Raw genomic sequence first — 50,019 nt, 5'->3', positions numbered from 1 at the left:
AGCGGCAACACCTCGCTGAGCGCGTGCTCGCTGAAGCGGCTCTCGCTGACGATGAGCCCCGCCAGGAAAGCGCCCAGGGATACGCCGATGCCGGCCGCGGCCGCGAGCCACGCGGTGCCGAAGCAGATCGCGATGATCGTCAGCAGGAAGATGTCCGGCGAGCACGCCCGCGCCACGCGTTCCAGGAAGGGCGGCATCAGCCGGCGTGCCAGCACCAGCACGAACAGGATGATGCCGGCCGCCTCGCCAAGAGCGAGCAGTACCCCGCCTCCGCCCGAGTCGCCCGCGAGGGCGGGCAGCAGCAGCATCATCAGCACCACCGCCAGGTCCTGGAAGAGCAGGATCCCCAGCGCGGCCTGGCCTTCCGGGGTTCCGGTAGCGCCTCGATCCGACAGCAGCTTGAGCGCGATGACCGTGCTGCTGAGGGTGGCGAGCATGCCGGTGTACAGCGCGTCGCGCGCCGACACGCCGAAGGCCACCAGAATTCCAAAGACCGCCGCACCGGTGAGCAGCACCTGCATAGTTCCGCCACCGAAAATCAGCCGCCGGATGCGCGCCAGGCGCTCCAGGCTGAACTCGATGCCGATGGTGAAGAGAAGCAGGATCACGCCGATCTCGGCCGCCAGCTCGACCAGGTGCGGATCGGATACGAGGCCCAGGGAGTTGGGACCGATCAGCGCGCCCGTGAGCAGGAACCCGACCAGCGGCACGATGCCCAGGTACCTGTGGGCGACGTAGGCGACGGCGGCGCTGGCGCCGATGAGCAGCGTCAGGTCGCCGAGAAGAGGCAGTAGTGGATCCATCGTTTCCGTTTCCGAGTCGCTTTGGGGGGGGAGAGGATAGCCGACCTCGCCGTCGGGCTCCAGTGTTCCCGCGGCGCGGGCGCATTGACTCCCCGTGCGGAACGGTGAACGATGAGTGTACGATCGGTGGCCGGACGGTCCGGCCACCCCCGCCGCGCGTCCACTCGAGCTGGAATCGGGCCCATCAGATCGATTCTCGAACGCCTGCCGCTGATCGGGCGTACCGCCGATCTGGCAGAATTGCGTTCCGGACACGAGCGAGCGCTGGCCGGAGGCTTCGCGGGCACGCTCATCACCGGCCCCTCCGGTGTCGGCAAGAGCAGACTCCTGGCGGCCCTCGGGGAAGAAGCATCGGTGCGCGGCGAGGCCATTCAGTGTCGAGCCTACCCCATCGGCTCGTCGGTGCCCTACTCGCTCTTCGCGGACGGCTTCGTGCCGCTACTCAACGGCATGGATTCCCCCACCCTCAGTGTCCTCGCGCGCGGGCACCAGGGCCGGCTCTCGCACCTGTTCCCGGCGGTGGAAAACGGCGCGACCGCCTCCACCCCGGCGGACAAGACGCAACTCTTCTGGACGTTTGGCGAGTTCCTGCGCGCCTGGAGCGCGCGCCAGCCCGTCGTAGTTCTGCTCGACGACCTGCACTGGGCGGACGCCGCCTCGCTGGAGCTCTTCCACTTCCTGTGTCGACAGCTCAGCGACGAACCGGTGGCGTTCCTGGGCACCATCAACGACGACGAACGCGGCGCGCACCCCACGCTGCGTACGGTGCTGCGCTCGCTGGAGTCGCTGTCGCTCATCGACGAGCAGCCGCTCGCCCCGCTCAGCGCCGAGGGCGTGGCGAGTCTGGTACACCACGTTTTCAACGTCGATGAGTCGGTCACGGGCCGTTTCTCGTCCACGCTCTATGGCTGGACGCGCGGCAATCCGTTCTTCCTCCGGGAGACCCTCAGCGAGCTCGTGGACAGCGGGCGCCTGCGCCAAGAGGGAGGAAGCTGGATCGGCTGGGAGGTGGAAACTCCGGAGCTGCCGCGCTCCATACGCGAGGCGATCGACCTCCAACTGGAGCGGCTGTCCGACGCGGCGCGGTCGGTGGCCGACGTGGTCGCGGTGATCGGCACGGGCGCGGAGTTGCGCACCCTGCGAGCCGTGAGTGACCTCGCCGAGCCCGCTCTGGTGCGCGCGGTGGAGGAACTCCGCATGGCGGGCGTGCTCAGCGAGCACGGCCCTCCGGACAGGCCCGAGTACGACTTCCGTCATCCCATGCTCCGGCAAGTCCTGGAAGAGCGCATCGGCCTCGCCCGGAGGCAGCTCCTGCACGAGACCGTCGCGAGCGCCCTCGAGGCCCAATACGGCGAAGACGCCAGCGCGCACGCGGAAGAGCTCGCGCACCATTGGGTGCGCGCGAGCCAGGGCGACCCTTCGGTCGACGCCGTGCGCTACCTCAGCATCGCGGGCGAGCGGGCGCTCGCGCGGTTCGCCGATCGCGAGGCCGACCTGTTCCTGTCCGCCGCGCTCGAACAGTTCGAACGCCTCCACCCCGACGAACGGGGCACGCTGGGGGGCGCCGCGGGGCTGGCCTGGCTGCTGAGGCGTCTGGCGAGCGCGCGTCAGCACCGCGGCAACTACGCCGACGCAGCCGCGCTGCGGGAGCGCGCTTACGGGGAGCACGTCGCGGGCGGCGACGACCTGGGCGCCGCCAACGTCATGCGGCGTATCGGTCTCGCGCACTTCTGGGCCGGCCGCCAGGACGACGCCCTCGCGGCGTTCGGCAAGGCACTCGCCCACGCGACGACCGCGCGAGATGGCGCCGTCCTCGCCAGCGTGCGCCTGGCCGTGGGCGGTTGCCTTCAGGCGCTCGGGCGGGTCGCCGAGGCGCGGCAGGAGCTGGAGGCGGCGCTCGATACAGCGCTCGAGGCGGGCGCCGAGGATGTCGAAGCGAGGGTGAGGCGGGCCCTCCTGATCTTCCACACCATGTCGGGCCCACCCGACCTCGCGCGCGAGCACGGCACGCGCGCCCTCGAAATCTCCGAGGCGCGCGCCGACGCGCTCTCGATCTGCAAGTGCCACTGGGCGCTCGGAGTGCTCGAGGGGCTCACCGGCCACGCCCGGGTGTGCGCCGAGCACGTCGCGCGCGGGACGCGCCTGGCCGACGAGATGAACTCGCCCCTGCTGCGGCTGGCGCTGGACGAGGTGGCGATCGAGTGGGCGTTCAGCTCGGGCGACTGGGACACCGGCGTCGCGCTCGGGGAGCGCGCCATCGCGCTGGCCCGAACCCTGAACCAGCGCCGGCTGCTGCCCCGCCTGCTCGTGTGGACCGCGCTGATCTACCTGGGCCGGCACGACACCGAGCGCGCGAAGGCCTACCTGGACGAGGCCTGGCTGCTCGCCGGCGCGGACGACCCCACCTCGGCGCCCGACGTGCACAGCCTGATCGCGGTACACACCGGCATGGCAAACTACCACAGGACGCTCTGGCAGTGGGACGAGGCGATCGCGGTCGGCCGACGCGGGCTCGCGATCGCGGACCGGGTGGGCTTCACCGCCTGGGCTGTCCATCGACTCCTGCCGACGATCATCGAGGCGCACCTGTACAAGCACGACGCGGAGGGGGCCGAGCCGGAGCGCTTGCGACTGCGCACGGACGCCGAAGCCCTCGGGCACGCGCTGGGCTTGGCCTGGACGGAGACCGGCGACGCGTTGGTGGAGTGGCTGCGCGGGGACCTGCGGGCGGCCGCCGACATGTTGCGGGCGTCGGCCGAGCGGCTCGAGTCGGTGCCATTCGTGTGGGACGCTGCGCGCGTGCGGCGCCAACTGGCGGCGCGCCTGATCGACCTGGGCGAGAGGGACGAGGCGATCGCCGAGCTCAGGGCGGTGCACGACGTGTTCGCGCGGCTGGGAGCGCGCTTCGAGCTGGACAAGACCCGCGAGATGCTGCGCGAGCAGGGCGCCCGTCCCCCCACCCGGACCGCCGGGCGCAGCGGCGGAGCCCTCACCGGCCGGGAAACCCTGATCGTCCGGCTGGTGGCGCGCGGAGCGTCGAACAAAGCGATCGCCAAGGAGCTCGGAATCTCCCCCCGTACGGTGACCACCCACCTTTCCAACGTCTACCGTAAGCTGGACATTGCGGGTAGGAACGAGCTGGCGGCGCTCGCGCCCGTGGTCCTGGCGAGCGGCGAGGGCCCGATCGACCAACCCGGGACTTGACCGGGACCCACCGGCGCGCGTCAAATGCCTTCGGCGGATCGCTCGCCCCAGGCGCGCGCAGTTACCCAACAGGAGGAACGGAATGACCCAGCTCTGTCGCATTGGAACGTACGCCGCGGCCGTCGCACTGGCGGTCACTTTTGTGGCGCCCCGGCCGGGAGCCGCCCAGATAAAGGCCAGCGAGATCGGTTCGGTGACCCAGACCATCGACGGCACCGTGCTGACCGTGGAGTACTCACGACCGCAGGCGCGCGGCCGCTCGCCCCTGTTCGGCGGCCTCGTCGATTGGGGATACTTGTGGACGCCGGGGGCGAACTGGGCGACCACCGTCGAGGCGTCGGGCCCGATCGAGTTCGCCGGCAAGCTGCTTCCGGCCGGCAAGTACTCCATGTGGATGCAGGCGCAGCCGGAGGAATGGCTCGTCCACCTGCACCCGAATCCGCGCCTGTTCCACACGGGGGAGTACCCGGAGACCGACGAGTTCCAGATCAGCGTGCCGATCGCGCCGACGGAGGCGGACCACTACGCGGAGGTGCTGACGTTCTCCTTCCCGGCCGTGAGTCCCGACGGCGGCGTGCTCCGCATGCATTGGGGGAGCACGGCGATCGACGTGCCCGTCGGCGTGGAGCCCAGCTTGCTGGCGTTCACCATGTCCGAAGAGGAAATGGCCCCCTTCCTCGGTGCGTACGAGGGGCACACCAACTCCGCCGCGGGACCGCGCGACATGAAGCTGAGCATCGCCGCCCACGAGGGCCAGCTGCTGGCCACGATCCCGCAGTGGAGCAACGCGCAGTTCACGCTCATCCCGACCGCCCGTCCCGACCGCTTCAAGGTGGCCTGGCTACGCGACGGCAAGCTGTTCCAGGTCGAGGACGAGCCCATGATCTTCGCAATGGAAGAGGGCACGGCAACCAGCGCGGTGATCATCGGCATCCGCAACCAGCCCTGGTTCGAGCTGGAGAGGATCGAGTAGGACGACGACCCGTGGGCGGCCGAGAACTCAACCTCAGGAGGAGTCGAATGCCCAGAGGCAGCGTGGCGAAGTGGGGTGCGCTGGCGGCCATCGCAACCGCCGGCCTCGGCGCCGACCTGGCCGCCCAGGTGAAAGCCAGCGAGCGATCGACCATCACACAAGTGGTCAACGGGACGCGCATCGAGGTGGACTACGCGCGCCCGCAGGCGCGCGGCCGCGATCCGCTGTTCGGAGGGGTGGTGCACTGGGGCGAGGTGTGGACGCCCGGCGCCAACATGGCCACTACGCTCGAGGTGGACCAAGCGGTGGAGCTGGACGGCCACCCTCTGGAGGCGGGCAAGTACTCCTTGTGGCTGATCCCCCAGCCCGACGGCTGGACCTTGGTCGTGAGCAGCGAGCCGCGGCTATTCCACACGGTTCATCCGCAGGCGGACACCTACGTGGCGGAGTACGCCGTCTCGCCGGGGGAGGGAGACTTCGCGGAGGTGCTCACGTTCGACTTCCCGGTGGTGAGGCCGGACCACGCCACCCTGCGGCTGCGTTGGGGCACGATGTCGATCCCATTCCGCCTCGACGTGCCCGCTTGGGAGCCCTATGACCTGGACCGCGAGGACTGGTCCCGGTACGAGGGCACCTACCAGATGGCGTCCTACGACGGAGGCGAGAGGTCGGTCATCCGCGTATGGGCTGGTGAGGAGTACCTGGAAGGATCCTGGGCCGGGGTCTCCGATGAAGGAGAGGTGGACGAAGACGCGTGGGGATTCCAGCTGGTCCCGCTGGGCCTACACGCGTTCCTGCTCGGCCACTATCGGGATGGAGAGCTGGTCGGCACGGAAGACGGTCACATGCTCTTCGTGCCCGGCGAGGGCGATCAGTTGGCCCTCGAGTTGCGTGGCTTCGGTGACGACGGGGAGGAGATCGTTATGTCGCGGGGTGCGCGCTCGGAGTAGGCCGTCAGCCCGTAGGCCGCCATTCCTCGAGCGCGCGCCGCGCCTCATCGAGTTGCGGCAGGTCCGGATCGGCGTCCCGCCACATGCGCAGGAACGCCTCGTACTGTTCGCGCGCCTTGTCGCGGTCGCCGATCTCGGCGTACAGCGCCCCCAGCCGGTAGGCGCCGTAGGCCTTGAAGCTGTTCAGCCAGGTGGTGCGGAAGTAGCGGATCGCCTCGCGCGGGCGGCCGGCTTCCGCGTGGGTCTCGGCGAGCAGCCAGCGCACCCAGTGGTCGGGCCCGCGCTTCCTCCCCTGCACGGCCTCGAGCGCGCGGCGCGCCTCGTCCAGCTGCCCGCGCCGCAGGCTAGCGTAGCCGGAGATGACGGCCTCGATGGTCTCGCCGACGCCCACTGAGATCGTGTCGCCCGACGTTCGGTGCTGCTCGATTCCGGCCCGGATGGTGTCGAGGATCTCACTGTGCAGCGCCCAGTCACCCCTGTCTACCGCGCGCATCGCGACCGGCAGCAAGCATTGACCCGGGTCGTTACGGGTGTGGCTTCGGCAACCCGGCAGAGACACCCATTGCTCCAACTCGGCCTCATCCAGGGTGCGCACGGTTCGATCGATCAGGTACGCCGTGTGCGCCCTGTCACCTATGGCTAGCGGGTCCTCCCGGAGCATGCGCAGCGCCTCCTCGACCCTTCCCTGAGCCACGAAGCTCATCGCCCGGAATCCGCCCCCTCGCCACTCGGTCGCGTCGAACGCGTCGGTGAGCGCGTGCTGCGCGTCCAGCGCGGTCATCTGCCAGTCCAGGTTGCTGAAAAGCTCCTCTACGACATGGGGATCCCCGGCGAGGGCGCTCGCCAGCGCCGCCTGGCGCTGCGCGCTGTCGCCCACGAACGCCGGCACGGCGATGGGCAGATACCGCCGGACGCGGTCGCCCGCGATGCGCTCGTATTCGGCGAGCAGCCCGAAAGCCTCGATGGTGTCGTCGACCGCGATCGCCATCTCGATGAGGTGGATGTAGTAGGGCGCGAAGGACGGATCGAGCGCCACGGCGCGCTGGAAGGCGTCGATGCCCTCCGAGGGCTCGGCGAACACCGCGCGCCGGTTGTGCACGTACACCTCGCCCAGGAGCGCCCACGCATCGGGGTCGTCGGGGTAGCGACGCACGGCGGCACGCGCGCGTTCCAGCGCGTCCGCCGCGCCGCCCTGGAACGCTTGGGTCACCGCGAGCAGCTCCGCCTCCCGCTTGGGGAGCCGGTCGGCGTGTCGCGCCGCCTGCGCGCGCGCTTCGACGCCCTGGAAGTTCAGGTAGTCCTGCCCGCTGGCCCACGCCTCGGCGTGCGACTGGCGCAGCAGAGCCAGCGCGAACGTCGAGTCTTCGTCGGCCGCCGCGCTGAAGCGGACAGCGGCCCCGCGAAAATCCGAGCGCCGCAGCAGGCTCTCGCCCTCCAGGTACTCCTGCAAGGCGGGCAGCGACGACGTCGTGATGCTGGCGACGCGGGTCGGCGCGATCACGCCCCGCCCGCGGTTCTCTTCCAGCAGGTCGCGCATGATGTCGACCGACAGCCGATCGACCAGGGCCAGCACCTCACCGGGGCTACCCTCGGCTCGCCCGCGAGACACCACCGACCCGCTACCCAGGTCGTAGACGTCGCCGGAGATTCGTACGCTTCCCGCCACGGAAACGGCATTTCCGACGAGCGCGTAGCGGGCCCCGGTGGCGCGCGCGGCGGCCAACGCGGTCGCCAGATCCGCCGCCCCCTCGGCGCCCACCACCCGCTCCCAGCGCGACAGCACGGTTCGGCTGTCGATCGCGCGGAAGCCTCCCACGCCGTCGAGGCTGGTGGCGAAGAGATCCATCATGCCCTCGCGCCAGACATCGGCGTCCTCACCGCTGACCGTGAAGGGAACGACGGCGATACCCGCGGGCGCTTCGCCGGCCACCGCCTCCGCGGGACCCAGGTCCGGGCGTGCGCCGCTCATCAGCGCCCACACCCCCACCGCGGCCAACAGCGTGACGAGCGCCGCGAATCCTCCCATGAGCGCGCGACCCCAGGTGAGGTGAGGCAGCTTGCCCCGGGCGATGCTCTCCTTGACGTCGCCCAGGGAAACCTCCCAGGACCCGGGCACATCTCCGCGCTCTTCGAGCTGGTCGGTCAGCGGATTGGACTGCACCCACGCGGTGGCGAGGATGATGACGAGCCCGATGAGCAGCAGCAGGACGGTCACGGGCGAGACCCACGGGGGCAGCGCCAGCGCGTCCTCGAGCACGTCGGCCAGTTGCAGGATTACCCAACTCGCGCCCAGGTACATTACGATGACCTGGACGAGTCGGCCGCGTCGCAGACGTTCCCAGATTGGCTTCATGGCAGCCAACCTATATGCGACCAAACGGGGTCGAAAGTGACAGTGCCGCGCCGCCCGCCCCGCATAATCCCAGGAGTTTCGGCATGTCAGTCGGCTTTTCGAGGCGCCCTACGACGCGCGCTTGCGCCCGCGGACCGGTCCGCGCCCTGTCCGCCTCCGCGCTGGCGCTCGTGCTCGCCGCGTGTGGGGGCCAAGCGGAGCCCGCCCCGACGCCCAGCGAGCCCGCTCCGCGCGCGCCCGATCTCACCAGGATCGACGGGCCCGTGCTCGCCCTGCTGGAAGGGTCAGCCCGCGTTCCGGTGGTGATCCTGATGCGCACCCAGGTCGCGCCCGGCCCCGGCGGGCTGGGGGACTTCGCCCGCGAGAACGCCGGCGCCGCGCGCTCGAGCCTGCGCTCCCTCGTGTCCGAACGCCTGAAAACCGCGGCCTACGCGGAACACGCCGAGCTCCGCGCACTGCTCGACCTGAGCGCGGAGACGGAGACGCTGTGGATCGTCAACGCGGTCGTGGGCGACCTGCTTCCGGACGAGGTCCTCGCCGCGTCCGCGTCAGACCTGGTCCGTTACATCTACCTGGGCGACGGCTCGATACGCCGCGACGGCCCGGGCCAACTGCGCGCGACGCTGTCGCCGCCGGCCTCGCGGGCGGCCTTCTCGGTGGGCGGCCGCAAGGTGGACTGGAACCTCGTGGACGTGGGCGCGCGCCGGGTGTGGGAGGACTTCGGGGCAACGGGCGAGGGGGTCGTGGTGGCGATGCTCGATTGGGGCATCAACTACACGCACGAGGACCTGCGCGACAACATCTGGACCAACCCGGGCGAGATTCCCTCCAACGGCGTCGACGACGACGGCAACGGCTACACGGACGACTACTACGGCTTCGACTTCGGCTCTGGGGCCGCCGAGACGTGGACCACCGGCACGCCCCACGGCACCTGGACGTCGGGCATCGTCGCGGGCGACGGCACGGGGGGTACCGTGACGGGCGTTGCGCCTCGCGCGCGGCTGATGAGCCTGGTCCCGGGCAGCACCGTCGCGACCCTGGCGGCGATCCAGTACGCCGTGGTGCACGGCGCCGACGTGATCAACATGAGCTTCAGCCGGCCGGGGCTGGAGAACGTACGCGGGCTGTGGAGGCTGGCGGCCGATCACGCCACCGCGGCCGGCGTCCTCCTGGTGTCGGGCGCCGGAAACTTCCGCACCAGGGCCACCGTGCCCGAGCAACTGCGCGTGCCCGAGGACATTCCGTCGGTGGTCGCCGCCGGCGGCGTGGACCAGGACCTACAGGTCGCGCCCTTTAGCAGCATGGGCCCGGTCAGCTGGTCCGGCGTCGCGCTCTACGGGGATCACGCGACGCTGGTGAAGCCCGACGTCGCGGGCTTCCCCGGCCCCGGATACGCGCTACTGGATCCCTCGGGCAGCGGCTACCTGGATCCGAACACCAGCGTGAGGGGCAACTCCTTCAGCGGCCCGCACGCGGCCGGCGTAGCCGCGCTCGTCATGTCTGCGAACCCGGAGCTGCCCGCTTGGGAGGTGGGGCGCATCCTACAGGAGACGGCGCGGGACGTGGCTCCTGCCGGCCGCGACAACGACACCGGCGAGGGCCTGCTGGACGCTTACGCGGCGGTGCGGGAGGCGCTGGGGCAGTAGCACAGTCGCCTACGTAGAAACACGCCGCCTCCTACGTACTCCCGCCGCCACACCTCAGTCCCCGCCAGCCGCAGCTTGCAGGTGAGGACGGCAGCGCCACCCGACCGGGACGGAGCACTCGATGTCTGAGAACCGCCAAACAACAATGGAGCGCAAGACCACCGTGGGAGGTCTCCCCACCCTGACGAGGGAGATACCCCACAGACGGATGAGAGTCGGGTCGTATCATGGAGTCAGCAAGGACTCGGTCCCGCCGGAGTTTGCCCCCCTCGAACCTGCGCCCAGCGCCCCGCTCAGTCGGACTCGTCACTGGTCGACACCAGAATGGAGGTAGCCATGGGCGATGTCTACCTGGGCCTCGATGTCGGCTCGACCACCGTCAAGCTGGTAGTGCTCGACGAGAACGGCGCCCTGCTCTCGCACCAGTACCGCCGCTCTCACGGAAACCCTCGTCAGACAGTCCTCGACGCCAGTCGGGTCCTGCCCAGGGACTTTCCCGACGCGACCGTCCGCGGCGTGGGCCTGACCGGCTCGGGCGGGGAACGCATCAAACGGCTCATCGGAGGCTTTCACGCCAACGAGCTCGTGACTCAAGCGCGGGCCGTGGGCGAATACCACCCGGAGGCGCGCACGGTCATCGAGATCGGGGGCCAGGACAGCAAGTTCCTCTCCCTCCAGTGGGACGAGAACAGCCGACAGATGGTGCTGGTGGACTTCGCCATGAACGCCCTCTGCGCTGCGGGCACGGGATCATTCCTCGACCAGCAAGCCGAAAGGCTGGGCATCGAGATCGACGGCGAATTCGCCCGTATCGCGTTGGCCGCCGAAACGCCCGCCCGCATCGCGGGGCGCTGCACCGTGTTCGCCAAGTCGGACATGATCCACCTCCAGCAAGAAGGGACCCCACTATCCGAGATCCTGGCCGGGCTGTGCCTGGCTTTGGCGCGCAACTTCAAGACGATCATCGGGAAGGGGAAATCCTTCGTACCGCCAATCCTCTTTCAGGGCGGGGTCGCGTTCAACGACGCGGTCACCCGTGCCTTCGAAAGCGTGCTGCGTCTGGAGCCGGGCGGGCTGATCATTCCCGAGCACCGGGATCAGATGGCGGCGATCGGAGCGGCCCTGACGGTCAGGGACGAGACCCGTGAAGGCCGCGTCCAAGCGTTTCATGGCTTCGAGCCGCTCGAGGAGTTCCTGCGATCAGGGAAGACGGAGGAGCGCAGCCTGGCGCCGTTGTCTCTTCCCGTCTACAACGCCGGCGGGCAGGGTTGGAGGTCGATACTCAACGGACAGCAACCGGCCATTCCCACCTATATGGGCGTGGACGTCGGCTCATTGAGCACGAACATCGTGTTGATAGACGACGACGATCGAGTGCTTGCGCGGCGTTATCTGCCAACGGCCGGAAGGCCATTGGAAGCGGTCCAACGAGGACTCGCCGAGGTCGACGAGGAGGTCGGCGAGCACGTGCGCGTCCTGGCGGTGGGGGCGACCGGCTCCGGCCGGTATCTGACCGGCCACTATGTCGGTGCCGACGTGATCCGGAACGAGATCACCTCGCAGGCGCGAGCCGCCGCGGCCACGGATCCCGAAGTGGACACCATCTTCGAGATCGGTGGTCAGGACAGCAAGTACATCCGCATGCACCACGGTGCTGTCGTGGATTTCGCGATGAACAACGCCTGTGCGGCAGGTACCGGCTCCTTCCTGGAGGAGCAGGCCGACCGCCTCCAGATTTCCATAAGAGATGACTTCGAACAACTGGCCGGCCATGCCCCGGCGCCCGCCTGCCTCGGTGAGCGCTGCACCGTGTTCATGGAGTCCGACCTGGTGCACCACCAGCAACGTGGCGCATCGGTCGAGAATCTCACGGCGGGTCTCGCCTACTCCATCGTCAACAACTACCTGAATCGCGTCGTCAACACGCGGCCGATAGGCAACCGGATCTTTTTCCAGGGCGGCGTGGCTTCGAACGCGAGTGTCGCGGCGGCCTTCGAGTCGGTGACGGGCCGCTCCATCACCGTCCCGGCCCACAACGACGTCACGGGCGCGATCGGCGCGGCCATCCTGGCACGAGAGGAAATGGAGAGTCGCGGTCCGGGCGCAGGAACCACGTTCCGTGGTTTCGACCTGGCCAACTACGCCTACGACTCGGAAGTGTTCGTATGTAAGGCCTGCCCCAACCTCTGCGAGGTGAAGAAGGTGGTGATCGGCGACGATCCGCCGATCTTCTATGGCGCGCGTTGCGACAAGTTCGAAGAGGCCGGCCGCGCGAAGGTGGGTCTGCACCATGCGATCCCCGACCTGTTCGGCGAGCGCTCGGACATGCTCTTCGCCGGCTACGATGACTCCAGGCCTCGGACGCTCGGCAGGCCACGGGTCGGACTCCCCCGAGCCCTCATCTTCCACGATCTCTTCCCCTACTGGTGGCGCTTCTTTCAGGACCTGGACATGGACCTGATCCTGTCCGAGGTCACCAATCCGGACATCATCAGGTACACGCAGCAGAGCGCCGCAGCGGAGACGTGCTTTCCGGTAAAGCTCATGTTCGGGCACGTCATGGATCTGCTGGGGCGGGACCTGGACTTCGTCTTCCTGCCGAGCATCATCGATCGCGAGAACACGGCGCCCGGGCAGATCCGGAATCACTACTGCCCATACATTCCGGCTGCGCCCGAGATGGTGATGGCCCACCTGGACATCGAGAAGCACGGGCCTCGTCCGATCAAATTCCCGCTGCACATGATGCAGACGCATTCGCGAAAGCGGGAGTTGCGGCCGCTGGCCGAGCAGCTGGGGATTCCGATCCGGCGCGTCATGAAAGCGGCGCACGAAGGCGCCAGGGCCCAGGAGGATTTCTACGCAAGGGTTCGGAGCCGCGGCGCGGAGGTGTTGAGCTCGTTGGGGTCGGGGCCCCCGGCGGTGGTCATCGTAGGCCGGCCCTACAACAGTTGTGACCCGGGAGTCTGTCAGGACCTTCCGCTCAAGCTGCGAAAGCTGGGGGTGTTGCCCATTCCGATGGACTTCCTTCCGCTCGCGTCCGTGGACGTTACCGAAGTTCACAATGACATGTTCTGGCGAAGCGGACAGGACATCCTGGCCGCGGCGAAGATCATCGCCGCCGACGAACGTTTGCAGGCAATCTACCTGACGAGCTTCAACTGCGGCCCCGACTCGTTCATCATCAGCTTCTTCCGGCGGATGATGGGCTCCAAGCCGTTCCTCGAGCTCGAGGTCGATGACCATACGGCCGAGGCCGGGATCGTGACCCGATGTGAGGCTTTTCTCGACAGTCTCAACATCTCGGCTGGGGTGGGATCGTGAAGACGCGGGTCGAGCCGGGCACCGATATCGTCTTCATTCCTTACATGTCCGATCACGCCAGGCCCGTGGCCGCGGCCATGCGGGGTATGGGCATCGCCGCCCAGGTTCTGCCGCCACCGGACCAGGAGTCCATGAACATTGGGCTGGGTCTGTGCCACGGACGTGAGTGCCTCCCCTGCTTCCTCTGCACGGGCGACATGTTGAGGAAATGCCGGGAGCCCGGATTCGACCGGAACCGTGCGGTGTTCTTCATGCCCGCCGGGCCCGGTCCGTGCCGGTTCGGCCAGGTCAGCGTGCTGCAGAGGCAGATCCTCGCCGAGGAAGGACTCGCCGAGGTTCGTCTGGTTTCCCCGGGAACGGACGACTCCTACTCGATGTTCGGCGACGATCCCACTACCCTGCGCAAACGCGCCTGGCAAGCCATCGTCGCGGCCGATCTTCTGGCCAAGGTCCTCCACGAGCATCGCCCGTACGAGCTGGCGCCCGGCTCGGCGGACGCGGCGTACGCGGCCTGCCTGGACCGCATCGAGACGGCGGCCGAGGCGGGCTGCGAAGACCATCTCGTCGAGGCGATGGCCTGGACGGCCGACCGCTTCTCCGAGCTTCCCATCGATCGTTCCGAGCCCCGCCCTCTGATCGCGGTAATGGGCGAGATCTACCTGATGCTGAGCGAGCCGGCCAACACTCGAGTAGTACGGGCCATCGAGAGCGTCGGCGGTGAGGTGATCCTGGGTACCTTCATGGATTATCTCCACTTCGTCGATTGGAGGCGCATGGACCTATCGCGCCGTTTCGGCAACTATCTGGAGTTTTTCAAGGGCTTCCTGTCGGATACCTACCAGACCCGGGCCGAGGACCGGCTCACCAAACCCCTGCACAAGGTACTCCGGCATCCTCGCGAGGAGTCGATTCCGAAGGCCATGGCGCGCCTGGACCCGCACTACGAGACGGTGCTCGGTACCGAAGCCGTGCTCACCATGGCCCGGTGCCTGGACCTGGCCCAGCACGGGCTGAGTGGGGTCGTCAACGTCCTTCCATTCTCATGCATGCCGGGCACCGTCGTTTCGAGCATGGCACCGCGGATTCGCGAGCAGATGGACCAGATCCCGTGGCTGGATATCGCCTACGACGGACAGGAAGAGACCAACGTCATGACGCGATTGGAAGCGTTCATTCACCAAGCACTGCAATTCCATCGGCGGGTGGTGCTCACCCGCGACTGAGCGAGCCGGAGCCGAGCGCACCCACGAGGAAGGGAGGAACACATGAGTTTCGGACGCCACCAACCCCTGCCGGCGCTGCTCGCCGTACCACTTTTGTTCTCCCTCTTCGGATGCTCGATGAAGGAAGTGGCGGTTAACGCCCTGGCCAACTCGCTTTCCGAGGACGGCACGAGCGTCTACCTGAGCGACGACGACCCCCTCTTGGTTGCGGAGGCTTTGCCGTTCAGCCTCAAGATGATGGAGTCGTTGCTGCAGAGTACTCCCGAACACGAAGGTCTTCTGATTGCGACAGCGTCCGGCTTCGTCCAATACACGCACGCCTTCGTGCTACGTCCGGCCATCGCTGTCGAGGCTGAGGACTACGACACGGCCCGCGAGGGCCGGGCCCGCTCCAAGAAGCTGTTTCTCCGGGCCAACCGTTACGCCAAACGTGCAGTGGAGGTGCGCCACCCCGGAGCAGCGCAAGGGCTGATCCACGACCTCGAGGCGACCCTCGCCGAGTTCGATCGCGACGACGTCCCGGCCATGTATTGGCTGGCGATCTCGCTGGGGTCCGCGATCTCCGTCGATAAGAGCGACATGTCGTTGGTCGCCGACCTCCCGATCGTGCACGGTCTCATCGAGCGTGCCCTCGAGTTGGACGAGTCCTGGAACGACGGTGCCATTCACGAGCGCTTGATCGCGCTGCGGTCAGCCCCGGGATCAGACGGAACGGACGGCGAGGCACGATCCGAATACCACTTCCGGCGCGCCATGGAGCTCAACGGCGGGCGATCGATCGGACCGCTGGTTGCCATGGCCGAGTCTGTCTGCATCCAGCAGCAGAACATCGGGCGGTTCCGAACCCTTCTGCAGCAGGCGATCGAATTCGATGTAACCGCGTATCCAGAGCTCCGCCTCCCCAACACCCTGGCACAGCAGCACGCCGCTTGGCTCATCACCCGGGAGGAAGAGCTGTTCTTCTCGACCGTGGCGGCGAGCCGCTGAGAAGGAGCACACATGTCACTCCAACGGCATGCTTACCGGAGTTGGCGGCGGCTCGCGCTATGGGCGGCCATGCCGCTGATCGCTGCCTTGTACGCCGGTCTCGTCGGGTTCGAACCTGCACGGCGGGATACGCCACCTCCGCTTGGAGACACGCTCGTCATCAGACTTGCAACGCTGGCGCCCAACGGGTCGGCGTGGCATGAGATCCTGAAGGAGATGTCCGCGCGCTGGCGTGAGGCGAGCGGAGGATTGGTGACGTTGCGTATCTACCCGGGTGGAGTCGCCGGGGAGGAAGAGGACATCCTTCGCAGAATCGGCGAAGGGCAGCTGCAGGCGGGGTCGCTGTCGTTGGCCGGGCTCAGTCGGATCACCCCCCAGGTGTATGTGTTGGCCATACCCATGGCCATGAAATCCTGGGATGACCTGGCTCGGGTTCGCGAGGTGATGCAGCCTCGCCTCGAAGCCGTCTTTGCCGAGAAGGGGTATGTCCTCCTCAACTGGGGTGACATCGGTTGGGTTCGCTTCTTCTTGCCCAAACCCGATCCGAGCCTCGACGCAGTACGGGAGTACAGGTTCGTGGCCTGGGCGGACGACAGCGCGGTCGACCTCTGGAAGGACTCGGGATTCCGCAGTGTCTATCTGGAACTGGCCGATGTGCTGCCGGGCCTCGAGGAGTCGCGCATCGACGCGATAGGTACGACGCCCCTGTTCATGCTGGCGAACCGATGGTATCCGCTCATCCCGTTTATGGTCGAGATGCCATGGGCACCGCTGGTCGGCGCAACGCTGATCGACCGGGAAACGTGGACCCGCATCCCGTCCGAGCTCCGTCCCGAGCTGCTGCGGATCGCGCATGAAGCAGGTGAGCGGATGCAGGCCGAGATACAGCGGATGGAGGTCGATGCGGTGGCGGCTATGGAAGCTCGAGGCCTAGAAGTCATCCACCCGGATCCCGAGCAGCTGCAGGAATGGCGGCGGTTCTTCGAAGAAGGATATCCGGCCCTGAGGGGACCCCTGGTTCCGGAAGAGTGGTTCGACGAGGTGCTGCGCCTGACCGGGAATCCGGGCTAGCCGGGGCTGCTGGTTGTGTCGACGCGCGCCCGCTATGCCGCGGCGCTCGCGGACCTGGAGTGCTTGCCGATCCTGGGCGACGCCCGGGGGAAGACCTACTTCGTGATGGAGGGCCGAAGGACGTGAGAATCTGACACGTCCGGATGCGTCGACTTCTCCAGGGGCGGCCAGTGGAGTTCCGCCCGAACACCGGTTCGACACCCTTCTCCCAACCCCATCCTCTGCCTACGTACTTGCGCGCGCCCTCCTACGTAGGCCGCTCGGTTTTCCTCTGCCGCTGCCGAGCGCAACGTGGAGCATGTCAGCGCGCCGGCCGACTCCGGGGGGAGACTTGCTCTCTTGTTGGTCCTCAATAATCGATGTATACTCATCAAATGGCATTTCCGAAGTATCACCCGCCGGCGCTGCCCTGTGCCTGCTCCGCCCTGCGGCAGGCCACCCGCGCGGTCTCCCGCCACTACGAGGCGTGCCTGGCGCCGGCGGGCGTCACCGTAACGCAGTACTCGATTCTGCGATATCTGCAGCGAGAGGGCGCTTCACCGCTTCGTCGCGTCGCGGACGCGCTGGAGCTGGAGCGCACATCGCTCTACAGGGCGATGGCAACGCTGGAGCGGGATGGCCTGGTCGAGTCGCGGGTTGACCCGGAGGACGCGCGCGTAAAGCAGGCAGAGCTGACCGAAACCGGGGGCCGAAAGATCCTCGAGACCCTTCCGCACTGGCGTCGCGCCCAGGAGTCGTTTCTGGCCGCGGTGGGCGACGTCGAGTGGACCACGGTCGCCAGCCGCCTCGAAGATCTCCGCGAGAGCATGGCGGAGAATCCGCTCTTAGAAGGGCAGCTCCGCGTAGCGGAGCGCTAGAAAGCCGGCGGTAGAGCAGCCCCTATCCCGTTCACACCGACTCTCGGACCAAGTGCAATGACCCGTTCTCGCGTTTTCCTTCTCGTCGCCGCCGCCGTCGCCGCTTCCCTGGCTCTGGCCTGGAACGCAAATCGATCTCCTTCCGCCACGGGATCGCCCGTCGAGTTGGAGCTCCTGCAATACATCGCCGACAGCACGGCTTTTCACGTCAACTCGGTCGTCATCGCGGGACCCACGGAGGCCGTCCTCATCGACGCGCAGTATCTCGTCGAGGACGCCCGACGTGTTGCAGACCAGATCGAGGCGACCGGCAAGCGGCTCAAGGCCGTCTTCATCACGCACCCCGACCACGACCACTTCGCGGGCGCCGCGGCGATCGTGGAGCGGTTCCCCGGCACGCCCGTGTACATGACCGCGGCCGCGATCGAGCACTTCGACGAAAAGGGGCGGGCGGATTTCCAGGGCGACAAGTCCCGGCGGGGTGAGCAGTTGGCGGACAGCGTCGTCACCCCGGAGCTGCTCCGCTCGACCACGCTCACGGTCGATGGCGAAGCGGTGGAGATCATTGCGGACCTGCAGGGGGACGTGATGGAGCCGGTGAACAGCGTGGTCTGGATCCCCTCGCTGCGCACCCTCATTGCCAGCGACCTCGTCTTCAACGGCGTTCACGCGTGGCTCGGCGTCTCCAATGAGGAAACGCGGGAGGCGTGGCGTGATGACCTTCGGGATCTCGCCGAGCGCGGACCTGCAACGGTCATAGCCGGGCACAAACCGACGCTCGACACGCCCGATGGACCGGAGGTTCTTCAGACCATGATCGAGTACCTGACCGATTTCGACGCGCACCTGACGGCCTCGAGCGACGGGCCCGAGCTCGCCGAGAAGATGCGGCAGGCGTATCCATGGAAAGTGGCGGGGCTGCTGAACTACTCCGCCGGGGTCGCGTTCAGCGACCGAACAGAGCCATGAGCTGAGGCAACCTGCGAGGGTCATGCCCAGCCCCCGGCGGCGCCTACGTAGCCCTCCCCCGCCGCCTACGTACTCTCCCGACCCACATCAGAGCCGGAAAAGGAGCCTGGATCGGGGCGCTGGCCGGCTTCGGAGCGGGAGCGCTATTGGGGTTGGCCGCCTCGTCGGCTAGTGAGGCCGCGGTCACGGCCTTCAGCCTTGGAACGGAGACGGACAGCTCCAATGAAGTGCTCGACGCCGCCATCTACGGCTTGGGTGGAGCCGCCGCGGGCGCGCTCGTCGGCGTCGCCATCGGAGCCATGTCGAAGTCGGAGCGCTGGACCGATGTGCCGAGGCAGCGCTGGAGTCTGTCCGTGGGCGCGCGGCGAGGCATCCAGGTCGGGGTGCGATTCGCGCTCTGACGCTGCGCGCGCTACCCGGGCTGGACGCGCGTCCAACCCCAAGCCGTGCGGACCGGACCCCCGGCCGTTGTCGGATCGCGGATCACCATCGCGGCGAGCGTTGACCAGGTAGCCGTTGACCGCCTCCCCAGACTCACTGAAGCACGACACGCACCGGGAGTCCCGGTGAGCCGTTTCGCCCTCTTTTTCCGCTTCTTCCTGTGAACGGACCAGCGGCCGCCGTTGCCGCCGCAGGACAGAGGGGCTCCGCAATGCACTTCAAATAAGGAGAGCGAAATGCTGCACCACACGGGAAGGGACGGTCGAACGGCTTTCGGCGCCGTTGGGCCAACCGCAATTCTGCTCGCCGCCCTGCTGGCTGCGGGCTGCGGGGAAACGGCCACGTCGCCGCTCTCTTCCGAGGTGACGGGCGCGACCTTCGCCGCTTCCCCGAACAGCGGGGCGGTAGTCAGCTCCGATGTCATCACCATCGCTGGGCCTCAGCCCAACATTCAGGGAACCACGGTAGCCAAGTGTGTCAACGGCGGGACGCAAATCAACGTTCACATGACCGGTCTGCAGCCCAAAGCCCTGTATACGATCTGGATCGTAGAACTCGAGTCACCGGGCTTCGCCGTTGCCGGGTTCGACGCCATCATCGGCCTCGGTGCTCTGGGCAACCAGACTCCTGCGGGTCCAAACGACGGATACAAGAATGTGTTCAGGGCTTCCACCAGCGGCGTGGGACAGATCACCAAATACCATCCGGCCGGTCCGGAATCCGTCTTTGGCGAAGCCCCATCCTGCCTGACGGATCCGGCTCTCCTGTTCGAATTTCACGTGGTCGGGAACATTCACGCCGATGGATTGGCGTGGGGTCCCGTGCCATGGCCCGGCTTCCCCGCCCCTGAGCCGCCCGAGTTCGGGTTCGACGAGTTCGCGTTCATTATCACGAACTGACTGCGTGGGGATCTGAACACCCCCGGTTCGAATCGCACCTATTCCTCGCAACGCGGGCTCAGCTCTCATGCCGGGCCCGCGCTGCCGCCCACCTGTGGATCTACTTCCACCCGGCTCACGTGCCTCCCTCCTCCACGGAACCCGAGCGCTAGAAGCTCGGGGTCAAGCCAGGCATCGAACACGTCCACCCGTGAGTCGGCGATGTTACTGAGCTCCTTGCTCCTCCTTCATGAGGTTTCCTTCCTGCGAAGTCGCTGGACCACGATCCCATAGCATGCGATCCAGTCGATCCAGTCGGCTCTCCCAAGACTCGCGTGTTTCCATGAGCCAGGCCTGCGCCTCGACCAGCTGAAACGGCTCACCCGGGGCGAGGAAGCCGCGACTCTACAAGGGCAAACTCGGCCGGCGGAGAGCCGCCTTCGCGCCCGCCGTATTAGTCCACAGGGACTCTTCGGTCTATCTTTCGACTCTCGAACGACAAGCCGCTTGCGTGCGCAGTGTAACCTCATGCATTCCGAACCCGACATCAGTGGGCTGTGGTGCGAAGCGAGGAGTGGCGATCGTGACGCCTTCGATCAGGTCGTGTCGCTCGTCTACGAGGAACTCCGCGTTCTCGCGCATGCCAGGCTGGCGGGTGAGCGCCCCGACCACACGCTCAATACCACCGCCTTGGTCCACGAGGCGTATCTGCGGCTTCTGGACGCTCGCGACGTGGATTTCCGCGATCGGGCTCACTTTCTGGCGCTGGCCTCGCGGATGATGCGGCGAGTGCTCGTGGACTATGCCCGCCGCCGCGGTGCCGCCAAGCGTGGAGGCGGCTGGGTCGAGCTCGAGCTTCAGGATGAGCGAGTATTGAGTGAACCGAGCGCCGTGGCCATCGAGGAGCTCGACCGCGCGCTGACGCTCCTGGAGGAGGTCAGCCCCCGGCGCAGCCAGCTTCTCGAGCAGCGCTATTTCGGCGGCTTGAAGCTGGAAGAGTGCGCCGAGGCCCTCGACGTATCGTTGGCAACGGTGAAACGGGAGCTCCGCTCGGCTCGAGCCTGGCTCGCTCGGGTCCTGTTCCCGGAAGTGAACGGCGCGGCCGACAGCGAGGCATCTCCATGAGGCCCGACCGCTGGCAAGAGGCTCTGGCCCTGTTCGAGGAGGTCGTGGCTCTCGAGCCCGAGGATCGGGCGGTCCGCCTCGCAGCGGTATCGAACAGCGACCCCGAGCTCTACGCGGGGATCGAGGCGCTCGTCGTCGCCGATCAGAGGGCTGATCGCCTGTTGGGTCCGTTCGAAGAGCTCTTTGGCCACCCGGGCCTGGGTGCAATCACACCGCAGGATGGCGACGTAACCCTCTTGGAGGTCGAGGATCTCATTGGTCAGACGGTTTCCAGGTACAGAGTGCTGAAGCGACTCGGGGCGGGCGGGATGGGCGTGGTCTATCTTGCCGAAGACCCGGATCTCGGCCGGACGGTCGCGCTCAAGTTCCTACCCGCCCACTGGGCCCATCATCCCACCGTGAGAGAGCGGTTCCTCCGCGAGGCGCGGGCCGCGGCCGCCTTGGACCATCCGAACATCTGCACCATCTACGAGGTCGGCGAGGCGGAAAGAGGTCGGCCGTTCATCGCGATGGCCTTCTACGAGGGCGAGACCGTCCGAGAGAAGATCGAGCGCGGCCCGCTCGAGGTGGAGGAGGCGCTGGACCTCACGCGGCAGACCGCACGAGGGCTCAACGCGGCTCACGACGCGGGGCTGATTCACCGCGACATCAAGCCCGCGAATCTGATCGTCACCGACGGCGGGGTGCTCAAGATCCTCGACTTCGGGCTGGCGAAAACGGACCAGATCACCTTGACGATGGGTGACATGCAGGTCGGCACGCCGGCCTACATGTCGCCCGAGCAGACCCGTGGTGAAGAGGTGGACGAGAGCACCGACCTCTGGTCGCTGGGCGCGGTGCTCTACGAGATGCTGACCGGCCGACAGCCGTTCCGCGGAGGGCTCTCCAGCACGGTGATCCATTCGATACGGAACGACGAGGCAGAGCACCCGGGCCGGCTTCGCGACGGTCTGCCCGACGACGTCGAAGCGCTCGTGCTCGAACTGCTGAGCAAGGATCCCGCGGCGCGCTCCGGCGGCTTGCGGAGACTCGGGGAGCAGGCGCCTGGGCAGCGGACGCCCAGGCTGGGCGTAGCGACGACCGCGATCGGCATGATTCTCGTCGTCGCGGCGGTCGCCGCAGGATACGTCGCAACACGCGCTCCGGGCCCCGTACCCGCCGCCGACGCGGGCCGGAGCGCGGCTGACGGCGCCGCGGCGGTCACCGGCGTGGCCCCGAGCCGACCGTCCATCGCCGTGCTTCCAGTGGAGAATACCAGCGGACTCGAAGAAGAGGCCCGCTTCGCAGCGGGCTTTCACGATGAGGTGTTGACGCAACTCGGAAAGATCCGTTCGCTCGATATCAAGTCGCGTAGGTCCGTGCTCAGGTACCGGGACGCAACGGTGGATCTGGCTACCCTGGGCGAGGAAATCGGCGCCAGGTACATTGTGGAAAGCGCAGTCCACCGGGTCGCTGGCAGGATCAGGATCGACGTGGGGCTCTTCGAGGCGCGCACGAACGAGCGGATTTGGGGCAATTCGTACGACCGCGAGCTCACCGTGGGCAATACGCTCGACATCCAGCGAGACATTGCTGTCCGAGTCGCGACATCGCTTGGGGCTGAAGTGCTTCCGGCAGAAGAGGCTCAACTCCGCGTCCAGGCACCGGAGAACATGCAGGCGTACGAGCACTATCTCGACGGTCTCTTCCACCTGCGTGCGCTCACGCTCGAGGGGAGGGATCCCGTGGCAGTGCACCAACGAGCCATTGAGAGCCTGAGCGCAGCGATCTCTCTCGCACCCGACTGGGCACCTCCCTACGCAACTCTGGGTCGCATATATTATTATCGGGCGGCCTGGGGGTTGGAGCCCAGACTGGATTTCACGAGGTCGCGGGACGCTGTTGACGCCGCACTCCGACTCGACAGCCTCCATGCCCCGGCGTGGGCGGCGCTCGCCTTTGTCCTTCACGCCTGGGAGCGCGATTTCGAAGGTTCCGAAGAAGCCTATCGACGCGCGCAGGTGCTCGGGTCGCCGCTGCGCTTCGGGCACGCTCTTCTGCTCCAGTCATGGGGCCGGTTCCCCGAGAGCATCGATGCCTTCCGGAAGAGCGTCTCTTATGATCCCTGGTCGTACAACCTCCAACTGCGGTTCGGCGAAGCGCTCCTATGTGCGGGGGAGTACGAGGAGGCGATCGACCAGTTGAAACGGGTGCTCTCGAGCCTGGACAGCGACTACGTGCGAGGGCAGTTGGCGTACGCGTATCTGAAAGCTGGACGAAGAGAGGAGGGGCTCGCCGAGTTGGCCGGGCTAACCCGCCGAGGCGTGTCGAACAACAGGATCGCACTGGGTTACGCGCTCGCGGGGAGAACCGAGCTCGCGAGGGCGCTGCTGGCAGAGGGCGAACGACGCTATCCGCCGCATTTTGCTAGGGCCACCTGGACTGTCGCCGCCGCCATCGAGCTGGGAGAGCGCGAACGCGCGCTCGATTACCTGGAGTGGGCCGTGAACGAACATCACCCGAGGCATCTGCTGAACGTGCAGTGCCTGGAGGAGGTCAGGAGCCTGTCGGGCGATCCGCGGTACGAGCGGGTGCTTGATCGGGTCGGCTTTCCGGACTGAAGGCGCCAGGAGCGGCTGCAAGCTCGACATCCGTCGAAATCCCTCTTTGCAACGCAATACGTCAGCCGGCGCTTCGCTCCGCTGGCTCGATCGCAGTCACGTCGGTAGCGTCGGGGCCGTACAGAGCGCCCCAGAGATCATAGTCGCTCTGTAGGCCCATCCAGACATCGGCCGACGTCCCGAGGAACTTCGACAGCCGTGCTGCGGTGTCCGGCGAGATGCCGCGCCGACCGTTCACGATCTCACTCAACCGCGGACGCGAGATCCCTAGCCGCTCGGCGGCCTTGCTGACGCTGAGCCCCATCGGCTCGATCCAGTCCAGGTACAGAAACTCGCCCGGATGGGTCGGGCGGCGGTACTTCGGCAGTCGGGTCATTTGCTGCCTCCTGCGGCATCATAATGTGTTACCAATCGTCAAGGGCGTTGCGGGGCTTCTTCTCTTACCCTCAAGCTGACGGCCGGACTCGAACCGGCGACCTGCCGCTTACAAGGCAGAATCCGCGCATCAGCCGGACACCGGATCGCGCTCAACCATGCGGTATTTCGGGTTTGCTTCGCCCACCAGCGTCCGTGCGCGTCCGTGCGGTTTTGTCACCGTTTCTGTCACCGCTCCTTGAGCCAGGCGCCCGCTGTTGAGGCCAAGGCGAAGAACTCCTGGGCAAGGTCAGGCTCATCGTCTATGTAATAAAGTCGCAGGTCGTGAGCGCACTCGATCCACTCCCGCAGTGTCTGTTCAGCGGAATCCTCGTCCACGGGAGTCTGCACTGGCCGAGGGCGGGGTGGCATACACGAAAGGAGGAAGTCGTGCCCTAGCCGGGACAGCACTGCGCTGCCCGAGCTCGGCGGCTTTTCGCGCGAAGATAAACTCCAAAATTGATGACCGTAGTAGCGCGAGTCACGCGCCCGCTCACGCTCGACCAACTCCTCGACTGCCTCACTAATCTCTCGAAATCGCTCTGTCGCTCTTGTCCCAAGTTCAACCAGGCCGAGTCTCCTAAGGTTGTGGAGGGATAGCCCAAAATCGCGCGTGCTGACATCGCCCAAGGGCTCTGGCTGGCCACCTACGTATACTGCCCCGCCTCGTGGCCACCCGAATCGAATAAAGACGCCATTCAACACCCTGGCGTCAAACGGCGACAGCTGTCTTAGAATCTCAACGTAGGAGGCCGACATCGTCTCCGGTGCCTCAACCGTGAGAGATGTCGCCAGAAGCGACGCCCACATTTCCCGGAGAGTCTCGTCTTCCGCGAGACTGGCAGCCTCTAGCAGTGGGACGAGCCGCTGCGCCGGTATCGACGCCAGATCCGAGACGGGGGACTCTCCCACAATTTCCCTGCCTCTCTGAACCACCGCCATCGCGTTTGCCTTTCGCTTTTCGCGAAGGTCGCGAACGTAATCGGCGAGGAGCTCACCCGTTTGCTTCGTGACGGGATCGAGCAGATTGCGGGCAAGATCGGTGACCAACTCAAGAGCCTGCGGGACCGCAGTTTCGCGAACAGCCTCTGCCAACGGTCCTAGATTCTTGGTCTCACCTGACACGGTTCAGTCTCGGGGGCAATAGCGCGCTTACGCCTCGGACGCGAGGAGGACGAACGCAATCTCCTGCCATGCGGCAGCCAAGGGCAAGCCTCAGTTCGACTCGGCCGATACCGTATCACCGCCGGGGGAGGCTTCACCTTAGCGGCCAGCCGTTCCCGGAACTCGTTCGTGACGAACGCGCTGTCGGATGTGGGCACTTGAGCTGTCCGGTCCTTGATGCGTGACCGCCTCGCCTGCAACATGGAGAATCTCGGTAGGACTCGATTCGAGTCCTCTGGAAAGGAAGGGAGGGAGGGAAACCACGTGAGCAGACCTGCACTTGCTCTACTCGTCGCCCTCGCCGCCTGCGCAACCTTGGGCGTCGCCGCTGGCCCAGGACGCGTTGTGACGCCGGCCGACGCCGAGAGGTGGGGTTGCGACTACGAGGAAGTGATGGCCATGACGGAGAACGCCAAGCAGAACGCCTCATCGTCGGACCGTTACTTCGTTCCACAACCCGAATGGACTGCCTGCCAGGTCCTGGCAACCGTCGGGGCACCGAATGACGTAGACTCGCAGAGCGTCGCTGGCCGCAGAAGTGTTTCATGGTGGTTCCGGTCCGGCTACGACTCGCACTTGGTGTCCCTCGTGTCCACCGACAGGTGCGACGCGCGGGATACGTCACCGGCGGTGACTGACACGACGCTGATGGCGCGCATAGACCGAGCCCTCGCCGGGGCGACGTGCAGTCCGTGGGTGGTTGATTACGTGGGTTGGTGACCCGTTACGGTTCTTCGGTAGGGCCGCGATTGGCTTGTTGAGCACAGGACTGGTTGCACCGAATCTAAGCCCCATATGGATCACTCAACACGACTGGCACGAGTGGGGTCCCGAGACACCGGCCCCGAGCAGCGCGTGGCTCACCCAAACCCCGGACGTTGCACTTCAACCTTGAGGTCATGCAGACTACCCACTGCTCGGAGGACCCCTAGGCGCCAAAGCAGCATCAGCGAGCGCCGTTTCCGTCGAACCAGCTCATGGCTACCCCACGGGCGACCTCGGCATGGGCGGGAGGAAGTCCATCGGAGCCATCAAGCGTGCGTCTTCGCCCCCGGCGGTATTCGACCTGTACAGAGGACGTTCTTCCTCCTACGTCGAACTCGAGCACTTGAACCAATGCCGAATCAGTATCGGTTCCTGCGATTGGCACGATATAGTACCCTATTCCGCTAGCTTCCCTCGCCAACCTCTCGACTGAAGCCGGGTCCGCGACATTAGCTAGCCTTTGCATATAGAGGTCGAGTGGCCAATGCTTCTGATACCGAAGGCTCTCAGGAGCCATGCCGGCCGCAATGGCTTGATCTCTTACCGCTCTGTCGTAATTCCCTTGCCTCCTCCAGCCGTCAAGAAATGTGACAACGGCGGCAATGACAATCACGGCGATCACGACGCCCATCGATCTCTTCATAGTTCGGTGTTGCTAGAGGTCACGCCGTATCCAATCCGCCAGTTGGAATCGGAGATCGGAATTGATAGACAGTATCGAACCCGTCTTCGAGAACTGTACGTTAGCATCTAGGCCAGCGCCATGCGCCGATCCTACGAAGCCTAGCCGGACATCTTCGATACTGCAGCCCGCTCGGCAAATGCCCGGTAGCTCGCGGCCGATAGCAACCGCAGAGCCGGTTAGGTGTCCCCCTACCCCTCTAAACGCGAGATTGAGAGAAGCCGTGTAGTGACGCGCAGGGGTTTCGTCGTCTACAAGCTCACTTCGAAAACCAGAATTGCCAAACCGCACGGTCGCTCGCTTGCTGGGGAGGAAATCTCCTGGCTCAATTCCAGCAAGTGCCTCCGCTAGCAAACCCACAAACTCGGCATCAGACGAAGCGCGTGCCGCGAGGCTCTCAACAAACTTGGCAAAGAGTTCACAATCGCTCTGAGCCTCCTGGTCCTCTTCCTCACACAGCCCGAACGGATCCGTGAACTGAGCGGGCGCGTTGCCCGAGTAAGCATAGAGGTTGATACCACCAGCGTGCCCGATGGGATCCTCCTGGAGAAACCGACCCGTGAAAGCATCATAGTATCGGTTCCGAAAGAAGGATATCTCGGGCGCGTCGGACTGAGTCGACCGACTTAACGCGAAGCCTTCGCTTGCGACGATCGCGCCGGCCTGCTGGCCGAACCTCGACCAGGTGCCGCCGATCTCGTTCGCCTTGCAGTCGGCGCCGTTCGCGGCGCTTTGGTAGCTGACGAGTCGTCCGCCCCGTGTGATATACTCTGCGGCTGTGCTGTTGCCCGAACACGTAATGTTGAGCGGAAGGAAGACAACCAGCGGGTCGTCCGTACCGGGGCCTTGGAGGAACTCGACCCCCACGAACTCGATCACGTTGTCGCCGTCGTAGAAGGTCCAATCGAGCGCGCCGTTCTTGTTCCAGGCGACTCGCCGACCCAATCCGTCATAGTGATAGGCCGTCGTAAACTTTGCCGCGTTGAGCGGGGAAAGACTGCCGCAGGCCGCGACATCGGGGAAAGGCTCGCTGGAGCAGTCTGCATTGGTCGGTTTCTGGATGATCAGGCGACCAGCAGGATCGTAGTAGAAATCATTCGCCACCCACTTGTCGGTCCACCTCCAGTGCTCGCGTATCTGGTTTCCGTTGTGGTCATAGCGGTACAGTTTCTGCCAAACTGCTTGACCGTTTAGGTAGAAATCACGGCGATCGAGCCGATTCGACCCGGGCACGAGCACGTTCAACGTCGAATCATGACTGATTTGCGCCGGGAATTTCTTCTCCCACTCCCGATTGCCGTTGTAATCGTAACGAAACTGACTTTTCTCGACGTCCCCGGCAAACTCAAGTTGCTTGAGGTACAACGTTGTACGACCACCGCCATCGTACTCCCAGTCATGGAGAAACGTTTGCGATCCGGCGACGGTCTCGCGCTCCTCCATGTACTCCATCTCGTCGGCGGAGCTGAACGTGCGGTCGTCGTCTGCGATCGTCCGGGTGGGACTCTGCGCCAATAGCTTGGCCAGTCTTCCGCCGGAGTCGTAGCGGAACTTGGCCCAAGAGCCGCTGGGCAGATGTACACTGTCCTGCCGACCCAGGTTGTCCCAGGAGAAGCTCACGGAACCCGCCTCCCACGTCCAATTGATCGTAGGCAGCATCGTGGCGGACGGATAACTGATCTCAGACAGGCTTCCGTCGACCGGATCGTGGCTGTAGGTGTACGTTCGCCACTCGGTCTGCAGCGTTTCGCGTGCGCCGGCCCGGTTGTAGGAGTAGCGCAAGCCCTTCCCCGGGTTATTGCCAAGCTTCAAGTAGGTGGAGTCGAACTCAAGCGCGCCCTGTTTGTTGTAGGTTCGAGTGATGATCGCGGCCCGATTCTCGATCCGAATCGCGTTGCCCATTACGTCGTAGTCGATCGTGAGCGTGTCAACGGGAATCAAGATCTGGCCTACGGAGGTTGGATCTGCGAGCAAGTCGGACACATCGTCCTTGTAAACGGTGTCGTGCTCGTCGGCGTCGTCGATGGTCACGGCTCCGATCCGCTGTGTGCGCGGCCGGTTCAGCCGATCGTACACCGTCCAGACGGAATCGCCTTGACGGTCGATCGTCTTCGTAAGGTTGTTCGCCTCATCGTAGAAGTACTGCTCGACCTTGGCGAACTCGTCAGTCATGGTCTCCTGCATCCCCCGCGGATGGTACGTCCAGGTCCGCTCGACATTGTTCGGGTCGGTTAGCGACCGCCGGTTGCCATCGTCGTCGTAGAGGAAGTGCGTCGTGAGCAGGTTCGTGTTCGGTATCACGACCGACGCGGAACGCTGCCAATTCATGTCATCGTAGTCGAAGGTCGTGACACGGCCTCCCGGACGCGTAGACACCTCGGCGTTGCCGGCGTTGTCGTACTCGTAGGATGTGGTTCGGCCGTCGAACGAAACGCTCTCAAGGTTGAACGTAACAGGCGCATACCCGAACGTACTGACCTGATCGATGGGACTGCTCGTCTGGGTCGTAGGGTTCCAGGTCGGCACATCGTGTTCGGTAATCGTCTCGACCAAGCCATAGGACCCGTACGTGTAGGATCCGTATGTAAAGGTCGTCTTGCTAGTCGGGCTCGCCGGGTCTCCGACTAGCACCTCGTTCAGCGTGCCGTCCAGATTGTAGCCGTAATGTTGCACGACTCGGTCGGTGGCGGTCAGGGGTGAGCTGATTTCGCTCGGCGCTGCCGGCGCGTTCGGATCCTCGTATTTGTAGATGATCGAGTCGGTACCAGCACTATGCGTTGAGTCGATGCCCGCGACGAGCCGCATCCGGCTGTCGTAGCTGTTCTTGCGAACCGCGCCGTTGGGCGTCGCGACGCGAATCGGGAGGAGAGGCGCGGCGCCGTGATAGGCCACCGTCGTAGCGTGCCCGTACGCATTGACAACTCTTGTGACCGCCCCGAGCCGGTTCGTGTAGAACTCGGCGACATCCGCGCTGTCCGTCCGAGGATCATCGATCTCGAGCACGGTGTCCGTCGCCGTAGCCGCCGTGTTTCCGCTCGGCGCCAGCGCAAGTCCCCTACTCGCCAGCGGTTTGAAAGTCGTAACGGAGAGCGGTAGACCCGGCAGCGTGTCCTTGAATAATAGCGGCGTGGGACCGTGGTAGGCGTACCGTGTCTCGTGGCCGCGCCGGCTCGTCCGCCCGACGAGGCGGTGGTTGTCGTAATCGAAGGTGATCTTCTTCGTGACAATGAACCCGGGGTCCAGCACGTCGACCAGGTCGCCGCTCGCGTTCACGGTCGCGTTGAGTTGCCGCACGATCGGGTCGTTCACATAGTCGAGGTTGCCCGCCGCGTCATAGCTGAAAGCATACCGTTTGTCCGACTCCCAGGGTGAGACCCGGATCTGGTTCAGCTTGTAGCCTGTTGTGCCCACGTACGTGTACTCGACAACGTTGCCAACGCGGTCGGTCACCCACCGCTGCCTGCCCTCGTCATCGAAGTAGATCCGTGTCCCGTCGAGCGGCCTCCGCTCGTACATCGTCACGGTCCCGGTCCCGCCCGGCTGCGGGTTCGGAACCGACGCCAACTCGATCGTGTCCCGGTAGGCGCCCTGCGGCGCGATCCAGATGTTCGTCTGGCCGACCGGGTTCTTGTAATACGCCGCGCTCCCGTCCGCCCCGACGAGCAGCAGCCCGTTGTTCGGCTGGTTGGGATGCAGCTCGGCGATCCCCGCCACGGCCCAGCCCGCACCATATGGGCTGTCTCGCCGGTTCACGACGATCAACTCGGACGTCGGCAACGGCGTGGATTTGGGTACCGCTCCGAAGTATGCCCGCACCGTCAGATCGTACTCGTAGACACCTGTCGCGAGGCCGGCCTGTTCCGCGTTGAATCCAACCGCTACGCGTTTGACCGTGCCCAAGTCCGGCAACTCGTCTCCGGGATAGGAATGGGTATGCGTGGCCTGGCCTACGCTGAGTTCGACCCTGAAGCTATCAGGCTGGGCGACCGAATCCCGCCACACGTTCGCCATCACGATCGGATAGGGCGTGGCCGTTCCGCTGTTGTAGATAAGCGAGAGCGTGCGGTCCCTGCCGAGCGTCCGGTACGCAGGCATCGCGTGGACCGCGAGCAGCTCACCGCACTGGAACGCGGCGCCCGGCCCAGCGTCTGACGTTACGCAAGCGCTACGCGCGTGCAAGTCCCCCGGATTCATCCCGATGTCTGCTGAGAGCGGTGCCTCGGGTGGCGGCACAGGAGCGCCCGTGACCGTGACGTCGTAGGTGCCCCAGTCTTGATCGCAGAACTTGATACAGCCTTGCTCCTTGATCAGCAGCTTGATCTCGCCCGTACCAGCGCCGCCAGCCGTGTAGGTAACCGTAATGGTTGCAACCGCCTCTGGCTGAGGGAGCAGGAAGCCGTCGATCTCCGTGATGTCGGGAACGCACGCGGTGATCTGACCCGTAGGCGTGCAGGTCACGTCGTAGAAGGCCGCTGTCGTGGGCGCGACAACGAACATCTCGAACGTCACCGTACCTGTCGAGCCACCGTTCACCGTGACTGGCTCCTGATCCGGCGTCACCGAAATGTTCGCCGCTGGCTCGGCGACCGACCCTTCGAAGCCCGGTTCATTGGCCACCACGGCCAACTCCGAGGCGGGCGCCTCTTCTGTCAGCGTCGCGCGTGCGAGGGAGAACAACGAGACCAGCAGGACCAGCGCGAACCGCATAGCCACGGGACGGCTCCTTCAGTGCAGGTGGACTGGACGACGCTCGCGTGGCAGGCGACGCCCTTCTTCGCTCCACCTACTTATCTATTGGGGAGGAACCACTCGGGGGGAGGACCGATCGTACCAAAATCGGGGCCGATCGTACCGAAAGGTCGACCTAGCGTCCGCAAGGGCGGATTCTGCGCGTTTTATCCCGTCACGCGCGCGATTTCGTGAGGGGTGGTGAGGCCCTTTCTGACGAACTCGACCGCCGCGTCCTTCAGCAGCCTCATCCCCGCTCTGACGGCTTGATCACGGATGGCCATTGCGGGCGCACCGTGACCGAACTGCGTGCGCGCGTGATCGGACATTGAGAGCAGCGCGTATGCGCCAGTGCGACCGCGGTATCCCGTGCCCCGGCACTCGGTGCAGCCGGCTCCGCGCTTGACTCGTTCTAGGCGCGTCCCGTTTGCCTCGGCCCAGCTCACTTCTGACTCGCTCGGAGCTGTCCAGCGTCCGCACTCGGCGCAGGTGAGTCGGACCAGGCGCTGCGCCAGCACTGCTTGCACGGTGCTCGCGACCAGGTACGGCTCCACACCGAGATCGACCAGCCGAGTGAGCGCGCCGGCCGCGTCGTTCGTATGAAGCGTGGACAGCACCAGGTGGCCCGTCAGCGCGGCATGGATGGCGATCTCGGCGGTCTCCAGGTCCCGAATCTCTCCCACCAGCATTACGTCGGGGTCCTGGCGTAGCAGGGCGCGCAGCGCGGACGCGAAGGTGAGGCCGATGCGCGGCTTTATGGAGACCTGCACGGCGCCGGGCAGCTCGTACTCCACCGGGTCCTCGACCGTAAGAATCTTCTCCGTTCCCGAGCGGATGTGATCGAGCGCGGCGTAGAGGGTCGTGGTCTTTCCCGAGCCCGTGGGGCCGGTGACAAGGACGATCCCGTGAGATCTGGAGGCCGCGGACAGGAACTGGTCCCGGATGTCAGCGGGCATGCCCAACTCGTCGATGCCCAGACGCGCCGTGGCGGAGCCGAGCAACCGGAGAACGACGCTCTCGCCGTGCAGAGACGGCAGGGTGCTGACGCGCACATCGAGTTGCCGACCCGACACCGCTAGCCGAATCCGTCCGTCCTGCGGGAGCCTCCGTTCCGCGATGTCCAGTTCCGCCATGATTCTCAGGCGGCTTACGATGGCCGCCGCCATTCCCGCCGGTGGAGATGGGGCGTCGAGCAACACGCCGTCGACGCGGAGATTCCCTTCCCCCCTCTCGGACTCAAACGCGGTGACATCATAGAAGAGCATTTCCGGTCCGGGGGCGGTACCGAGGTGTCCTGCGCAACGTGGGGGGCTGAGTTCCGACGCCTAAGCCTGTCGGCGACCGCGCCGTTGTTCGAACAGACGCAGGGGGGCCCGTTGAGCGGGGCCCACCGCAGAGACCTCCCCGACAGTCGCGGACGCATGACCGTGTGGGACGTGGACATGAAAGACCTCCGTGGCCGTCTCGTTCGCGGTGGCGGCGGTTGGTGCTTCTTCTCCGCGGACAACCCTGAACGGAAGGACTGGGTCAGTCAGCAGACTGTCGAGAAGGTCTTCCGGGCGGTGCGGCGGGCCACCTGCCCGATCGCGCGCGCAGCGATGCGTCTGGTTGAAAGGGCCGGCGAGCGAACCTACTACGTGGCCACCGCGCCCCTCGAGCTGAGCACGGTCAACGTTCGGACGGGCGATGTCCTTCTGGCCGTTCGAGACTATGACGACAGGCCGGAGGGGGTGTCGGGAGCCTGCTTCCCGCTGACGCTTGAGGACTACGAAGCCCTGCGCGCCCACTACGACGGCCTGGACTTTCACGGACGGCTGCCGCTTGACGCGCTTTGGCGGGGCGCGGCCCGCGGGGGCGCGATAAGAATCATCCGGACCCGGCAGTCGTGGGGGCTACGCCGGAGCCAGTGGCAGACCCGCCTCTACGTGCTGCGCGGCGTCCACGCCTCACCGGTGCAGCCGATCGAAGCCAGCAGCGACCAGCATGCTATCTTCGAACTCATCCTCGAATCGGGCGGCAGGATGCCGCAGGAGTCCTAGCATGGCCAGGAAGAAGGAGCGGGTCTACACCCGCGACCGCGGCGGCGAGACGCGCTATTACGCCGACTTCCGCGACTACGCTCACGTGGGAGGCGGACGGGAGGCTCTCAAGGCCCCCGGGCTGACCCGGGCCACCGCGGACCCCGACAACGCGGCCATCCTCGCCGCTGCCCGCCTGGCGGAGCTCAAGGCGAAGGCGGAGCGGGTGGACCGCGGTCTGCGGCCCGACCCCGAACCCGACGAGCATCCGGGCGCCCTGCTCGCTTCGTACGCGTCCTACCATCTCCAGAAGAAGGTGGAGTCCGGGAAGTTCACGACGAAGTGGCTGGAGTCCGCGGAGCGGCACCTGCGCGCTGCGGTCGAGTTCTTCGGGGCCGACCGGGCGCTGGCCGAGATCGGCGTGAAGGACGTCCAGGCGTGGGCTAAGCGGCTCGCAGAGCTGCAGACGCGCTCGGGGAGGCCGCTGTCGCCGACTTCGCAGCGGAAGTACCTGAACAGCCTGAGCAACCTGTTCCGCCGCGCGGCGTCCGAGCACGAGACGACGAAAGTCCAGCCGGGCTACAACCCGGTGGGCGCGATGGTCGAGAAGCCGAGCGGCGTCACGACGACCGAAGCCCAATGGCTCGAGGTGCACGAGGGCGCTCTTCTCCTGGAGAGCGCCCGCACCTACCAGCCCGCTCCGGATGCCTCGGCCTTCGGCTTCCACCATGAGCTGATCGCCACCTTCCTGCTCACTGGCGGCCGGATGTCGGAGGTGCTTGGCCTCACGGCCGGCGACGTGAGCTTCGAGCGCGGAACCGTGACGTTCCGACCGAACGACCATCGCCGCCTAAAAACCAAGACCTCGCACCGACCGGTCCCGCTCTGGCCACAGCTCCGCGAGATCCTGTTGCCCTACGTCGAGGCGAGAGAGGTCGGGCCTGGCGCGCTGCTCTTCCCTGGCCGGAAGGGAGGAATGGTCCAGGAGCTCCGGAAGGCACTCGACACGATCGCGGGTCGGGCCGGCTGGGCCCCCGGGGAGATCCGCTCGAAGATGCTTAGGCACACCTACTGTACGGCCCGGCTCCAGACGCTCGACCGCGGCGCTCCGGTCTCCCCCTTCACCGTCACCCGCGAGATGGGCCACGGCGGCCGTGCGCTCGTCGACAAGGTCTACGGCCACCTCGGCCAGATGCGGCACCGCTCCGAGGTCGTGGAGTACCGCGTCGAGCAGTGGCAGGAAGAGCTGGGGAAGCGGCTGTCGGCGTTGCGGCTGGTGGCCGCGTGAAGCCCGGGCTCGCGTTCTTGGGGGGATTCGGGTTCGCTCTGGTTATTGGCCTTGTTTTGGGCGCCGATCTGATCCTAAAGGCGCAGATGGTTGGCGGGGTCCTTGAGATCCTGGGCGTCGGCCTGGTCGGTTTGGGACTCCGCGGCAAGCGCGAGGCCATCGCCCCGGAGACCTCCGTCTGGCGACGTCTAAGAAAATGGGCTCTCAGCCTGGTCCTTCGCGTCCGTTACCGCTTCGGGAAGAAGACACGGGTCAGCAATGCCGCAACCTCTCACGCCGAAGTCGTGCAGCGAGCCACGGTGTCCATCATCCACCCGATGGACCCGCAGGCGCCCATCGAGGAACAGGTCGCGGCGATAAGCAAGAACGTCACCGGGGCCTTTGCCAACCTGGAGCGGCACCAAAAGGAACTGGAGGCCACGGGCCGGAGGATCGCCTACGAAGAGAACGCCCGAAAGGCCGAGGTGGCGGAGGTTCAAGCGAAGATCTCTCGGCTCGCAGTCGGCGACCTCAACGTCGAATGGGTCGGCTTCTGGTGGGTCCTTGTTGGGCTGCTACTCGTCACTTTCCCGGGCCTGTTTGTCACCGTTTTTGACACCGCTTCGACTCTGCTGCGCTGACAGCAAAAGCCCCGCAATCGCCTAAAGCGTTGCGGGGCCTCTTCTTGCCCCCAAGCTGACGGCCGGACTCGAACCGGCGACCTGCCGCTTACAAGGCGGCTGCTCTACCAACTGAGCTACGTCAGCGCGTTCTTCTGCTACCCCGCCGGCACCGCGCCGGTCGGCTTCCAGCGCGGGCCCTGCGGCGTGTCCTCGACCACCAGACCGGCCGCCGCCAGTTCCTCACGGATGGCGTCGGCGGCGGCCCAGTCGCGCTGGGCGCGGGCGCGTTGGCGCGCCTCCAGGCGCTCGTCGGCCCAGGCCGCGACGTCGGGGTCCACGCCCGCCCCGCGGTCGGCGAGCTCGAACACGCCGAACACCTGGTCGAACGCGGCCAGCGCCGCCAGGCCGGCGGCGGCTCCCTCTTGGCGACCCCTGTCGAGCTCGGCGTTCGCCCGGCGCACGAAAGTGAACAGCGCGCCCAGCGCCGCGGGCGTGTTCAGGTCGTCCTCGAGCGCCGCCTCGAAGTCGCGGATGAACGCGGCCGCCGCGCCCGCCAAGTCCTCCGCGTCGGCGTCGCCCAGGCTAAGGAAACCGGTCCGCTCCTCGTCCGTCGTCGGCGCCAGCGGAGCCGCGATCTCGTCGCCAGACGCGTCCCCGGCTAAGCCCCGCAGCCGGTCGCGGAAGTCCAGCGCCCGGCGCAGCGCGGCCGACGCGTCGCTGAGCCCGTCGTAGCTGAAGCTCAGCTCGTTCCTGTAGTGCGCGCTCAGCAGAAGATAGCGGATGGCGGCGGGGTGGAAGCCCGCTTCCAGAACGTCGGCCAGCCCCACCACGTTGCCCACCGACTTGGACATCTTCTCGGTGTCCAGCAGGAGGTGCTTGGCGTGCATCCAGGTGCGCACGAAGGGCTGGCCGGTGGCGCCTTCCGACTGCGCTATCTCGTCTTCGTGGTGCGGGAAGACCAAGTCCTCGCCGCCGGTGTGGATGTCCAGCGTAGTGCCCAGCTCGGCCATGCTCATCGCGGAGCACTCCAGGTGCCATCCGGGCCGCCCCTCGCCCCACGGTGAGGGCCACGCGGCGCCCACCGCGCGGTCTGAGTCCTTGGCCGCCTTCCACAGCGCGAAGTCACGCGCGTCCTGCTTTTCGTAGCTATCTGACGCCACCCGCTCTCCGACCCGCACGTCGTCCAGCGGAATGCGCGAGAGCTTGCCGTAGCCCTCGAACGAACCGATGTCGTAGTAGACGGACCCGTCCGCTACGTAGGCGTGCCCCCGCTCTACGAGCTTCTCCACCAGCGCGACCATGTCCGGGATGTGGTCGGTCGCGCGCGGATAGGCGTCGGCGTCCCGCGCCCCCAGCGTGTCGAGCTCGGCGAAGAACCCATCGGCGTGGGGGGCGGTGTACTCGCCGATGCTGACGCCGCGCTCGGCCGCGAGATCGATGATGCGGTCGTCCACGTCGGTGACGTTCATGACCATGCGCACCTCGAACCCCTTCCACTCGAGCCACCGATGCAGCAGGTCGTTGAAGAGGAAGGTGCGGTAGTTGCCGATGTGCGGGAGCTGATAAACCGTGGGGCCGCACGCGTAGATGCCCACCCGACCCGGCCGCAGCGGCTCGAAGGGCTCCTGCGCGCGCTGCAGCGTGTTGTAGAAGCGGATCGCCATCGGCCTCTCAGTCGGTGTAGGTCAGGGGGCGGACTTGCTCGCCACGGAGGCTGTGCCCGCCGTGGCATCCCCGCCGGCCCCGTCCACCCCGGCGCCCATGTAGATCGTGCGGTGCGGGAACGGGATCTCTATGCCCTCGTCGTCGAAGCGGCGCTTGATACGGCGCCTGAACTCCCGCGCCACGTCCCACTGCCTGAGCGGGAGCGTCTTGAACGACACCCGCACGACCACCGCCGAGTCGCCCAGGTCCTGCACTCCCAGCACCTCCGGCTCTTCCAGGATGATCGCCGACCACTCAGCGTCGCGCCACAAACCGGTGCACTCGTCCTCGAGTACCTCGATGACCAGGTCGACATCTTCCTTGTAGGCGACGCCGATGTCCAGCACGGCCATCGACCAACCCTTGGTGAGGTTGGAGAGCAGCGTGATCTCCCCGTTGGGAATCACGTGCACCGTGCCATCAATGTCGCGCAGCACGGTCGTGCGCAGCGTGATCTTCTCGACCAGCCCGGTCGCAGCGCCGATGCGCACGTAGTCTCCAACGGCGAACTGCTCCTCGATCATCAAGAAGACCCCGGTGATCACGTCCTTCACCACCGACTGCGCGCCGAACGAGAACGCCAGGCCGGCCACGCCAGCGGTCGCCAGCAGGGGTCCGATCTCGATGAAGATTCCCAGCACCATCAGCAACGCCAGAGCGGCGATCACCACCGCGGACACGCTGTTCAGGAGGCTCGCGACGGTGCGCTTGCGCTGCTCGATGCGCCGCTTGAGTACGGGGTCGGCTTCATCGATATCGCGCTCGAGCCGTCGCGTGGCGAGCTTGATGAGCCGGAAGAAGACGAACGCGCCCAGCAGGATGACCGCCACGCGGACCGCGTCGGCTGCGGCCGCGTTCCAGTCGACCAACTCGCTCCACTGGATGGACCGAATGGCGTCGAGCACCCTAGCGCCCCCCCCTCACCCCAGCAGTCTGATCTCGGTCAGGCGCCAGCGACCGTCCTCCATCGTGAAGCCGAGGTAGACGACCCGGCGCTGCGGTCCGGGGGTGCCGTCCGCGCGGCTCTCCCACACCAGCTCGCCGAAGCCCCGCGGCGGAGAGCCCTCCACCACGCCCACCATGCCCGCCGACGCGCTGGCCCCGTCGCCGTCTCCCAGGAGACGCCGCAGCACCGCGGCGGCGCGCCGCTGCGACAGGGGCGACGAGCCGCCCCCGGGCAGTTGCAGGCGCACGCCCTCCTCGGCCACCTGGGCGACCACTCCGCCCGCGTCCCCGCGCTGCCAACTGCGCGCGATGGAAGCCACGGCAGACCGGAGAGACGCCTCGTCGGCGCCGCCGCCGGCCTGCGCCGCCAGCGTACCGGCGCCGCCGCCGGGCAGCGCTCCGGCCCACGGGACGGACGCAACGCCCAGCAGCGCGACGATCGCCGCGAGACCCGCGCGTCGCATCACGTTGCGACCCCTACCGCCAGCGAATCTGCGATCGCGAGGGCCGCCGCCACGGGGTCCGCGGCGGCGGTGACGGCGCGCCCGACCACCAGGTAGTCGGCCCCCGCCCGGACCGCCTCGTCCGGCGTCGCCACGCGGCGCTGGTCCTGCGCCGCCGCCCCGGCTGGGCGAATACCCGGCGTCACGATCCTGAACGCCGGGCCGCGCTCGGCGCGGACGCGCGCCGCCTCGGAGGCCCCGCACACCACGCCGGCCATCCCGGCGGCCGCGGCGTGGCCGGCCAGCCTGGACACTTCGTCGCCGGGCTCGGCCGCCTCGCGGCCCCACGCCTCGGCGGCCGCGCTCCCGGTCAGCGAGGTGAGCAGGGTCACCGCCACCACCTCGGTGGCCGACCCGTCGGCCGCGCTGGCGGCCGCGCGCATCATGTCGACCCCTCCGCTCGCGTGGACGGTGGTCAGGGCGACTCCGAGGTCCGCGGCGGCGCCCACCGCGCCCTGCACCGTGTTGGGAATGTCCAGGTACTTGAGGTCCAGGAACACGCTCTTGCCGCGCGCGTCGAGCTCGCGCACGAGCGGGGGGCCTTCGCCGGTAAACAGGCGCGCGCCCACCTTGTACCAGGACACGGCGGCGCCGAGCGCGTCGACCAGGTCGAGCGCCGCGCGTCCCCGCGCGTGGTCCAGAGCGACGATGATTTTGGCCATGCGGCGCCTCAGCCGTTCAAGCCCGTGCCGACCAATTCGCTGAACGTCACGCCCGCCGTCCGAACGTGCGTTTCGAGGCCGGACAATACCCGAGCCGCAGAGCGGGGGTCCGCGAAACTGGCGGTGCCGAGCTGCACCAGGGAGGCCCCCGCCAGCACGTACTGGAGCGCGTCCCGGGCCGTCCGGATGCCGCCCGCTCCGATCAGCGGGATGTCCACGCGGGAACGCGCGGTACGGACGGCGTGCACGCCGACGGGAAGAATGGCCGCACCGCTGACCCCTCCACTCCCCGCACCCAGCACCGGTCTCCGGGTCTCCAGGTCGTACAGCAGACCGGGCATCGTGTTGACCAGGGTGAGCCCGTCCGCGCCCTCGGCCTCGGCCACCGCGACCAGCTCGCCCAGGTCCGCAACGTTGGGCGGCATCTTCACGATCAGCGGTCGCCGGGTACGAGAGCGGCAGGAACCCACGACCTCAGCCAGCGAGCGCGCGTTGGCGCCGATCAGGCCACCGCCGTGGCGCACGTTGGGGCACGACACGTTCAGCTCGAAGCCCAGGAAGCCCGGGGCCGGATCGAGCGTCTCCACCACCTGGGGGAAATCATCGACGGCCAGGCCCGCGACGTTCACGAAGACCTGGGCGCGCCTGACGTTGGCGGCCACCCAGGGCAGCTTCTCGTCGCGGCAGCGCTCGGCTCCGACGTTGGCCAGCCCCACCGAGTTGAGCATTCCGTCCGCGAACTCGGCGACGCGCGGCGCGGGATTCCCCTCTCGCGCGTGCGGCGTCGTGCCCTTGAGCACGAACCCGCCGAGCGCGTCCAGGTCCAGCAGATCGGCCACCTCGCGGCCGTAGCCGCACGTACCGCTCGCCAGCAGAACGGGGTTCTGGAAGGTGGCGCCGAAGAGCTCCTGGGACAGAGCCGTCATGGAGCGGGCCGGAACCCTCCCAATCGCAGCGCGGCGGACTGTCCCGTTCCGCTTCCGCCCGTGTCCTCGTCGATGCTGTCGGGCGGCGGCGGGAAGAACGACGTATCGGCCTCGGCGGAGTCGGGCGTGAGGTCCACGTCGCCGCGCAGGATGGAGTCGACGCGCAACGTGTCGCGGCGGATGCACGCCGCGAGCGTGCTGTCGGCGAGCAGGCCCGCCTCGACGCTGAGGCTGTCCAGCAGCAAGCCGCACACGCTGGTGAGGCTGTCGAGCTCCACCGCGCCGCGGATGCTGTCCATCATGAGCACGGTCTGCAGCACGAGCCCGTCGCGGCGCTCCGCCTCCTCCCTGCCCCACTGACGGAATCCGGTCACCATGCGCCCGAGCTGGGTCTCGAGTTGCCCGTATCGCTCCGACTCCTGGCCGCGCGCGGCGGCCACGTACGGGTCGCCGGCGGCGCCGTCCAGGGCGGCGTCGATGCGCGCGCGCTCGGGCTCGGCCGGGTCCAACTGGGACGCCGCGAGGGCGGCCTTCATGGACCACGGGTCGCGCGGGTGGCGCTCGAGCTGCGCGAGGAATATGGAGCGCGCCACGCCGGGGGCTGCCAGCTCGTCCCGCGCGATCTCGCCGGCGGTGAACAGCGCCAGCGGCTGCCGGTTGTTCAGCCCCGTTTCGATGAGCACGCCGAGCATCTCGACTTCCTGAACGAGGACGCGGGCTGAGTTGAACGCGAGCGCGGGCAGCAGGATCGCGCGGATCTCGCGCAGATCATCCACGCGCGACGTGGTCGCCAGCATCCAGCGCGCGGCGCTCAGCCGGGCCTGGTTCGCGGCGGTCCCGGCGCCCAGCGAGGCCGACCGCCGGGCGTGCTCGATGGCGGCCACGGTATCGCCCGCCCCGGCCGCCAGCCGGGCGCGGGTCAGCGCCAGGGCTGAGCGGCGGTCGTCGGGCCAGGAGCTGGCCTCCAGCGGCTCGAGCAGGGCGGCCGCCACCTCGGGGCCCCACAGCGCCGCTGCGGAGTCGGCGAGCGCGAAAAGCGTGTCCGCCGACTCGTCCGCGAAGCCGCGCTCGACCAGCGCGCCGGTCGCCTCGCCGGCGCGGGCGACGTCGCCGGAAAGGGTCGCCATGCGGACCGCCTCGAGCCGGGCGTCTCGCTCGGCCCGACCGCCCTCGCCAGCGGCCTCGGCCACGTCCGACCAGCCGCCGTCCAGGTTCCCCGCTGCTACCTTCGCCCGGCCGCGCCACAGGAGCGCGAAGGCGCGCGTGTCGCGGCTGGCGTCCTCCGACGCGAGCGCGGCGTCCAGGTGTTCCCTGGCCGCCTCCAGGTCCTCCAGCCGCAACTCGGCGGCGCCGAGGTACATGGACGCCCCCGCGCGCATGGCGCCGTCCTCCGACACCGTGAGGAGTCGCCGCAGCGCGGCGCGTGCCTCGGGGTAGGCGCGCCGCTCGAAGTGAGCGCGCGCGAGGAGGTACAGGGCGTCGTCGGCCCAGCGCCCGGCGGGATCCTGCTCGAAGCTCTTGGCGGCTTTCTCCGCGCTACGCAGATATGTCTGGTCCGCGCGCGCGTGCTCACCCTGCGCGCGGTAACGCTCGGCATCGTCGAACTCCTGCCGGGCGTTGTAGAGCGCGTTGAAGTACGCGCAGCCGCCCAGCAGCGCCGCCATACCGAGCACGCGACCCCGCCGCACCAAGCGGCGGAGCGCTACCGCGGTGGTCATTCCGATTGCGCGACCCACAGGTGTTCGTGCCCCTTGAAGTAGGCATCGATCGCCTCCGCCACCGCCTCCGCCACGTCTGTCCGAAACCCGCCCTCGCCCAGGAGGCGCGCCTCCCGCGGGTTGGACAGGAACGCCGTCTCCACCAGCACGGCGGGCATCAGCGCGCCGACCAGGACGCGGAAGCTGGCCTGCTTGACGCCGCGATTCGGCCCCGGGTGCACCCCCGCCAGGTTCCGCTGGATCACCGCCGCCAGATCGTTGCTGGCGCGCTGATAGAAATCGTTCCTCAGGCTGGCGGCGATCTGGGCGATCGGGTCGACCTCCGCCGAGCCCTCGGCCTCGAACTGGGCGGCCGAGTTCTCCACCTCGGCGACCCGTCGTTCGTCCTCGGTACGGGCCTCCGAAAGAAAGAACGTCTCGAAGCCCCGAGCCGCGGACTGCCGGTGCGAATTGGCGTGGATCGAAACGAACATCGCCGCCGGCTCTTCGCCCTTCCAGGCGTTGGCCAGGCGCGGCCTGTCCGCCAGCGCGACGAGCGTGTCCGCCTCGCGGGTCATGTACACCGTGTACCCGCGCGACCGGAGCACCCTGCGCAGCTGGCGCGCGACCGCCAACGCGACGTCCTTCTCCCGCACCCCGGACGCGGACACCTTGCCGGCGTCGACGCCGCCGTGTCCCGGGTCCAGGACCACGATGCGACGTCCCGACGGCTCCGCGGCGACCGAACGCACGACCAGTTTTCCGTTGGGACCGGCGCCCAGCCAGCGCCCGTAGCGCGCCGGCAGCCAGTCCACGAAGAACGACCGCGGCAGGAAGAAAGCCTCGTCCCGCGCGTACGCGGGATAGGCGAGCTGGACCACCCCGCGCGGCGTCTCGAAGTACGTGGATGTGTCCTGGAACCTCAGCGTGTCGCCGAACAGCACCAGCGTCGCCCCATCGTCCTGGCGCGTGACGCTCCCGCCCACTCCTTCCAGGACACGCAGGTCGTACGCGGCCCACCCGCGGTGTCGCGCCAGCGCGGCGCTGATGGTCCGCGCCCCGCGGGTCATGACGAGCGCCCCGGTCTGGGCCTTCGCCGGTGACACCGCTCCCATCGAGGCGAACGCCAGAGCGCCCACCACCACCCATCCCCTCCCCCTCATCGCCCCCTCCGCATTGCCCGTTCCATCTCCCGATCCGCCGCCCGCTGCTTCAAATCCTCGCGCCGGTCGTGCAGCTTCTTCCCGCGCGCGAGCGCGAGCGTCAGCTTGGCCAGCCCGCGGCGGAAGTACAGGTCCAACGGTACCAGGGTCAACCCTTTCTCCTGCGTGGCGCCTAACAGGCGCCGGATCTCTCGCTTCTGCAGAAGCAGTTTGCGCGGACGTGTAGGGTCCGCGTTCCACGGTCCGGCGGGATCGTACGGGGTCACGTGCGCCCCGTGTAGCCAGACCTCGCCCCGATCCACGCGCGCGAACGACTCCGCTATGCTCACCTTGCCCGCGCGCAGGGATTTCACCTCCGGACCGGTCAGGACCAAACCCGCCTCGAACCGGTCCAGGATGTGATAGTCGCGCAACGCGCGTTTGTTTCGCGCGACAACCTTCTTTCCGTCGGCCCCGCCGGACTTGCTCATCCCAGTCGTTCCTTCTGCCGGCGCCGCGTGCGCCGCTGCATCGCCACCTGAGCCACCTCTCCGCCGAGCACGAACACCACGGAGCTGTAGTAGATCCACAGGATGAGCACGAACAGGAAGGCCACCGACCCGTACGCGGAGGCGTACGACGCCACGTTGGTCGCGTACCACCCGAACGCGCTGCGCAGCGCCTGGAACGCGATCGCCGCGAACGTCGCCGCGATGAGCGAGGTGCGCCACTGGGGGCGGCGCGCGGGCAGGAAATGATACGTGAGCAGGAAGACCGTCCACAGGACCGTAAAGGCCGCGGCCTGGCCCAGAAAGACCTGCGTTCCGGCCGGGAACCCCGGCTCCAGCCCCAGCGCGTGGAAGCCGTTCTTCGCGACGATCTGGAGGGCGAGGGAGCCGAGCACGCTGACGGTGAACAGCGTGCCCGCGGTGAGCACCATCTTCAGGTCGAACAGCTTGCCGCGGACGATGCCCCGGTCGTAGTGGATATCGAAGATCTCGCGCAGCACCGTGCGCAGGGTGCCGACCAGCCTGGTGGCGACCCACGCGAGCACCAGGGTGCCGAGCCCCAGGAATCCGGCGCTGTTGTCGACTATCGCCCCGAGCACGTCGAGCAACTGGCCCTGCGCCTCCAGTTGCTCGCCGAGGGCGGGCAGCGTGCGGCGGACGTAGTCGAGGACGAGCGCGGCCGAGTCCACGCCGCGCGCGCGCAGCACGGTGCCCGCCATGCCGAGGACCGCGAGCACGAGCGGCACGAACGCCACGAGAAGGTTGAACGCGATGGCACCGGCGAGGAAGAAGATGTTGTCTTCCCCGGCCTTGCGGTACAGTCGGCGCGCGAAGTCCCAGATCGCCCGCCACGCCGCCGCCAGCCCCCTGTCGCTCGGCCCCATGCCCTCCTCCCCCTGCCCGGGCGGTCGCGCCTTTCCCCGCCTCCCCTCAGTCGCCTGGACGACCGTCCGAGCCGTTGCTCGACGCCGGCGCGCCCGCGACCCGCTCGCGAGCCTCCTCGAACTGATCCATGAGCGCTTCCTGCGCCTCCCGCGCGCGTGCGCTCAGCCGCTCCAGCAGCGCCTCGACCTCGGCGCGTAGCCTGCCACGCGCCTCTTCCCCGCGGTAAGGGGCGTACAGCAGCGCTACCGTGGCGCCGGCCACCAGGCCCTTCAAGAAAGACGTCATGTCTTGGCCCCGACTTTCTTCTTTTTGCGTTTGGGTCCTCCGGCCTCGGCGCCGATGGAGTCGGCGAGCCGGGCTCTTACCTCGGACTCATCGATGCCGAGGATGGTGGCTGTCTTCTTCGCGTCGCCGCAGCACAGCGCGAAGGTCTTGATCGTCAGCAGGCGGACCGCCTCGTCCTCGCTCGTCCCCACCGCCACGCGCAGCTCGCGCTCGTTCAGGGCGCGATGATGCGGGTGCAGGTCGGCGGCCGAGATCATCTCTGCGCGCGCCAGGATGACGGCGCGCTCCACCGCGTTCCTGAGCTCACGCACGTTGCCCGGCCACGAGTACGTCGACAGGTACTCGAGGGCGTTCGACTCGAAGCCCCGGACCCTGTTCTTGCCGTGGGCCTCGGCGAAGCCGCGCAGGAATTCCTCGGCCAACAGCATGACGTCGTTGCCGCGGTCGCGCAGAGGAGGCAGAAACAGAGGGATCACGGCGAGCCGGTGGTACAGGTCTTCGCGCAACTCCCCCGACTCCAACGCATCCTCGACGTCCCGGTTGGTCGCGGCGATGACGCGGATGTCCACGGTGACCTCTTTCTTGCCACCGAGGCGCCGGAAGCATTGCTGCTCCAGCGCGCGCAGGAACTTGACCTGGACGTCGGGCTCCATCTCGGCGACCTCGTCCAGGAAGAGCGTGCCCCCATCGGCCAACTCGAACGCACCCGCCTTTTCGCCCACGGCTCCCGTGAAGGCCCCCTTTTCGTGCCCGAACAGCTCGTTCTCCAGTATCTCGCGGGGGAACGCTCCGCAGTTCAAGGCGACGAAGGCGGCCTTCTTGCGCGACGATTTCTGGTGGATCGCGCGCGCGACGAGCTCCTTGCCGGTGCCGCTTTCGCCCATGATCAGGACGCTCGCCAGAGACGGGGCGACCGCCTCGATGGTCGCAAAGACCTCCAGCATCTCCTCCGACTGGCCGATCATGTCCCCGAAGCGACTGAGCCCCTCGAGCTGCTTGCGCAGCGCGCGGTTCGCGTTCTTTACCTCGTAGGTCTCCAAGGCCTTGGGGATGAGCGCCTTCAGACGCTCCAGGTCGAGCGGCTTGGTGAGATAGTCGTAGGCGCCCTCGCGCATGGCCTCGACGGCCGACGCCACGGTCCCTTTCCCGGTGATGATGATGATCTCGCTGGAGAGCGCCTGCTCGCGCATGCGCGCGAACAGCTCCAGGCCGTTCAGCTTCGGCATGTTCAGGTCGGCCAGGACCAGGCCGAAGTCTCCCGACCGGATCTTCTCCCAGGCCTCCTCGCCGTTGGTGGCCATGTCGGTGTCGTAGCCCTCCTCGGCGAGGAGGATCTTCAAGCCCTCCGCGACGGGGCGCTCGTCGTCGGCGATGAGAAGCTTTGGTTGCGCCATCCGGGATTCGTGTTGGGTGGACCTACGCGCCGACTGTCGTGCACGCGTGCCGGCCCGAGAGACGAGGCTGTCGATATCGGCGAGGCCAAAGGTAGCCCGCCGCGAAAGCGGGGGTCAAGCGCCGCTGTGGGCGGCCAAAAATACTGTGGATGACCAACTTACGGGGCTCTGGTCGGGCACCGCCCCGATCTCCATGCCGCCGCGCGCGGCGACCCGGCGCACGAGTTCGTGCAGAGCCACATCGGGCGTCGCCGTACCGGGCGACGACCGCGCGGCGGCCGTAGCCGACACTTCGACCCCAATCGGTGGGCCGACGGCGCGCACGTGGATGCCGCCGCCGCTGGATCCGCCAAGGGAGTCCACCGCGCTGGCGACGAGGCCGACCAGGGCGTGGCGCAGGGGGTCGGCGGAGACCTGCACGACCGTGCCCGGCCCTGCCGGCGTCCAGCGAAAACCCACGCCGGCCGCGCCGGCCTGGGCGGCCAGCAGCGGCAGCACCGATTCCACCACCCGATCGAGCTCGATGGCCTCGTCGTACCGCACCCCGTCGCCGAGCAGCTGCAGCAGGCCCTCCACCACGCCGTGCACGCGCCGGACCTGTTCGGCGACCACGTCGAGGCGCTCGAGGGCCTGGTCGGCCAGTCCGTCGGCGATGCGGCGGCGCACCAATTCCAGATTGATCACCGTGGCGTGGACCGGATTCTTCAGCTCGTGTCCGATGTCGCCGGCCACGCGCGCGACCAGCCTCTGCCAGTCCGCCAGCGCGACGTCCTGATCGTGGGCGTTCCCTCCGGCGCCGCCGTCCCCCGCCCGGCCCACCGCTCAACCCTCCGCGTCCGGCACCGGCACGACGAGGCCGTCGTGGGCCGGCCGCACCGAGTCGGGCAGGCTCTCGCACAGCGCTGCGTGCCCCACGCGGTGGGTGAGGTGCGTGAGGTAGGTCACGCGGGCGCCGACGCGCTCGGCCACCTCGACCGCGCGCTCGACGTTGAGGTGCGCCGGGTGGGGGGGGCCGTACCAGAGCGCGCACAGGACCAGGATCTCGACCCCGTCCAGCGCGCCGATGACGGACTCCGGCACGTCCTGCGCGTCGGGGAGGTAGCCCAGCGCACCGACCCGGAAGCCGGCGGTTTCCATCTCTCCGTGCGGAAGCGCGAGCGGGGTGATGGTCAGACCCGCCACGCGCACGTCCTCGCCCTCCGGGATGGATTCGAGGGCCAGCCACGGCCTGGCGCGCCCGCGCGGCTGCCCCTCGCCGAACACGTAGCCAAAGCGCTCGCGCAGCATCGCCGCCCCGTCCGAGTTGGCGAACGCCGGTAGCGGCGCGCCGCGGCGCGCGGTCATGGCGCGCAGGTCGTCGATGCCGTGGGTGTGGTCGGCGTGGCCGTGCGTGAACCACACGGCGTCGACGCCGTGAACGCCGGCGCGCAGGAGCTGAAGCCGCAGCTCGGGCGGCGTGTCGACCAGCACGCTGCCCTCGGGGCCCTCCAGCAGCGCACCGTGACGAGTGCGCCGGTCGCGCGGGTCGTCGGAAGTGCAGCGAGCGCAGTCGCACCCCACGACCGGGATTCCGAAGGATGTCCCGGTTCCCAGAAACGTCAGCCTCAAACGACCTCGACGCGCATCATGTTCGTTGTCCCCGGCACGTTGAAGGGGATCCCGGCCGTGACGATCACCCTGTCACCCGGCCTCGCGATCTCCTTGTCCACCAGCTCGGCGCGCGCCACTCGCATCATGCCTTCGTAGGAATGATCGTCCTGCACCCACACGGGATCCACACCCCAGACCAGCGCCAACTGGCGGTACGTCGCGTCCCTTTCGCACACGGCCAGGATGGGTACCGGAGGTCGGTAGCTGGATACCAGGCGGGCGGTAGCCCCCGAGGTCGTGAGCGTGACCACCGCCGGAGCCCCCAGGAGGCGAACCGCTTCCACGGTCGCGGCGGCTATGGCGTGCTCGGTGGGGGTGGCGCCGGTACGCAGATGCCCCAGCACCGGGATGTCGTATTTGGGCCCCTCGGCGAACGCGTGCGAGCGCTCGATCTCGCCGGCGATCCGGACCATCGCCTCGACGGCCAGCCGGGGGTTCTGGCCGATGGCCGTTTCGCCCGAAAGCATCACGGCGTCGGTCCCGTCGAACAGCGCGTTGGCGACGTCGCTGGCCTCCGCGCGGGTAGGCCTGGCCGCCGAGATCATGGACTCGAGCATCTGGGTCGCGGTGATCACGGGGCACCCGTGCAGATTGGCGAACTGGACGATGCGCTTCTGCGCCAGCGGTACCTGCTCGAAGGGGAGCTCTACGCCCAGGTCGCCCCGGGCCACCATCACCGCGTCCGTCGCCTCCAGGATCGCCTCGAGGTTCTCGAGCGCGATGTCCTTCTCGATCTTGGCCACCACCATCACGTCCACCGGCACGCGCTTCTTCAGGTCGCGCACGTCATCCGGGCGCTGCACGAAGGATAGCCCGATGTACTCCACGCCGGCGGAGATCGCCCACTCGAGGTCCTCCAGATCCTTCTCGGTCAGGGACGGCGCGGCGACCCGAATGCCGGGCAGGTTGATGCCCTTGTTGGAGTGCAGCAGGCCGCCGCGCTCCACGCGGGCGACGACCTTCGGAGGCGCGCTCTCGATGACCTCCAACTCCATCGCCCCGTCGTCGACGAGGATCCGGTCGCCGGGCCCGACGTCCCCGGCCAGCTCCGCGTAGGTGGTGGGGATGTCGTCGCCCTCGGCCGCCGCCTGGGGAGCCAGCGCCACCTCCTCACCGGCGTCGAGCTGCCTGGGCTCGGGCAACTCGCCCGTGCGGATCTTGGGCCCGGCCAGATCGACCAGGATGGCCACCGGACGCCCCTCCTCCGATGCCGCGGCGCGCGCGTTTTCGACGGTCGCGCTGTGGTCCTCGCGCGTGCCGTGGGCGCAGTTGATGCGAACCACGTTGACGCCGGCCCGGACGAGCTCCAGCACGCCCGCGGGGCCCGAGCTGGCAGGCCCGATAGTCGCGACAACCTTGGTAAGCACAGGCCTTCCACCCTTTCTACCGACCGGCGTTCCCGATGGCCGTCCGTTGGAGGCCGCAATCTACCATCGCCGCCAACCCTTTGCTGGCGCAGGCAGCCCACCATTCCCCCGGCGGTGTCTCGACCTTAGAATTAGGCGACGGCGGCCGGGGCCGCCTGGCGCTGGGGGGATCCGGGGAGGATGAAGGGTATGCGCTACATCGATAGCGACCGGGAGCTTCGTGCCCTCGTGGACGAGTTCTTCGGTCGGCCGGTCATTGCCGTGGACACGGAGGCGGCCGGCTACCACCGATACCTCGACCGCGTGTGCCTCGTTCAGCTCACGGCCGACGAGGATACCGCCATTATCGACGCGCTCGCCGTCGATTCCCTGCAGCCCCTCTCCTCTCTTCTGTCGGACCCCGAAACCGAGATCGTATTCCACGACGCGGACTACGACCTTCGCTTGCTGGATCGCGACCACAAGCTGCGCGTGGCGCGCCTCTTCGACACCAAGGTGGCGGCGCAATTCCTGGGCGACCGCCAGATCGGGTTGTCCAATCTGCTGGACGAGCAACTGGGTGTACTCGTGGAGAAGAAGTATCAGCGCGCCGACTGGGCGCGCCGCCCCCTGCCCCAGGAGATGCTGGAGTACGCGGCGGAGGACACGCGCCACCTACCCAACCTGCGGCGACGCCTGTGCGCGCGCCTCGAGGAGGCCGGCAGGCTCGAGTGGGCGCTCGAGGAGTTCGAGCTCGTCCGGCGCACGCGCCACGAGGAGAACGGTGCGGTACCCGCGTTCCTCAGGCTGAAAGGGGCGCGGGATTTCACGCCCCGCCAGCTCGCGGTGCTCCGCGAGGTGCACGACTGGCGCGAAGAAGAGGGCCGGCGGCGGGACCGCGCCACGTTCAGGGTGATGTCGCGTGAAGCGCTCATGGAGATCGCGCGCGCCGGTCCGCGCGATGGGTCGTCGCTCGGAGCGATAAAGGGCGTATCGCCCCGCCTGGCGGGTTCTCCGGCGGGCCGCGCGCTGATGGAGGCCGTCCGGCGCGGGCAGGCGACGTCCGACCTGCCCAGTCCGCCGCCTCGCGGAAAGCGACGCGCGCGGCCCACCGCCTCGGAGGACGCGCGCGCGGAGCGCATCCGCGTCGTACGCGACGAGGCCGCCGAGCGCTTGGACCTCGAGCGCGGATTCCTGCTTCCCAAATGGCTCATCGAGCGCATCGCCTCTGCCGCGCCGCTCGACCGGGAGGAGTTGCTGCGGGTGCCGGACGTGCGCCGCTGGCAGGTGGACGCGCTAGGCG

The 50,019-nt window shown here is 67.4% G+C and carries 39 protein-coding genes and 1 tRNA gene; 18 read left to right on the top strand and 22 right to left on the bottom strand.

What is annotated here, in order from left to right; translation table 11 throughout:
- Positions 1-803: cation:proton antiporter (locus tag ABFS34_04240; GenBank protein ID MEN8374635.1), on the bottom strand; the 803-nt coding region annotated here is incomplete at its 3' end.
- A 111-nt stretch (positions 804-914) separates the two neighbouring features.
- On the opposite strand from ABFS34_04240, the gene ABFS34_04235 reads away from it, so the two are divergent.
- The 3 genes from ABFS34_04235 to ABFS34_04225 all read left to right on the top strand — a co-directional run bounded on the left by ABFS34_04235 (position 915) and on the right by ABFS34_04225 (position 5,930).
- Entirely contained in the window at positions 915-4,007 is a 3,093-nt protein-coding gene (locus ABFS34_04235) for an AAA family ATPase (GenBank protein ID MEN8374634.1), read from the top strand.
- An 82-nt stretch (positions 4,008-4,089) separates the two neighbouring features.
- Complete coding sequence (locus ABFS34_04230) at positions 4,090-4,980, top strand: DUF2911 domain-containing protein (GenBank protein ID MEN8374633.1); 891 nt, start codon at positions 4,090-4,092, stop codon at positions 4,978-4,980.
- A gap of 47 nt (positions 4,981-5,027) precedes the next feature.
- Entirely contained in the window at positions 5,028-5,930 is a 903-nt protein-coding gene (locus tag ABFS34_04225) for a DUF2911 domain-containing protein (GenBank protein ID MEN8374632.1), read from the top strand.
- A gap of 4 nt (positions 5,931-5,934) precedes the next feature.
- Here ABFS34_04225 and ABFS34_04220 read toward each other — a convergent pair whose 3' ends face one another.
- On the bottom strand, positions 5,935-8,283 hold the full coding sequence (locus tag ABFS34_04220) for a tetratricopeptide repeat protein (GenBank protein ID MEN8374631.1): 2,349 nt from the start codon (positions 8,281-8,283) through the stop codon (positions 5,935-5,937).
- Positions 8,284-8,366: 83 nt separating this feature from the next.
- Between ABFS34_04220 and ABFS34_04215 the strand changes: the two genes are divergently transcribed.
- The 11 genes from ABFS34_04215 to ABFS34_04165 all read left to right on the top strand — a co-directional run bounded on the left by ABFS34_04215 (position 8,367) and on the right by ABFS34_04165 (position 23,407).
- Positions 8,367-9,932 carry a S8 family serine peptidase gene (locus ABFS34_04215; protein ID MEN8374630.1) on the top strand — a complete coding sequence of 522 codons (1,566 nt, stop codon included), beginning with the start codon at positions 8,367-8,369 and terminating at the stop codon, positions 9,930-9,932.
- A gap of 336 nt (positions 9,933-10,268) precedes the next feature.
- Complete coding sequence (locus tag ABFS34_04210) at positions 10,269-13,256, top strand: acyl-CoA dehydratase activase (GenBank protein ID MEN8374629.1); 2,988 nt, start codon at positions 10,269-10,271, stop codon at positions 13,254-13,256.
- Entirely contained in the window at positions 13,253-14,479 is a 1,227-nt protein-coding gene (locus ABFS34_04205) for a hypothetical protein (GenBank protein ID MEN8374628.1), read from the top strand. The genes ABFS34_04210 and ABFS34_04205 overlap by 4 nt, the downstream gene beginning before the upstream one ends.
- Positions 14,480-14,521: 42 nt before the next feature.
- A complete protein-coding gene (locus ABFS34_04200) occupies positions 14,522-15,466 on the top strand; it encodes a TRAP transporter TatT component family protein (protein MEN8374627.1) in 945 nt (314 codons plus the stop codon).
- Positions 15,467-15,535: 69 nt separating this feature from the next.
- Positions 15,536-16,537: a TRAP transporter substrate-binding protein DctP gene (gene dctP, locus ABFS34_04195; GenBank protein ID MEN8374626.1), complete on the top strand. Its 1,002-nt coding sequence runs from the start codon at positions 15,536-15,538 to the stop codon at positions 16,535-16,537.
- A 374-nt stretch (positions 16,538-16,911) separates the two neighbouring features.
- The gene (locus ABFS34_04190) at positions 16,912-17,394 is read left to right on the top strand and encodes a MarR family winged helix-turn-helix transcriptional regulator (GenBank protein MEN8374625.1); all 483 of its coding nucleotides are present in this window, start codon (positions 16,912-16,914) and stop codon (positions 17,392-17,394) included.
- 57 nt (positions 17,395-17,451) lie between these two features.
- Positions 17,452-18,363 carry an MBL fold metallo-hydrolase gene (locus tag ABFS34_04185; GenBank protein MEN8374624.1) on the top strand — a complete coding sequence of 304 codons (912 nt, stop codon included), beginning with the start codon at positions 17,452-17,454 and terminating at the stop codon, positions 18,361-18,363.
- Between the two features lie 146 nt (positions 18,364-18,509).
- On the top strand, positions 18,510-18,764 hold the full coding sequence (locus ABFS34_04180; GenBank protein ID MEN8374623.1) for a hypothetical protein: 255 nt from the start codon (positions 18,510-18,512) through the stop codon (positions 18,762-18,764).
- A gap of 276 nt (positions 18,765-19,040) precedes the next feature.
- A complete protein-coding gene (locus ABFS34_04175) occupies positions 19,041-19,703 on the top strand; it encodes a hypothetical protein (GenBank protein ID MEN8374622.1) in 663 nt (220 codons plus the stop codon).
- A 507-nt stretch (positions 19,704-20,210) separates the two neighbouring features.
- A complete protein-coding gene (locus tag ABFS34_04170; protein ID MEN8374621.1) occupies positions 20,211-20,807 on the top strand; it encodes an ECF-type sigma factor in 597 nt (198 codons plus the stop codon).
- Positions 20,804-23,407: a protein kinase gene (locus tag ABFS34_04165; GenBank protein ID MEN8374620.1), complete on the top strand. Its 2,604-nt coding sequence runs from the start codon at positions 20,804-20,806 to the stop codon at positions 23,405-23,407. Before ABFS34_04170 ends, ABFS34_04165 begins: the two co-directional genes overlap by 4 nt.
- Before the next feature lie 61 nt (positions 23,408-23,468).
- Here ABFS34_04165 and ABFS34_04160 read toward each other — a convergent pair whose 3' ends face one another.
- From ABFS34_04160 to ABFS34_04140, 5 genes are all read right to left on the bottom strand, one after another.
- Positions 23,469-23,783, bottom strand: coding sequence for a HigA family addiction module antitoxin (locus ABFS34_04160; GenBank protein MEN8374619.1), 315 nt, complete (start codon positions 23,781-23,783; stop codon positions 23,469-23,471).
- 227 nt (positions 23,784-24,010) lie between these two features.
- On the bottom strand, positions 24,011-24,946 hold the full coding sequence (locus ABFS34_04155) for an Abi-alpha family protein (GenBank protein ID MEN8374618.1): 936 nt from the start codon (positions 24,944-24,946) through the stop codon (positions 24,011-24,013).
- A 985-nt stretch (positions 24,947-25,931) separates the two neighbouring features.
- Entirely contained in the window at positions 25,932-26,381 is a 450-nt protein-coding gene (locus ABFS34_04150; protein ID MEN8374617.1) for a hypothetical protein, read from the bottom strand.
- A gap of 24 nt (positions 26,382-26,405) precedes the next feature.
- A complete protein-coding gene (locus tag ABFS34_04145; GenBank protein MEN8374616.1) occupies positions 26,406-31,139 on the bottom strand; it encodes an RHS repeat-associated core domain-containing protein in 4,734 nt (1,577 codons plus the stop codon).
- A 188-nt stretch (positions 31,140-31,327) separates the two neighbouring features.
- On the bottom strand, positions 31,328-32,425 hold the full coding sequence (locus tag ABFS34_04140; protein MEN8374615.1) for a GspE/PulE family protein: 1,098 nt from the start codon (positions 32,423-32,425) through the stop codon (positions 31,328-31,330).
- 177 nt (positions 32,426-32,602) lie between these two features.
- Here ABFS34_04140 and ABFS34_04135 point away from each other — a divergent pair, with 177 nt between their 5' ends.
- The 3 genes from ABFS34_04135 to ABFS34_04125 are packed head-to-tail and all read left to right on the top strand — an operon-like array spanning position 32,603 to position 35,086.
- Positions 32,603-33,199: a hypothetical protein gene (locus tag ABFS34_04135; protein ID MEN8374614.1), complete on the top strand. Its 597-nt coding sequence runs from the start codon at positions 32,603-32,605 to the stop codon at positions 33,197-33,199.
- A gap of 1 nt (position 33,200) precedes the next feature.
- Complete coding sequence (locus ABFS34_04130; GenBank protein ID MEN8374613.1) at positions 33,201-34,466, top strand: site-specific integrase; 1,266 nt, start codon at positions 33,201-33,203, stop codon at positions 34,464-34,466.
- A complete protein-coding gene (locus ABFS34_04125; GenBank protein MEN8374612.1) occupies positions 34,463-35,086 on the top strand; it encodes a hypothetical protein in 624 nt (207 codons plus the stop codon). Before ABFS34_04130 ends, ABFS34_04125 begins: the two co-directional genes overlap by 4 nt.
- A 53-nt stretch (positions 35,087-35,139) precedes the next feature.
- Here ABFS34_04125 and ABFS34_04120 read toward each other — a convergent pair.
- From ABFS34_04120 to pyk, 15 genes are all read right to left on the bottom strand, one after another.
- Positions 35,140-35,212 (bottom strand) — tRNA-Thr (locus tag ABFS34_04120).
- Positions 35,213-35,223: 11 nt separating this feature from the next.
- Positions 35,224-36,732, bottom strand: a complete 1,509-nt coding sequence (gene cysS, locus ABFS34_04115) for a cysteine--tRNA ligase (GenBank protein MEN8374611.1) — start codon at positions 36,730-36,732, stop codon at positions 35,224-35,226.
- Positions 36,733-36,753: 21 nt separating this feature from the next.
- The gene (locus ABFS34_04110; GenBank protein MEN8374610.1) at positions 36,754-37,677 is read right to left on the bottom strand and encodes a mechanosensitive ion channel domain-containing protein; all 924 of its coding nucleotides are present in this window, start codon (positions 37,675-37,677) and stop codon (positions 36,754-36,756) included.
- A 15-nt stretch (positions 37,678-37,692) separates the two neighbouring features.
- Positions 37,693-38,184: a hypothetical protein gene (locus ABFS34_04105; protein ID MEN8374609.1), complete on the bottom strand. Its 492-nt coding sequence runs from the start codon at positions 38,182-38,184 to the stop codon at positions 37,693-37,695.
- Positions 38,181-38,882 carry an orotidine-5'-phosphate decarboxylase gene (pyrF, locus tag ABFS34_04100; GenBank protein ID MEN8374608.1) on the bottom strand — a complete coding sequence of 234 codons (702 nt, stop codon included), beginning with the start codon at positions 38,880-38,882 and terminating at the stop codon, positions 38,181-38,183. Before pyrF ends, ABFS34_04105 begins: the two co-directional genes overlap by 4 nt.
- Positions 38,883-38,890: 8 nt before the next feature.
- Positions 38,891-39,808, bottom strand: a complete 918-nt coding sequence (locus ABFS34_04095) for a dihydroorotate dehydrogenase (GenBank protein MEN8374607.1) — start codon at positions 39,806-39,808, stop codon at positions 38,891-38,893.
- A complete protein-coding gene (locus ABFS34_04090; GenBank protein ID MEN8374606.1) occupies positions 39,805-41,526 on the bottom strand; it encodes a hypothetical protein in 1,722 nt (573 codons plus the stop codon). The genes ABFS34_04095 and ABFS34_04090 overlap by 4 nt, the downstream gene beginning before the upstream one ends.
- Positions 41,523-42,668, bottom strand: coding sequence for an N-acetylmuramoyl-L-alanine amidase (locus tag ABFS34_04085; GenBank protein ID MEN8374605.1), 1,146 nt, complete (start codon positions 42,666-42,668; stop codon positions 41,523-41,525). Before ABFS34_04085 ends, ABFS34_04090 begins: the two co-directional genes overlap by 4 nt.
- Entirely contained in the window at positions 42,665-43,138 is a 474-nt protein-coding gene (smpB, locus tag ABFS34_04080; protein MEN8374604.1) for an SsrA-binding protein SmpB, read from the bottom strand. The genes ABFS34_04085 and smpB overlap by 4 nt, the downstream gene beginning before the upstream one ends.
- Positions 43,135-44,040 carry a YihY/virulence factor BrkB family protein gene (locus ABFS34_04075; protein ID MEN8374603.1) on the bottom strand — a complete coding sequence of 302 codons (906 nt, stop codon included), beginning with the start codon at positions 44,038-44,040 and terminating at the stop codon, positions 43,135-43,137. The genes smpB and ABFS34_04075 overlap by 4 nt, the downstream gene beginning before the upstream one ends.
- 46 nt (positions 44,041-44,086) lie before the next feature.
- Entirely contained in the window at positions 44,087-44,326 is a 240-nt protein-coding gene (locus tag ABFS34_04070) for a YtxH domain-containing protein (GenBank protein ID MEN8374602.1), read from the bottom strand.
- The gene (locus ABFS34_04065; GenBank protein ID MEN8374601.1) at positions 44,323-45,720 is read right to left on the bottom strand and encodes a sigma-54 dependent transcriptional regulator; all 1,398 of its coding nucleotides are present in this window, start codon (positions 45,718-45,720) and stop codon (positions 44,323-44,325) included. The genes ABFS34_04070 and ABFS34_04065 overlap by 4 nt, the downstream gene beginning before the upstream one ends.
- A 114-nt stretch (positions 45,721-45,834) precedes the next feature.
- Positions 45,835-46,539 carry a histidine kinase dimerization/phospho-acceptor domain-containing protein gene (locus tag ABFS34_04060; GenBank protein ID MEN8374600.1) on the bottom strand — a complete coding sequence of 235 codons (705 nt, stop codon included), beginning with the start codon at positions 46,537-46,539 and terminating at the stop codon, positions 45,835-45,837.
- 3 nt (positions 46,540-46,542) lie between these two features.
- Positions 46,543-47,328, bottom strand: a complete 786-nt coding sequence (locus ABFS34_04055) for an MBL fold metallo-hydrolase (GenBank protein MEN8374599.1) — start codon at positions 47,326-47,328, stop codon at positions 46,543-46,545.
- The gene (pyk, locus tag ABFS34_04050) at positions 47,325-48,737 is read right to left on the bottom strand and encodes a pyruvate kinase (protein MEN8374598.1); all 1,413 of its coding nucleotides are present in this window, start codon (positions 48,735-48,737) and stop codon (positions 47,325-47,327) included. Before pyk ends, ABFS34_04055 begins: the two co-directional genes overlap by 4 nt.
- A 189-nt stretch (positions 48,738-48,926) precedes the next feature.
- Between pyk and ABFS34_04045 the strand changes: the two genes are divergently transcribed.
- Positions 48,927-50,019, top strand: a 1,093-nt coding sequence (locus ABFS34_04045) for an HRDC domain-containing protein (protein ID MEN8374597.1), incomplete at its 3' end; no start/stop codon positions are given.

The organism is Gemmatimonadota bacterium, assembly GCA_039715185.1.
Classification (GTDB): domain Bacteria; phylum Gemmatimonadota; class Gemmatimonadetes; order Longimicrobiales; family RSA9; genus DATHRK01.
This window is presented reverse-complemented; position numbering and strand designations above follow the sequence as displayed.

Excerpts from the sequence above, each read along its gene's own strand:
- ABFS34_04070 (MEN8374602.1), bottom strand. The coding sequence starts at position 44,326 with ATGACGTCTTTCTTGAAGGGCCTGGTGGCCGGCGCCACGGTAGCGCTG.
- ABFS34_04165 (MEN8374620.1), top strand. The coding sequence starts at position 20,804 with ATGAGGCCCGACCGCTGGCAAGAGGCTCTGGCCCTGTTCGAGGAGGTC.
- ABFS34_04095 (MEN8374607.1), bottom strand. The coding sequence starts at position 39,808 with ATGACGGCTCTGTCCCAGGAGCTCTTCGGCGCCACCTTCCAGAACCCC.
- ABFS34_04140 (MEN8374615.1), bottom strand. The coding sequence starts at position 32,425 with ATGCTCTTCTATGATGTCACCGCGTTTGAGTCCGAGAGGGGGGAAGGG.
- ABFS34_04210 (MEN8374629.1), top strand. The coding sequence starts at position 10,269 with ATGGGCGATGTCTACCTGGGCCTCGATGTCGGCTCGACCACCGTCAAG.
- ABFS34_04145 (MEN8374616.1), bottom strand. The coding sequence starts at position 31,139 with ATGCGGTTCGCGCTGGTCCTGCTGGTCTCGTTGTTCTCCCTCGCACGC.
- ABFS34_04220 (MEN8374631.1), bottom strand. The coding sequence starts at position 8,283 with ATGAAGCCAATCTGGGAACGTCTGCGACGCGGCCGACTCGTCCAGGTC.
- ABFS34_04065 (MEN8374601.1), bottom strand. The coding sequence starts at position 45,720 with ATGGCGCAACCAAAGCTTCTCATCGCCGACGACGAGCGCCCCGTCGCG.
- ABFS34_04190 (MEN8374625.1), top strand. The coding sequence starts at position 16,912 with ATGGCATTTCCGAAGTATCACCCGCCGGCGCTGCCCTGTGCCTGCTCC.
- ABFS34_04170 (MEN8374621.1), top strand. The coding sequence starts at position 20,211 with ATGCATTCCGAACCCGACATCAGTGGGCTGTGGTGCGAAGCGAGGAGT.
- ABFS34_04230 (MEN8374633.1), top strand. The coding sequence starts at position 4,090 with ATGACCCAGCTCTGTCGCATTGGAACGTACGCCGCGGCCGTCGCACTG.
- ABFS34_04135 (MEN8374614.1), top strand. The coding sequence starts at position 32,603 with ATGAAAGACCTCCGTGGCCGTCTCGTTCGCGGTGGCGGCGGTTGGTGC.
- pyrF (MEN8374608.1), bottom strand. The coding sequence starts at position 38,882 with ATGGCCAAAATCATCGTCGCTCTGGACCACGCGCGGGGACGCGCGGCG.
- ABFS34_04160 (MEN8374619.1), bottom strand. The coding sequence starts at position 23,783 with ATGACCCGACTGCCGAAGTACCGCCGCCCGACCCATCCGGGCGAGTTT.
- dctP (MEN8374626.1), top strand. The coding sequence starts at position 15,536 with ATGCCGCTGATCGCTGCCTTGTACGCCGGTCTCGTCGGGTTCGAACCT.
- ABFS34_04215 (MEN8374630.1), top strand. The coding sequence starts at position 8,367 with ATGTCAGTCGGCTTTTCGAGGCGCCCTACGACGCGCGCTTGCGCCCGC.
- ABFS34_04085 (MEN8374605.1), bottom strand. The coding sequence starts at position 42,668 with ATGAGGGGGAGGGGATGGGTGGTGGTGGGCGCTCTGGCGTTCGCCTCG.
- ABFS34_04175 (MEN8374622.1), top strand. The coding sequence starts at position 19,041 with ATGCTGCACCACACGGGAAGGGACGGTCGAACGGCTTTCGGCGCCGTT.
- ABFS34_04075 (MEN8374603.1), bottom strand. The coding sequence starts at position 44,040 with ATGGGGCCGAGCGACAGGGGGCTGGCGGCGGCGTGGCGGGCGATCTGG.
- ABFS34_04090 (MEN8374606.1), bottom strand. The coding sequence starts at position 41,526 with ATGACCACCGCGGTAGCGCTCCGCCGCTTGGTGCGGCGGGGTCGCGTG.
- ABFS34_04200 (MEN8374627.1), top strand. The coding sequence starts at position 14,522 with ATGAGTTTCGGACGCCACCAACCCCTGCCGGCGCTGCTCGCCGTACCA.
- ABFS34_04150 (MEN8374617.1), bottom strand. The coding sequence starts at position 26,381 with ATGGGCGTCGTGATCGCCGTGATTGTCATTGCCGCCGTTGTCACATTT.
- cysS (MEN8374611.1), bottom strand. The coding sequence starts at position 36,732 with ATGGCGATCCGCTTCTACAACACGCTGCAGCGCGCGCAGGAGCCCTTC.
- ABFS34_04235 (MEN8374634.1), top strand. The coding sequence starts at position 915 with ATGAGTGTACGATCGGTGGCCGGACGGTCCGGCCACCCCCGCCGCGCG.
- ABFS34_04130 (MEN8374613.1), top strand. The coding sequence starts at position 33,201 with ATGGCCAGGAAGAAGGAGCGGGTCTACACCCGCGACCGCGGCGGCGAG.
- ABFS34_04225 (MEN8374632.1), top strand. The coding sequence starts at position 5,028 with ATGCCCAGAGGCAGCGTGGCGAAGTGGGGTGCGCTGGCGGCCATCGCA.
- smpB (MEN8374604.1), bottom strand. The coding sequence starts at position 43,138 with ATGAGCAAGTCCGGCGGGGCCGACGGAAAGAAGGTTGTCGCGCGAAAC.
- ABFS34_04185 (MEN8374624.1), top strand. The coding sequence starts at position 17,452 with ATGACCCGTTCTCGCGTTTTCCTTCTCGTCGCCGCCGCCGTCGCCGCT.